The 43,790-nt window shown below is 71.9% G+C and carries 24 protein-coding genes; 6 read left to right on the top strand and 18 right to left on the bottom strand.

The annotated features are described in order from the left end of the window. The first annotated feature begins 195 nt into the window (after positions 1–195). The 5 genes from FL311_RS10030 (at position 196) to FL311_RS10010 (ending at position 4,531) form a co-directional block, all read left to right on the top strand. On the top strand, positions 196–759 hold the full coding sequence (locus tag FL311_RS10030; protein WP_228556786.1) for a hypothetical protein: 564 nt from the start codon (positions 196–198) through the stop codon (positions 757–759). Next, positions 756–2,387, top strand: coding sequence for an apolipoprotein N-acyltransferase (gene lnt, locus FL311_RS10025; protein WP_141324714.1), 1,632 nt, complete (start codon positions 756–758; stop codon positions 2,385–2,387). Before FL311_RS10030 ends, lnt begins: the two co-directional genes overlap by 4 nt. A 154-nt stretch (positions 2,388–2,541) precedes the next feature. Further along, a complete protein-coding gene (locus tag FL311_RS10020) occupies positions 2,542–3,684 on the top strand; it encodes a bestrophin family protein (protein WP_141324713.1) in 1,143 nt (380 codons plus the stop codon). A gap of 95 nt (positions 3,685–3,779) precedes the next feature. Beyond that, positions 3,780–4,193, top strand: a complete 414-nt coding sequence (locus FL311_RS10015; protein ID WP_141324712.1) for a hypothetical protein — start codon at positions 3,780–3,782, stop codon at positions 4,191–4,193. A gap of 197 nt (positions 4,194–4,390) precedes the next feature. Next, the gene (locus FL311_RS10010) at positions 4,391–4,531 is read left to right on the top strand and encodes a hypothetical protein (RefSeq protein WP_153882672.1); all 141 of its coding nucleotides are present in this window, start codon (positions 4,391–4,393) and stop codon (positions 4,529–4,531) included. Positions 4,532–4,584: 53 nt separating this feature from the next. Here the strand turns inward: FL311_RS10010 and FL311_RS10005 are convergent, their stop codons facing one another. Next, entirely contained in the window at positions 4,585–6,111 is a 1,527-nt protein-coding gene (locus tag FL311_RS10005; protein WP_141324711.1) for a GMC family oxidoreductase, read from the bottom strand. A 168-nt stretch (positions 6,112–6,279) separates the two neighbouring features. On the opposite strand from FL311_RS10005, the gene FL311_RS10000 reads away from it, so the two are divergent. Next, the gene (locus FL311_RS10000) at positions 6,280–7,176 is read left to right on the top strand and encodes an alpha/beta hydrolase (protein WP_141324710.1); all 897 of its coding nucleotides are present in this window, start codon (positions 6,280–6,282) and stop codon (positions 7,174–7,176) included. Between the two features lie 53 nt (positions 7,177–7,229). On the opposite strand, the gene FL311_RS09995 is transcribed toward FL311_RS10000, so the two are convergent. From FL311_RS09995 to FL311_RS09915, 17 genes are all read right to left on the bottom strand, one after another. Further along, complete coding sequence (locus FL311_RS09995) at positions 7,230–8,690, bottom strand: reverse transcriptase family protein (protein ID WP_141324709.1); 1,461 nt, start codon at positions 8,688–8,690, stop codon at positions 7,230–7,232. A gap of 410 nt (positions 8,691–9,100) precedes the next feature. Then, on the bottom strand, positions 9,101–10,945 hold the full coding sequence (locus tag FL311_RS09990) for a GNAT family N-acetyltransferase (RefSeq protein ID WP_141324708.1): 1,845 nt from the start codon (positions 10,943–10,945) through the stop codon (positions 9,101–9,103). Further along, positions 10,942–17,475 carry a HEAT repeat domain-containing protein gene (locus tag FL311_RS09985; RefSeq protein WP_141324707.1) on the bottom strand — a complete coding sequence of 2,178 codons (6,534 nt, stop codon included), beginning with the start codon at positions 17,473–17,475 and terminating at the stop codon, positions 10,942–10,944. Before FL311_RS09985 ends, FL311_RS09990 begins: the two co-directional genes overlap by 4 nt. A 54-nt stretch (positions 17,476–17,529) precedes the next feature. Continuing rightward, positions 17,530–20,259 carry a hypothetical protein gene (locus FL311_RS09980; RefSeq protein ID WP_141324706.1) on the bottom strand — a complete coding sequence of 910 codons (2,730 nt, stop codon included), beginning with the start codon at positions 20,257–20,259 and terminating at the stop codon, positions 17,530–17,532. A gap of 100 nt (positions 20,260–20,359) precedes the next feature. Next, entirely contained in the window at positions 20,360–21,184 is an 825-nt protein-coding gene (locus tag FL311_RS09975; protein ID WP_141324705.1) for a phospholipid scramblase-related protein, read from the bottom strand. 42 nt (positions 21,185–21,226) lie between these two features. Continuing rightward, positions 21,227–24,547 carry a carboxypeptidase regulatory-like domain-containing protein gene (locus tag FL311_RS09970; protein ID WP_141324704.1) on the bottom strand — a complete coding sequence of 1,107 codons (3,321 nt, stop codon included), beginning with the start codon at positions 24,545–24,547 and terminating at the stop codon, positions 21,227–21,229. A gap of 60 nt (positions 24,548–24,607) precedes the next feature. After that, on the bottom strand, positions 24,608–25,294 hold the full coding sequence (locus FL311_RS09965) for a 1-acyl-sn-glycerol-3-phosphate acyltransferase (RefSeq protein WP_228556787.1): 687 nt from the start codon (positions 25,292–25,294) through the stop codon (positions 24,608–24,610). Between the two features lie 110 nt (positions 25,295–25,404). Then, on the bottom strand, positions 25,405–28,950 hold the full coding sequence (locus tag FL311_RS09960; RefSeq protein WP_141324702.1) for an AAA family ATPase: 3,546 nt from the start codon (positions 28,948–28,950) through the stop codon (positions 25,405–25,407). Next, positions 28,947–30,200 (bottom strand): DNA repair exonuclease, encoded by a 1,254-nt coding sequence (locus FL311_RS09955; RefSeq protein ID WP_141324701.1) that lies wholly within the window; start codon positions 30,198–30,200, stop codon positions 28,947–28,949. Before FL311_RS09955 ends, FL311_RS09960 begins: the two co-directional genes overlap by 4 nt. An 89-nt stretch (positions 30,201–30,289) precedes the next feature. Continuing rightward, positions 30,290–33,547, bottom strand: a complete 3,258-nt coding sequence (locus tag FL311_RS09950) for a carboxypeptidase regulatory-like domain-containing protein (protein ID WP_141324700.1) — start codon at positions 33,545–33,547, stop codon at positions 30,290–30,292. Positions 33,548–33,622: 75 nt separating this feature from the next. Next, positions 33,623–36,364, bottom strand: a complete 2,742-nt coding sequence (locus FL311_RS09945; RefSeq protein ID WP_141324699.1) for a carboxypeptidase regulatory-like domain-containing protein — start codon at positions 36,362–36,364, stop codon at positions 33,623–33,625. Positions 36,365–36,448: 84 nt separating this feature from the next. Beyond that, positions 36,449–39,685, bottom strand: a complete 3,237-nt coding sequence (locus tag FL311_RS09940) for a carboxypeptidase-like regulatory domain-containing protein (protein ID WP_141324698.1) — start codon at positions 39,683–39,685, stop codon at positions 36,449–36,451. Positions 39,686–39,754: 69 nt separating this feature from the next. Further along, positions 39,755–39,979, bottom strand: coding sequence for a hypothetical protein (locus FL311_RS09935; RefSeq protein ID WP_141324697.1), 225 nt, complete (start codon positions 39,977–39,979; stop codon positions 39,755–39,757). Between the two features lie 136 nt (positions 39,980–40,115). After that, positions 40,116–40,985, bottom strand: coding sequence for a cyclopropane-fatty-acyl-phospholipid synthase family protein (locus FL311_RS09930; RefSeq protein ID WP_141324696.1), 870 nt, complete (start codon positions 40,983–40,985; stop codon positions 40,116–40,118). Further along, positions 40,982–41,719, bottom strand: coding sequence for a hypothetical protein (locus tag FL311_RS09925; protein WP_141324695.1), 738 nt, complete (start codon positions 41,717–41,719; stop codon positions 40,982–40,984). The genes FL311_RS09930 and FL311_RS09925 overlap by 4 nt, the downstream gene beginning before the upstream one ends. Next, positions 41,716–43,068, bottom strand: a complete 1,353-nt coding sequence (locus FL311_RS09920; protein ID WP_141324694.1) for a sensor histidine kinase — start codon at positions 43,066–43,068, stop codon at positions 41,716–41,718. The genes FL311_RS09925 and FL311_RS09920 overlap by 4 nt, the downstream gene beginning before the upstream one ends. Continuing rightward, the gene (locus FL311_RS09915; RefSeq protein WP_228556785.1) at positions 43,065–43,382 is read right to left on the bottom strand and encodes a hypothetical protein; all 318 of its coding nucleotides are present in this window, start codon (positions 43,380–43,382) and stop codon (positions 43,065–43,067) included. Before FL311_RS09915 ends, FL311_RS09920 begins: the two co-directional genes overlap by 4 nt. Between the last annotated feature and the right edge of the window lie 408 nt (positions 43,383–43,790).

Genomic DNA, 43,790 nt, shown 5'->3' with positions numbered 1-43,790 from the left:
CTCATGGTGCGAGGGGCGCGGGGGCGCCGGGGGGCCGCAAGTGGCCACATTGCCTCGGCGAGAGGCTGTCCGTAGCATACGCAGCGCGGAGGTCTCCCGGCGAGCATGCGGCCGCAGCAACCATCTCCTGAACGCCGTGTCGACCGTGACGGTGTCACCCACGTGGCCGCCTCGCGCCCCTCCTCGGGAGGTGGCGTGGCGAAGTGGCTGGTGGGCGGCGCGCTCGTCTTCACCGTGCTGACCATCGCGGTGAGCCTGTGGTGGAGCTCCTCGGCGGTGGAGGTCGAGGACCCGCCTCCCTTCGTCGAGACCCCCGCCCCCGTCGCCGAGCCCGCACCCGTGGTGGCGCGCGCCCCGGTGCCTCGCGCCGCGCCGCGAGCCGTTCCCCAGGCGCCTGTCGCCATGGCCGCGCCCCTCGAAGAAGCGCCGCCGCCCGCGCCGGAGCCCGACATGCCCTCGGAACAGCCCACGGGGCTGCAGCTGTACAAGCGTGGCACCAAGCCCCTCAAGCGCGGGCTCGTCGTGCCGGAGGACTTCGAGCTGCCGCCCGGCTACGTGCGCCACTACCAGTCCACGGACGAGGGTGAGCGCGTCGAGGCCATCCTCATGTTCCATCCGGACCACAAGCCGGTGGACGCGAATGGCCAGCCCATCCCCATTCCGGAGAACCGCGTGGTGCCCGAGGAGCTGGCGCCCCCGGGCATGCCCGTGCGCATGCTGGAGCTGCCGAAGTCCGACGAGTCCAAGGACGCGCCTTGAAGCTCGGTCGTCTGGAGCCCTCGCCCGGAAGACACCTGGCCGACGCGCTGGTCGCCGTCGCGCTCACCACCGTGGCGCTGTGGGCGTTCTCGTCGCTCGTCTCGCCGTGGACCTCGCTGGGCTGGGTGGCCCTGACGTTCTGGCTCGCGGCCGTGGACCGCGCGCGCTCGTCGAAGGAGGCCCTGGCGCTCGGCGCGGGGCTCAGCGTCACGTTCAGCGCCACGGTGTTCCAGTGGTTCCCCGCCGCGCTCCAGGGCTACTCGGGCGCGCCCCTGTGGCTGTGCTGGGGCGCCATGCTGCTGCTGGCGCCCGTGTTCCAGCCCCAGCTCGTGCTCACCGCGCTCGCGCGTCACCTGGCCCGCCGTGCCGTGGGCGAGCGCGCCGCGTGGCTGCCCGCCGTGACGAGCATGCTCGTGTACGTGGGCGTCGAGTGGCTCGCGCCCAAGCTGTTCTCGGACACGCTGGGACAGGGCTTCGTCTCCTCGGAGCGGCTGCGACAGTTCGGCGACGTGGCGGGCGCGGCGGGGCTCACGCTCGCGCTCCTGGCGGTCAACGAGTGGCTGCTCGGCGCGGTGCGGGTCTTCCGCGCCCGTGGCGTGGCGCGCGCGCTGCGTCCCCTGGGCGCGGCCGCGGTGCTGCTCGCGGGGCTCACGGGCTATGGGGCCCTGCGACTGGCCCAGGTGCGCGCGGCGACGGACGCGACGCCGGCGCTCGTGGTGGGCGCGGTGCAGGCGAACATCACGAGCTACGAGAAGCTCAAGGTAGAGATGGGCATGTACGAGGTGGTGCGGATGGTTCTCGACACGCACTACGCGCTGTCGGACGCGCTCCTGCGCGAGGCGCCGCTCGATGTGCTCGTGTGGCCGGAGACGGTGTACCCGACGCCCTTCGGTGTGCCCAAGAGCGAGGCGGGCGCGGAACTGGACGCGGAGATTGCCGGCTACGTCGCCGCGCGGAGCGTGCCGCTCGTGTTCGGCTCGTACGACGTGGAGGACGGCCGCGAGTTCAACGCCGCCATGTTCCTCGCGCCCGCGGCGCGTGAAGGCGGTGCGCCCGAGCGCGCGGTGTATCGCAAGTCGAAGCTCTTTCCGTTGACGGAGTGGGTGCCCGCGTCCATCGACTCGCCGAGCCTGCGCGAGTGGCTGCCGTGGACGGGGCGCTGGACGCCGGGCCCGGGGCCTCGGACGCTGCCCCTGCGTCGGCGGGACGGGCGCGTGCTGAAGGTCGCGCCGCTCATCTGCTACGACACCGTCTTCCCCGCCTACGTCGCCGAGCAGGTGCGCCAGGGCGCGGACCTCCTGCTCACGCTGAGCAATGATTCATGGTTCACCGGCACGCCCGGCCCCCGGATGCACCTGACGCACGCCATCTTCCGCAGCATCGAGACGCGCAGGCCGCAGGTGCGTGTGACGAACTCCGGTGTGTCCGCGCTCATCGATGCGACGGGGGAGGTCCTCTCCGAAATCGGCGACGCGCAGCGGGGCACCCAGGTGATGCGGGTGCCCGCGTCGCCCGGGCTGTCCACGCTGGCGCTCGCCTGGGGGCACTGGCTGGGGCCCATCGCGCTGGTGTGCGCGGTGGCGCTGCTCGGAGGCGCGGTGCTGGGGGCTCGCGGCGCTCGGCGCTGACGGCGGACTCTGCTCGCTTGAGGACACTCGGAGCTGGGGTCCGCGCCGCTGCGTGACACATCCGGGTGACAGCCCGGCGCCCGCCGTTGTCGGCCCGGGGCGTCGTCACTACACGCTCCGCGCGGCGCAACCTCGTCCTCGGAGTCCCCTCGCGATGATTGTCGGTCGGAGTCTGTCCTGGCGCATCATCCTGCGTTACACGGGCCTCCCCGTCACCGTGCACGTCCTCTTCGCGCTCGCCATCATCGTGGGCTACCGCGTGTACGACGCGTCCTGGATGGCGGTGCCCGCGCTGCCCGTCACGGTGCTCGCGGCGGCGCTCGGTGTGCTGCTCGCCTTCCGCAACAACTCCGCCTACGACCGCTGGTGGGAGGCGCGCACGCTGTGGGGCGGCGTGGTGAACTGGTCCCGCTCCTTCGCCCGACAGGTGCTCACGCTGCTGCCTCGGCCCGGAGCCACGCAGGAGCCGCTCTCCGAGGTGGAGCTCGCCGCGGTGCCCTCGCGCCTGCTGCGCACCGCCGTGGACCGCCCCGGCACCGTGAGGGGCCCGCGCGCGAGCGACGGCGCCGTGCGCGACAGGTTCGGTCAGGCGCGCATGCCCACCGACGCCAAGGTCTCGCTGGAGCACATCGCCAACCTGGAGTCTCCACCCGAGGAGCAGCGGGGCATCATCACCAAGATGGTGGAGAGCATCACCGAGGACGCGCGTGAGCTCGTCTACGCGCAGATGGGCTTCGTGCATGCGCTGCGCTGCCACCTGCGCCGCCAGGACCCGCTGCCCGAAATCGTCCGCTTCTTCCGGCCCGCCGTCCTCGAGGCCCTGCGCGAGGAGCACAACATCCCCTCCGCCATCCTCCTGTGGATGGCCACCCGCCTGCGCCGCATCTACGGCCAGGTGTCGGACCCGCAGAAGGTCGTCTTCCTCCACGTGACGATGGACCGCACGCTGTCCGAGATGACGAACCTGCTGGGCGCCTGCGAGCGCATCAAGAACACGCCGCTGCCCCGGCAGTACGACATCCTCCTGTTCGTGATGACGCGCGCCTATCTGGTCCTGCTTCCGCTCGGCGTCGTCGAGGAGCTGGGCTGGCTCACGCCCATCGTCACCGCCATCATCGCGTTCCTCTTCATCGGCCTGGACGCGGTGGGCCGCGACATCGAGACGCCCTTCGAGGACGACGTCAGCGACACGCCGATGACGGCGCTGAGCCGGACCATCGAAATCAACCTGCGGCAGATGCTGGGCGAGACGGAGCTGCCCCAGCCCGTGCAGCCGCAGAAGGGCCTCTTGTACTGAAACGAGCTGCCCGAATGGGGCCTGTGAGGGCGCAGCGTCGCACCCCGGGCCCTCTCGTTGCGGCGGACCCACGCGCGGCGTATACCCGGAGCACCGTGTCCGGACTGTCCCGCATCCTCACGCTCGTGTTGCTCGTCGGCTGGCAGGTCCTGGCCAGCGGCGTCGCGGGCCTGGGGCACTACTGCGAGAAGCAGGTCCTGACCCGCGCCACGAAGTGCCGCTGCCACGAGCACGAGAAGGAAGGCGGCCACAAGGCCTCCTCCTCGCCCGACGGGCCGGCGCTGAGCTGGAACTGCTGCGAGGAGCCGCACTGGGACTTGCCCGCGCCCACCGAGGCGGGTGGCTCCAGTGGCGCGCCCTTCGTCGTGGCGCCCCCCGTGCTGCTCCCGGTCGCCTGGGTGTCTCCTCGTCCGCCGGAGTGGGTGCCGCAGCGCTCGCTCTCCTGGTGGCAGTTGCCTCCCGCCCAGGGACCGCCTGTCTTCCTCCGCGTCCGCACGCTCCTCATCTGAGCGCTCCGGCGCGCGGTGACGTCGTGTCCTCCCTCGGGAGTCACGCGATGGCCGCCTCGTGCCCGGGTTGCGCGCGTCCGTGGTGTCCACGGAAGGCGTGCCGCCCTCGGAGTGTCCCTGAGGAGCCGGGTGCGCGAGTCGTTCGCTCTCTCCGGCATGGCAGTCAGTCGGTCTGAAGAATCCAGAAGAGCGAAGCCATGGACATGATTTGGGAGCTGATGATTGGAACGGTGCTGCTGACGCTTCTCATCGTGGTGATGACACCGGCGATGTGGAGCTCGCGGCTCAGCCTGCGTGAGAAGCAGAAGAAGCCCGAGGGCCAGGGCCCCAAGGACTGAGGCCCGTGAGGAGACACGGCCACCTCCGAGCGTGGCCGTGTCCTCCGTGCGCGTCAGAGCCTGCCGGCCTTGAGCTCGCTGACCAGGTGCGCGCTGGCTCGCACGGCCAGGGCCATCATCGTCAGCGTGGGGTTCTGCGGTCCCTGCGAGGGGAACGCCGAGCCGTCCATCACGAAGAGGTTGGGCACGTCCCAGCTCTGGTTCCACGCGTTGAGGACCGAGGTGCTCGGGTCGGTCCCCATGCGCGCGGTGCCCACCTCGTGGATGGCCATGCCCGGCGTGGAGAGGGTGTCGTTCACCTTCTCCACCGTGAAGCCCGCCTCCTTCATCATCTCCTGGCAGGCGGCCACGGCGTCCGCGCACATGCGCAGCTCGTTGTCCGAGTGACGGCACTCGATGTGCGCCGCGGGAATCCCCCAGCGGTCCTTCACGGTGGGGCTCAGCGTCACGCGGTTGTGCTCGCGCGGCACCATCTCCCCGAAGGGCACGAAGTGGCACGAGTCCCCGAAGGTGAACACCTGCACGCCATAGCCGCGTGAGAAGCCGTCCGCGGGGGAGGTGACGTTGCGGAACTGGGGGATGTACGCCCAGCTCTGCTCGGCGCGCTGCTCGGAGGCTGGCAGGTTCATCTTCGCCTCGATGCCGAGCAGGTACGTGTGGTCCATCAGGTTGCGGCCCAGCTGTCCCGAGGAGTTGGCGAGGCCCTCCGGGAACGCGGCGCTCTTCGAGTGCAGCAGCAGGCGCGTCGTCTCGATGGTCCCCGCGGCGAGCACCACCACGCGGCCGTGGGCCTCGTGCGTCCTGCCCGTGTCGGAGTCGATGTACCGCACGCCGGTGACCTTGTTCGTCTTCGGGTCGTGCAGCACCTGGTCCACCACCGCGTGCGTGCGCAGGGTGAGCCGGCCCGTCTTGAGCGCGGCGGGGATGGTGACGGGGGCGCCCGCGGTGCGGCGCACGACGACGCGGCGCTCGGGCCAGCGGTGCTCCACGCGCTCCTTCAGGCGCTGCTCGGCCGGGTTCATCGCGATGGACGCGGCGAAGATGGAGTCGGGCAGGGTGTCCAGCCCGTCCGTGTTGCCGTGGAGGCCCATCCACCGCTCCACCGTCTCGTAGTGCGGCGCCAGGTCCGCCAGCGTCAGCGGCCAGTCCGGGCCCTGGCCGTCGCGCCCGCCGGCTTTGAAGTTGAAGTCCGACAGCCGGTAGAACTGCCGGCCGTGCGCCTTCACCGAGGTGCGTCCGCCCACCTGCCGCGCGCGAATCCACGTGAAGGGCGCGTCCTTCGGCGTGGTGTACGGGTTGTCGACGTCATCCACGAAGGCGTGCGGATGGAAGGGCCACGCGAAGGTGGTGGACTGCACCGACTGGCGCTGCTTGCGCGCGCTGTCCGTCTCCGCCTGGTAGCGGAAGAGCTTCTGGCGGACCCGGTGCATCACCCACAGCAGCTTGTCCGCCTGGTTGCTGCGCCCCGCCTCCAGCACCAGGACGTTCAGCCCCGCCTCGGTGAGCTGCTTGGCCGCCCAGCCACCACACGCGCCGGAGCCCACCACCACCGCATCGAAAGTCTTCTTGGACGTGCTCACAGCGACCCGGCGAGTGCAAAGGGGATGCGCGGTGTGACTCACCGCGAGTTGATTCGGCGCAGTGTAAGCTGCCGCGCGCGAGCTTGACCATTGGACGCCCGCCTGTGTCGCGAGTGACTCGCGTGGGGCTCGGGCGAGCAGCCGGGGGATGCCCGGGGAAGGTGTTGCATGAAGTGGCGGCGAGTCGTGGCGGCGGTGGTGGTGGTGGGGGTGCTCGCGACCCTGGCGCTCTTCGCGCGTGCGCTGCGGCACTCGGAGGCGTACTTCCACTATCCCCGGGTGGCGCCGGAGCGCCCCGCCGACTTCGCGGACGCGCAGGACGTGCGCCTGTTCACCTCGGACGGGCTGGAATTGCGCGGGTGGTACGTGCCCTCCAGGAACCGCGCCGCGGTGGTGATGACACACGGCCTTTCCCAGACACGCGCGGACGTGCTGCCGGAGGCGCGCATCCTGCGGGACGCGGGCTACGGTGTGCTCCTGTTCGACCTGCGCGCGCACGGCGCAAGTCAGGGCGAGACGTCCACGTGGGGCGATTTGGAGCGAAGGGACGTGCGGGCCGCGCTGGAGTTCGTGCGGGCCCGGCCCGACGTGGACCCGGCGAAGGTGGGCGCGCTGGGGTTCTCGATTGGCTCCGCCGCGGTGGCGGAGGTGGCCGCACAGGACAAGGACGTGCGCGCGGTGGTGCTGCTGTCCCCGTTCAACACGCTGTGGCTCGCGGCCGCGTATGACTTCCGGCGCTTCGGTGTCATCACCCAGACGGGCGCGCTGGTGCCGTTCTGGCGGCGCGGCATCCAGTTGGAAGAGGTGCGCACCATCGACGCGGTGGACCACATCCGGCCCAGGCCCCTGTTCATCGTGATGGGGACGGAGGAGTCCGGTCAGCCACTCGCGGATGAGCTGTTCGCCCACGTGCGCGAGTACGCGCGCACGTGGCGCATCCAGGGCGCGGGGCATGGCGGCTTCGCCACCGTGGAGCCGACGGAATATCCCCGCCGGCTGCGCGCCTTCTTCGACGCGGCGCTGCTCGCAGGCGGGGAGGGGAGCGCGGCGAATCCCGCGCCTTGAGCCGACGGGCCCGGAGGTGAATCACCTACCGCCGAGCCCGCGACCCCAGCACTTCAGGGCGCCTTGGGCGCCGCTTCCTTCTCGCGGGCCTCGAGCTGCTCCAGGCTCTTCAGGAAGGCGCGGCCCTTGGCCTCGTCCGTCATGTAGACGAAGGCGGCCATGCCCTTGAGCTGCTCGAGGGACTCACCCTCGCGGCCGGGCTTGCCCTTCTGTCGGTTGTGGATGGCCGCGCGCAGCCGGCGCACGACATCGCGCGGCACGCGGGCGGAGGCCACGCCGTCGCGGACCCTGTTCACCACCAGGCCCGTCACCTGCTGACGCGTGCCCTTGCGGCTCACCCGCGTCTTCTCCGGGTGCACGCGGAAGCCCTCGGACTCCACCACGTCCTTCACGCGCGCGAGCAGCACGGCCACCGGCGCACCCTGCGCGCGGCGAGCCTTGGGCTGCTTCGTCTTCGTCCACGAGAACGTCAGGTCGTCCGCGTAGCGCGTGTAGACGAAGCCCAGCTTCTTCGACAGCGCGGACAGGCGCTTGTCCAGCTTCAGGCACAGGGCGTTGGTGATGCCCGGAGACGAGGGCGCACCCTGCGGCAGCGAGCGCGGACCCTTGGCCACATGGAGCGTCTTGCCGCGGAACTGCACCGCCTCGCGCGGGGCCTCCGTGGACATCAGCGCCAGCAGCGTGGACGTGTTCTCCGGCAGGCCACCCTTGCGCAGCAGGCCCTTCACCCGGCGCCACGTGACGGAGGGGAAGAAGTCCTTCAGGTCCACCTTCACCACGACATCCGCGCTGTGGTGCGCGAGCGCGTTGGTGAGGATGGAGCGCCCCGCGACGAAGCCGTGCGCCGCGCCGTGCACGGGCAGCCGCTCCACCACGTTGGACAGCACCCAGCGCTGCGCTTGCTTCAGCTCCGGCTTGGGGGACGTAATCGTCCGCGTCCCGCCGTCGCGCTTGGGGATGCCCCAGCTGATGTAGTGCGAGCCGGTGTCCACCTCGCGGTGGAACGCGAACCAGCGCAGCTTGGAGACGCTCAGCCCCAGCGCCTTGGCCAGCGCCTCCGCGGAGCCCAGCTCGGGAAGCCCGTTCGCGCGAGCGCGCTCCTCACGGTGCGCGATGTCGAACTTGTCGGAGCCGCCTTCCTCCACCCAGTGGACCCCGGCACCCAGGTGCCCCACGTGGGTGGCCTTCCAGGCCTCGTGGGCCTGGCGCCCCAGCGCGCGACGCTCGGCCGCCTCGGCCTTCTTCTTCTCCTTCCAGGCCGTCTTCTCCTTCTCGGAGGCGCTGGAGAAGTCGAGCTCGCCCACGGCGAGGCCGCGAGAGACCAGCTGGGCCTGCGCCCATTCCTCGGCGCCGCCAGCCTCGACGATGGCCTTCCAGCGGGTGAGCAGTGCCTCGTGCGCGGCCCGGCGGGCCTCGCGTTGGGCGAGCGTGTTGGCGGACGGGGCCTGGGGCGCTGGCGTCGCGACGGCTTGCGGCGCGGCAGCGGGGACGAACGACTCCAGCCTGGCGGTCATGTCAGCACCTTCGAGGGGGCGCGGCGGCTTCGGACGAAGCGGCTGTCATTCGCGAGCAGTCGAGGGAGGCCAGGAAAGCACCACCATCTCACCTGGGGCACGGTAGCCTCACCGGCTCTCCCCTCCCATGCACTACGGCCGGGGTGGGCAAACGGCGGTCGCGTCGTTGGCTCCGCTGCCCACCCCGGCCGTAGTGCATGGGAGGGAGAGAGCCAAGAACAGGCTACCTTGCGGAGAGTGTCCTGCATTCAAACCGGAGCGGCGCAACGCCGCTCCCGCGCTCGAGGCGCTCAGGCTGATGCACTCCAGACCTCTCTCGGCTGCTCGCGCGTGAAGCGCGCTTCATCGTGTCTTCCGTCGCACCTTCCCTGTCGGCCGCCTTTGAAGGCGACCGAGCCGTGGTTGAGGGTTTACACCAATGACGAGGCCGCGTCGATGTAGCCGTCGGCCGAAAGCTTCTCCAGGCGCGTGAAATACGCGGTGCGCGCCTCCACGTCCGTGTCGAACCAGAGCCGCTGGTGACGCGCTTCGCCGGTGCGAAGGCCCCACTCCACGGCGACCACCTGGCCATCCAGGGAAACGCGGTACACCATCTCCTGTCCGCTCTCCGCGTCGCGGCGCACGTACGAGCGCGTCTCGGCGCGGATGTGCTTGCGGCCCTCGGGCGTCTGCCGGAGCGCCTCTTCCTCGGCGCGGCGGCGCGCGTAGACCAGGCGCAGCGCGAGCTGATGCTCGCACGGACCCTCGCGCATGCCGGAGCGGCGGAAGTGCGGACACCCGCAGGACGCGTCCTTCACGCGGCCTTCCAAATCCAGCGTGAAGCTGGGGAAGAAGCTGCGCACGGCCTCGCGGTCCACCACCTCGCCGTGGATGCGCGTGCCCTCGCCCACCAGGTCGTGCACCTTGGTGAGCTTGACCTCGCCGGCGCCCGGGCCGCCGTCGCCGAGCAGGCGGTGGGCGCGAGCCTCGCGCTCGCTGCCGAAGCGGATGACGGACTCGTCCACGGGCGTGGCCATCAGCTCGCGCGGGCGGTACTTGCCCTGGGCCACGTCGAAGAGGACGCGGCCGCGCAGGCACTCGAGCTGCAGCGCCGCGCGCACCTGCTCCTTCGTCGCGCCACCGGCGGCGGCGACCAGGGGCTCGAAGGTCTGCGGACCGTCGGCGCGCAGCTTCCCGCGCAGCTTCTCGGCCAGCCCGTCCGGCACCGAGCGGGGCATGAGCACGTCGAAGGCCGCGGCGGAGGACCAGCCGCTCTCCGTCCAGCCCGTGAGGCCCATGGTCAGCGTGGCCTGGCCCATGTCGATGACCCAGAACACCGGCAGGCCCGGACCCATGAGCTGCAGGCGCACCGACTTCGCATGCGGCAACAGGCGCGCGAGCGCGACCAGCCGCTGGCGGCCGAACGTGCGCACCACCGCGGGCGCGGTGCCGGTGTACTTGCCGCCGTGGCACTCGAGCACCAGCTCCCACGGCTCCAGCACCAGTCGGGGCGGAGCGCCGGGGACCAGCTCGAAGCGCAGCGCGCGCGGGGCCTTCTTCGCCTTGCGGGTGCGCAGCGCGAAGAGGAGGTTGTACAGGTCGATGGGCGCCAGCTCGCACGTATTGGCGGGCAGCGTCGCGGCGGACTGCACCTGGAGGAAGCCGCGCAGCCACGCGTGCGGCACCTGCACGTTGCGCGGCTCACGGGCCTGCTTGGCGGGCAGCGCGACGTGGGCCTCCAGCGACACGGGCAGGTAGGTGCGCAGCCGGTCCATGCGCGAGAGCAGGTCCGACGGGACGTCCAGGAAGGTGGAGCCGTGCGCGGCCTCGCGGCCCTCGAAGAGGCTGTTGTCCAGGGACAGGCGCGCATAGGCGCTCTCGTCGCGGGAGAACACCTCCAGCGAGACGCTGTCCGGGTCCACGGTGAGCACCGGGTCCAGCACCGCGTCCTGCTTCTGCTCACCGTCGAGCGCGTTGTCGAGGAAGGCCTTCTGGGCCTCCCAGATCTGCGCGCTCGCCCGCTTCCCCTTCTTCATGAGGTAGGCGAGGTACGCGGTGCGGTCCTTGCCCCGGTAGCGCAGGTCGCTGGCGAGGATGCCGAACGTGGCGGTGAGCGCGTCGCGGAACAGGGACGCGTCCTTGAGGCGGCCTCGCACGCCGACGGTGCCGCGCGAGCCCTCCAGGGCCAGGAGCACGCGCGAGGCGTCCGCGTGGGACTCCACGTCGCTCGCGGTGGCGTAGCGAAGCTCGACGGGGTGACGGGTGGCGGTCGTCACGACGGGTTCCCTTCCTTCCGGTGGTTCTTCGCGCGCTCGGCGGCGCGACGTGCACGTTTGTGGGCGCGCCAGGCGGCCTTGCGCAGCTCCACGGACTGAGACTTGTCGAAGGCGGCCGTGTGCAGCAGCTTCGCCGCCTCGTCACCGCCCAGCCGGCCCAGTCCGGCCCAGGCTTCCTGCTTCACCTCGGGCTTCGCGCTCTGGGCCAGCGCGGCCAGCGGCGCGAGATTCCCCTGACCCAGCAGCGAGGGCTCCGCGAGGCGACGGCCCTCGGATGTGGCCAGGGCCTCGGCGGGCACCTTCGCGCCCGTGGGCCCCAGGGCCACCGGGTCGAACGGCTTCACCTCCAGCGCCCAGGCCGCGGCCTTCTCGGGGACAAGCCGCGCCAGTGCATCCGCGACCGCCGAGCGCACCTGGGCGTCCGGGTCCGTCAGCACGCCCTTGAGCACGTCCGCGGAGGCGGCGCGCTCCTTGTCGTTGGACAGCACGGGCGCCGAGGTGTCCTGGCCCTGGAGCTTCAGCGTGGCGCCGGCCGTGCCCAGGCGGGACAGCACGCGGGCCGCCTCCTGACGCACGCTCGCGGGAGCGCCCTGCTCACCGGCCTTGAGGATGTCGCGTGCGGAGTCGGCGAGCCCCGCCGTGCCCAGCCGCGAGCCGGCCCACAGGAGGCGCTCCCACGCGGAGGCGAGCACGTTCTTCTTCGGGCCGGGAGGCGTGGCCGCCCAGTCCTTCGCGGTGCGCCGCTCGGAGGTGACCAGCGCGCGGGACAGCGCCGCCAGGTCCACCTGTCCGGAGGCGCGCGCCTCGCCGGTCCACGTGCCAATCAGCAGGGCCGCCTCCTGGCGGGCCTCCGCCTTGTCGTGCTCCAGCAGCGTCACCGTCTCGGGCACCGGCAGCGCGCCGCGCCGCGCGAGCCCCCGACGCAGGCTCAGCCGCAGCTCCTCATTCGTCAGCGTGGCGAGCCGGGGCACCAGCAGCGCCGGGTCACCCTCGCGGGACAGGTACGTGACGGCCGGCTCGGAGATGTCCTGGTAGCGGCTGGCCACGGCGAGGAACTCGACGCGGGTGCGCTCCTTGGGGAACAGCTCGTCCAGCGCCTTGCGCGCCTCCTTGCGGAGCAGCTCCGTGGAGTCGTCCAGGATGGTGGCGAGTGTGGTCTCCGCCTCCACGTCCTTGAGCTTGCCCAGCTCCTGCGCGGCGGTGATTCGCACGAGCAGGTGGGTGTCCGTGTCGAGCAGCAGCGCCTCGACCTTCACCCGGGCGCGCTCGCCGCCGATGGCGCGCAGGCCCTTCACGCCCGCCTGCTGGAGCGATACGTCGGCGCCCTCCACCGCGGCGGCCTCCACCTTCTCCTCGACGCGGCGGCGCTCCTCGCCGTCCGGCAGCCGGCCCGCGAGACGACCCAGGCCCTCCACCGCCGCCCACATCATGCTCGGCTCGGTGGGCGCCTCGGGCGTGCCGCCGGCGGCCACCGTCTCCAGCTCGCTCAGGGCCCGCGCGTCACCCAGCGTGCCCAGGGCGAGCAGGGCGCGCTCGCGCTGACCGTCCTCACCGGCGCGCGAGTACAGCAGCAGGGGGCGCAGCGCGCTCACGCCGCGCAGGTGCGCGACACCCTCGGCGGCGGGCAGCATCAGCTCGCGAGCCCCACCGCGCAGCACGTCCTCGAGCGGGCCCACGGGGGCGGCGTGCTCGATGACGCGCTTGGAGTACAGCGACACGGCCTCGGCGCGCACCGTGACGTCCCGGTCGTTGAAGAGGCTCACCAGGACTTCGGACTGGCCGGCCTCGGCGCCGTGCTCCAGCTGGCGCAGGGCCGCCTGCCGCACCGCCACGTCCAGGCTCTTCACCGCCTGCCGCAGGAATCGCAGCGCCAGCGTCGCGTCGCGCTTCTTCACGTCCGCGCCCGCCACCTGCATCGCGGCGGGGACACACGCGACGCGCACCGCGCTGGTGTCGTCCTCCAGCACGCGGCGAGCGAGCACGTCCAGCGCCTCGGGGCGGCGCGTCTGTCCCAGCGCGTCCACCAGCCGCAGCCGCTCGTGCGAGTCAGCGGACACATTCAGCCGCGCGGCCAGGGCGCTCACGGCGGAGGGCGTGGCCAGTCGGGCGAGCGCCTCCACCGCGCGTTTTGCGACGGCGGGCGTCTCCGAGCGCAGGAACGAGGCGAGCACCTCCACCGCGCGCTCGTCGCCGCGCCACGCGAGCAGCTCGGACGCGCGCAGGCGCAGGTCTTCGTGCTCGCTGGACATGGCCCGTCCCAGCGCCTCGGTGACGCGCGAGTCGTTGGCGCCGGCCAGCCGCTCAATCACTCCCACGCGCAGGTCCGCGTGCTCGCTGCCCAGCGCGGCCAAGAGCGGCTCCAGGCTGCCGGGAGGGCTGAGCTTCTCGAGCAGCTCGAACGCGTAGCGGCGCACGTCCGACAGCGGCGAGTTGAGCGCGGCGGTGATGCGCGGCTTCGCGGCGTCCCCCCGCTCGGCCAGCTCGTCCAGCGCGATGCGCGCCACGTCCGGCGACAGCGAGGCCAGGGCCAGCGAGAGCGGCTCGTCGCTGCCCGCGGGGAACAGCTCCTTGAGGCCGGTGAGCGCGGCCTTGCGCACCAGTTGGTGCGGGTCCTCCAGGGCGCGCAGCAGCGCGGCCACGGCGGCGGGAGTGCCCGCGTAGCCCTCCTGGGTGAGCTTCACCACGCGGTCCACGGCGTCGCGACGGACGCGGTGACCCTCGTCGTCACCCGCGGACACCTGGCGCAGCAGGCCCACGTACGCGCCGAAGGCCAGCCGGCGCAGGTGCTGACGCTCGGCGTTCGTGGCCGCCTCGGGCGAGGCGTGCTCCGGCGCACCTCCAGGTTTCGTGGCGGAGAACAGCCGACGCAGCCAGCTCTTCGCGGGCGTGGCCTGCACGGGCGACACGGTGGGCGCCGTCTCCGGCTTCCACGGGGCGTCCAGCGAGCTCGGCCGGGCGACCTTCAAGGCCTCGCGGAAGTAGTCGAGCGGCTTGTTGCGAAGCAGCAGCACCTGGGCCGCCGCGTAGCGCTGCTCGGGCTGACCGCTGGAGAGGGCCTCGGCGAGCCCGACCATGCGCCTGGCGCGGTCCTCCTCGGAGGGCCAGTCCTTCATGTCGCCGACCTTGTCGGGCTTCGGCGGCAGCAGTCCCTCGACCAGGTTCGCGCGGTACGCGTCCGTCTCCGTGCGCAGCTCCAGCGCGCGGGCCGCGGCGTAGCGCACTTCGGGCCGTCCGCTGGACAGCGCGCTGGCGAGCAGGTCGGGCGGCTCACCGCGACGGGTGGCGCGCAAGTCGCGCGCGAGGACGATGGCGAACACCATCTCCTGCACCTCGCGCGCGCGGTCCTCCAAGCCGTGCAGCAGGCCGCCGTCGCCCTCGGAGCCCAGGGCCGCGAAGGAGAGGATGGCACCCAGCCGGATGGGCAGGTGGTCATGGCGCAGGTTGCCGGTGAGCACCGGCAGCGCACGCGCATCGCCCAGGCGCGACAGTCCGTCCGCGCCCCACGAGCGCACCGCCACGTTGGCGTGGCTGAGCGCGTCCAGCAGGTAGCCCTCGTCGCCCCGACGGCAGGCGGTGGCGAGGCCGCGCGCGCCCTGCTCCTGCAAATCCCCCAGCTCGCTCGTCAGCAGCGTGGTGGCGAACCAGGACAGGAGCCGGCGCGAGCCCAGCGTCGCGAGCGCGCGGGCGCCCCGGATGCGCAGCGGGATGAGGAACGCGGGCGGGTACTGCCGCTCCAGCTCCTTGTCCATCAGGTTGCGCATCGGCTCGATGATGTCCTCGGCGCCACGGGGCGCGAGCAGCTCGGACGCGCGCACGCGCACCGGGAGCGAGGCGGAGGACAGGCCCGCGAGCAGCGGCCCGTTCTCGCTCGGAATCAGCTTGTCGAGCGCCTCCAGCGCGGCGACGGCGACGTCCAGCTCCTCGTCCTGCACGCGCTTGAGCAGCGGCGAGCGCAGGGGCTCGGCGGGCGCGTGCACGGAGCCCTTCGCGGCCAGCACGCGCAGGGCGGGGTGCGTCGACGCGAGCGCGGCCAGGTGCGGCTCGGGCTTCTCCTTGCCCACCAGCTTCACCCACGCCTCGTACGCGGCGGTGGCGACGCCCACGTCGCGGTCCTCCACGGACTTCTTCAGCCGCTCCTGCGCCCAGCCCTCGGCGCCGCGCTGCGCGAGCACCTCCACCGCGCGGCCACGCAGGTCCGGGAAGCGGCCCGCGAGCGCGCGGTCCAGCGCCTTCTCCGGCACCTTCTCGTTCCACGCCCACAGCGTGCGGAACGCCTCGCCGCGCACCTTGGCGGACTCGTCCTCCAGCGCGTCACCGAGCAGCGGCTCGGCACCCTGCGCCGTGGCGCCCAGCTTCACCAGCCGGTCCAGGCCGCGCACGCGCACGTCCTCGTGACCGGAGCGCAGGGCCGCCTCGGCGGAGGCCAGCGGCGCCTCCGCGTCCAGCGCCACCACGGCGTCGAGCGAGGCCGCGCGCACGTCCGCGTTCTCGTCGTCCAGCATCCACACCAGCCGCTCACGAGCGCGAGCGTCCTGGAGCGCCTGGAGGGCGGCGGCGGCCTGACGGCGGATGGCGGGGTCCGGCTCACGGGAGAGCTGCAACAGCGCGCCCAGCGCCCGGGCATCTCCCAACTGCGCGAGGCCCCGAGCACCCCGGACGGCGGTGTCCGGCGTGCGGCAGGCCATGGCGGCGAGCAGCGGCTCCAGGTCGCTCTCCGTCAGCGAGGCCCCCACGGCGCCCTGCGCGGGCATCGCGTCGCGAGCGGCCTGCACGTCCGCGTCCGTCAGCGCGGCCGTCTGTCCCTGCCGCGAGCGCTGCGCGAGCCGGCGCGCCACGTCCTTGGTGGAGCGCGCGAAGTCCTCGTCGCGGCCCTCCAGCGCGTGCGCCAGGGCGCGGCGCTCCAGCACGCGGATGGTGAAGGCCACGCGGCGCACGTCCGCATCGGCGTCATCCAGCGCGCGGGCGACCAGCGGCTGCAGCTGGGCGTGACCCAACAGGCCCGCCCCGGCGATGCGCACCAGCACCTCCACACGCAGGCGCGGCTGGCCCCGCTCGAAGGCGGCGCGCAGGGGCTCGGTGTCGGCGGGCGCGGAGACCTCGGACAGCGCGTCCAGCGCGGCCAGGCCCACGGTGGCGTCCGACTCACCGAGCTTGCTGGCGATGAGCGCGGGGACCAGCGGGGACGCGCGGCCCAGCTTCGCCAGCCGCTTGAGGCCCGCCACGCGCATGTCCACGAAGCGCGACTCCAGCGCGGCGCGGGGCGCGGCCAGCGGCGACTCCGTCTCCAGCACGTCGAGGGCCTTGAGGGCCTCCTCGCGCACCTGGGGATGGTCGTCGTCCAGGCGCTCGCGCAGCTTCGGACGGGCGGCGACGCGGCCCTTCTCGCCCAGCTCGCGGGCGGCGAGCCGGCGCACCTCCGCCTCCTTGTCCGTGGAGAGCACCTGGAGCACGAAGTCGAGCGCCTCCGTCTCCTCCAGCGCCACGGCCTCGCGCACGGCGGCCTCGCGCTTGGGGCGCCCCGCCTTCAGCGACTCCGTCAGCAGGTCGAGCCCGTGCCGGGACACGGCCTGCCCGTTGGCCGGCTTGCCGTCCGTCTCGATGCCGAAGCGGAAGACGCGCCGGTCCTCGCCCGCCGTGAAGATGGCGCCCAGCGACGTGCGCGCCTCGCGCGGATTCGCGGGCGCCACGAACACCAGCGCGTTGACCGGCTTGCTGCCGCAGTCCAGCGTGCGCGGCTTGCGGCGCTCGTCCAGCCGCCACACCTTCACCTTGCCGTCGCTGCCCGCGGACCAGACGCGGTCGCCGGGCTCCTCGTCGTCCTGCGCGGCGGGCGTGGGCGGGAACACCAGCGCGAGCACCGCTCCGGCGTGACCGGAGTCCTTGTCGCCGCGCACCTCGAACTCCACCGCGCCCACCAGGTACCAGAAGCGCACCTTGCCGTCGTCGCCACCGGAGGCGAGCCGACCGTCGCGCGGGGTGAAGGCCAGCGCGCGCACCGCGCCCTCGTGGCCCGCCATGTCCCGGCGCTCACCGGTGGCCTTCGTGAACGAGCGCACCACGCCGTCATCACCACCACACGCGACGAACGTCCCCGACGGGTCCACCGCCACCGCGCGCAGGGGCTGCGGCGACGCCTTCCACTCGTGCACCTTGCGCGCGCCGTCCCACTCCCACCCGCGCACCACGCCGTCCGCGCCCGCGCTGAACAGCACCTTGCCGTCGGGGCTGGAGGCCAGCGCGGTGACGCCGCCCGGGTGCGCGTCGGTGAGGCGCGTCTGCACCTGCCCGTCGGAGACGGTGCCCAGGCACAGGGTGCCGTCGGACAGGGCCGCGGCGAAGCGCTCGCCCGACAGGGCCAGGGCGCTCACGGCGGAGGGAAGCTCACTGCTCCACAGCACCTTGTTGGAGGCCAGCTCGTACGCGGTGAAGCGGCTGGGCGCGGACGCGCGGGCGCCGCCGAGCAGCAGCACGCGGGGGTTCGCCGCGAGCGCGCGGAGCTTTTCGATGTTGCCGATGGCGAGAACGGACATGAAGTTCTTTCCGGGGCGCCCACCGGGCACCCGTGACGCTGGGAATGCCGACGCTCAGAAGCCCCCGAGCTGCGCGCTCGGATGCGCGGTGCGCAGCTGGACCAGGGACGCCAGGCAGCTCTGCCACTCACCCTTCGCCATGGAGCCGGTGAACTCCCCGAGCACTGGCGCGATGACCCGGGCGAAGCTCTCGTCCTCCAGGCCCAGGTCCCGCACCAGCTCGATGACCCGGCGCTTGGCGACGCTGGCCGACAGGCGCTTCTGCACCTCGCCCTCGCGCGCCTCCTTGGCGCGGCCCGGGGGCAGGCCGAAGAGCATCTTGCGCAGGAACTCGCGCAGGGCCGGCACGTCCGCGAACGGCGCGCCGCCCCCCGTGGCGGGAGCCTCCTTCGCGCCCGCGGGCTTCCACCCCTCCGGCAGGTGCGTGGGGCGGTGCTTCTCCCAGAGCAGGCGGACCGCGAACAGGCCCACCTCGCGGTCCGCGCTCTGCATCAGCCACGTCAGCCGCTCGGCGCCGCCCAGCCTGGCGTAGTGCCGGCGGATGAGCTCCACCGCCACCTCGCGCGTGCTGCGCTTGGTGCTCTCCGTGAGGGAGAAGACCTTCACCGGGTCCAGCTCCTCGGGGTGCAGCACGTAGCGGGCGTCCGCGCCCTCCTCACCCGCGCGCAGGAGCGCGTCGTAGGCCAGGTTGCGGATCTCCTTCGCCTCGGCGTCCGCCAGCTCGTACACCCGCGTGTGCCAGCCCCACGCGCGCAGCTCCGCGCGGGTGACCGCGAGCGCGAAGCGGCGCACGTCGTCGCGCGCGTCGAACAGCGCGGGCCACAGCTTCTCCGGCGTGTACGCCTTGCGAGGCGCCTTCGGCTTGATTTCGTACGACTTCGACTCCGGCTGCTCCGGCCCGATGAGGGGGTGGTGGCAGCGCAGGTACGTCTGGGCGAACGCGCGCACAGGCACCGGCTGCTTGGCCCCCAGCGCCAGCTCGAACAGGCGCTCCAGGCCCGCCGCCGCGTCCCCCGTGTCGCTGAAGTCCGCGGGCACCACGTACTCGAGCAGGTAGCGGTGCGCGAAGTCGTGCAGCGTCGGGTCCGCGCGCCGCGCCAGCGCCAGCAGCCAGGGCACCGTGAGCTGCCGCGCGGTGAACAGCTTGCGGTTGCCCAGGAGCGCCAGCGCCACGTGCCGGTGCTTCGCGCTGAAGACCAGGCCCTTCACCTTCTCCACGTCCAGCCCCGGCAGGCTGTCCGCGCGCTGCAGCCACGTGGCCACCTGCGAGCCGATGCGCGGGTGCGCCGCCTTGTCCAGGAGCCACTCCGGACCGATGGCCGCCGGCGCGTACGACGACAGCGCCTTCACCACCAGCCCCTCCACCGGGTACGGCTTCTTCGTCAGCCGCGGGTCCTCCAACAGCTCCTTCCAGAACGCCACCGGCATCTCCCCGGCCGCGTACTTGGACTGCACGTACCCCTTGGCCCAGTTGAGCTGCTCGGACGTGCCCAGGTACATGTCCCGCAGGAAGCCCGACGTCAGCTCCGCCCGGTCGAACGACTGCTCCAGCGACTTCGCCGCGAACGCCGCCGTGGCCTTGTAGGGCAACAGCCGCCCCAGCAGCTCCATCCCCAGCTCGCGCGGGTTTCGCTTCTCCAACGTGGCGGCCGCGAAGGCCTTCACGTCGTTCTCGCCCTTGGCCACCAGCTCCACCAGCCGCTCGGCGGACAAATCCTGCGCGTGCGCCCGGGCGTACTCGATGGCGTACGTGCGCGCCTTGCCACTGGGTGACATCAGCAGCGCGATGACCGCGTCGTGCAGGCCCAGCTCGCGCAGCTTGCTCTGGTGGAACTCAGGGGAGCCCTGCAGCGTCTCCACCAGGAAGTCGTGGGCGCTGGCCAGGGGGCGGCGCGCCAGCCGGTCCAACCACGCGGGCGTCACCTTGCGCAGGCTCTCCGGGAAGTCCTTGCGCAGGCCCTGGATGGCGAAGCGCGCGGCGGGGTCCGACATGCACGTGTCGAGCAGCCGCATCAGCGCGTCCGGCGAGCGCTTCCACGCCTCCGTGAACGCGCGCTGCTTCACCATGTCGCCCGGCGGCTGGATGCCGAAGGAGCCGCCCGTGTAGTTGCCCGTGCCGTGCGCCCAGATGTGGTTCGCCACCCAGACCGAGTACCAGGACGTGCCCTCCTCGTAGTGGCGCAGCACCTCCACGGCGAACTGCGGATACAGCTCCGGGACGGCGGCGCCCAGGTGCCGCAGGTAGCGCCACGCGCGGCGGCGCAGGTACTGGAGCGTCCCGCCGGAGACCTCGTGCTTGTAGGACTGCCGGCGCTCCACGTCGAAGCGCCACGCGAGCACGCCGAACAGCTCCGCGTCGTGGTCGGCCTCGGCCAGCTTGTAGATGCGCTTGAGCCCGCCCCACAGGCCGAACTTCAGGTCCGCGGTGGCCGCCAGCTTGAGCAGCACCGCCCGCGACGCGTGGGTGTTCTTGCGGTACAGCGACACCAGCAGGTCCGCCAGCGCCAGCCGCGCGGGCTGGGGCACGTCCTTCTGGGCCAGGAAGCGCTGCCACGCGTCCGCGGAGGCCTCACGCCGTGAGTCGCTGTCGTAGCGGGCCTGCGCCTGGGCGAGCGAGCGCAGCAGCTTCTCGAAGGTGAAGGCGTCCTTCGGCGGGGCCTTGCCTTCCTCCGGCTCCGGCTCCTCCTGCTCCAGGAGGGCAAGCACGGCATCGGCCAGGTCCGGTGACTCCGCCTGGGCCAACCGCTCGAGGTCTGCTGCGTTCAGCGCGTCGCTCGTCGACATGGGCCAGGGGACTTAGCACATGCCGCCACTGCTGGCAGTGTGCGCACGCCCGCGTCCAGGTCTTCTCGCTTTCGGATGTTCCGCGACTCGCAGGAAGCCCTCAATCCACGATGTCCACGCCGGTGCCGAACAGCGAGCGATTCTTGCGGTTGTCGAAGTAGGTCAGGTCCACCAGCAGCGCGGCGGCCAGCACCAGTTGACGCAGCCGGCCGTCGGTGCACGAGGGCTGGAACTCCAGGCTGAAGTTGTCCGCGTCGCTGAAGGTCTCCTGCAGCAGGCCGCTCCACTTCTTGCGGATGACGGCCACCTGCTCGCCGCGCTGGAGGATGCGGAACGTCCACGGCTTCCAGAAGGGCCCCTCCACCGTGGCCAGCACCGCGCCGGTGGGCGACACGATGTCGAAGCCCCGGCCGAACAAGCGGAAGCGCTGGACGATGTCCCCCATGGGCCGGCCATCCCACGCCGTCACCTCCGCGCGGGCGAAGAAGAGGTGCCAGGGCAGCTCCACCGCCATCGCCAGCGTGCCGCCCACCGTCATGCACTCCAGTCGGGCGCGGTAGAAGGGCCAGAAGTTCCGCGCCAGCCGCGACATCCAGCCCTCGCCCGTCTCGCCCACGTACACGGTGCCACGGCCGTCCTCGCCACAGACCTCGTACTTGTTCTTCCCCTCCCAGCCGATGAGGATCTCCAGCGCCTCGCGGAACTGGCGCATGCGCAGCGTGGCCGACGTCAGCACGGCCTCCAGCGACAGCCGCAGCTCCAGGCTCATGTAGCGCGGGTCTCCCGGAGCCCCCTTGCCCGCGAGCGCCTGCGCGGGCTCCTCGGGAGCGATGGACGGCGCGTCCCGGGGCTCGGAGCGTGCCTTGCGCGTGCCCCAGTCCAGCTCCAGCTCCGAGTCGGTGCCCCACCCTGGCTTGTCACCCATGGAAGCAGGGCTTAAGCGGCATCCCGCGCGGACGCAAACGCCTCACTCGGACTCCGAATCCTCCGCCACCTCGATGGGCTCCAGGGGGTGCCAGGTGGGCTGGACGTCGAGCGTGACGGCGCCGCTCGCGGGCAGGTCCACCTCGCCCCGATGCACCTGCTCCCGGCGCGTGTCGAAGTTCAGGCTGCTGAAGAAGAACGTGTAGTGCCCGGCGGGCAGCTCCTCGAACGTGGTGTCGGTGTGGGGCCAGGACTGGACCGCCAGCCTCCGGCCCAGCTGCTCCAGCTCCAGCAGGGACTTGGGCAACGGCACGTCGCCGGGGAACAGGTAGGTGTTCAGGATGGCCACGCGCTCGTTCATCATCATCGTCCCCCGCGCGGGGAGGTTGAGCTTCAGCGTCGTCGCGCCCGCCATCTCCTGGAAGTGGAGCACCTTGCGCTCGCTCGGGCCCAGGCGCACGCGCTGGGGGAGGAAGCGCACGGAGTCGCCCTGGAAGCTCATGTCCTCCCCGGGCGCGACGGCGTACTCGCCGGGCGGCAGGCCCGAGACGCGGAACGTCCCGTTGCCCCGCTCCACGTCCAGGGCGTCCTCGGGGGAGAGCAGGTTCACCACCTGGACGTGGGTGTCCACGGGGCGGCCCTCGCGGTCCTTCACGGTGCCCTCCAGGCGCGCGCCGGAGGACATGCGCAGCTCCAGCGGCGCGCTGCTGTCGCCCACCTGCTCGCTGAGCGGCAGGTAGTCCGGATGGGTGAGCGTCAACACGAGCGGCCCGGGCTCGAGGGGTGGGAGCTCGAAGGTGCCATCCGCGCGGGTGATGGCCGACGCGAGCGAGGGCGGTCCCTCGTCCAGGTCCTCCGAATCCTCGTCCCGGCGCGCCCCGGCGCCAGGCGACTTCACGTCCACCTCCACGCCCACCACCGGCGCGGAGGTCCGCGCGTCCAGCACGCGGCCGCGCAGCCGACGTCCGGCCTTGAGCACCACGTCGCCCAGGTCCAGGTCCTGGCCCCGGGGGACCTCCACCTGGCGCACCACGCGCGTGAGCCCCGGGGCATCGAGGGTCAGCCAGGTGGTGCCCGGCTGCTCCAGGGACACCTGGAAGGCGCCGTTGGCGTCACGGTAGGGCACGTCGTCGATGTTGAAGCGGGTGACGGGCGTGCCGTCCTCTCGCACCAGGCGCCCGCGGACTCCGCCCACGTAGCGCACCACCAGCCTCAGGTCCGTCACGCCCGCCTGCGCCTGCACGCCCGAGATGCGCCGGGGGTCGTCGACGTCTGTCGCCTCGTCCGCGCCGCGCAGCGTGTAGCCCGCCATCGTCAGGTCCACGCGGTAGCGCCCCGGCGACAGGTGCCCGAGCGTGAAGCGCCCGTGCTCGTTGGACTGGGCCTGCGCGGGAGGGGGCAGGGGCGCGTGGTGTGCGAACCGTCGCCGGCCCGAGTCGGGCTCGGTCAGCGGATAGGCGAAGACGCTCGCGCCGGGCTGGGGCGTGCCGGCCTCGTTCACGACGAGCCCGGAGATGGACAGGCCTCCGTCCATCCGCACCGTCACCGTCTTCGTCTCGGTGGCCGTCAGCGTCACGTCGACGGTGGCCTCCCTCACGCCGCTGTGCTCGAGCGAGGCGCGCAGGACGAACCGGCCCGCGGGCGCGCCCTCCAGTCGGAAGGCGCCCTGCGCGTCGCTGCGCACCCAGAGGGGCACGGGCTCCTCCTGGCCCGCGGGCGTCAGCGTGACGGCCACGTTCGGAATCGGGGTGTCCTTCAGGTCCACCACGGTGCCCACCACGCGCGCGCCCGGCTGCATCACCACGCGGACGTCCTGAGCGGGCGCCTCCACTTCCAGGGTGGTCGCGAGGAACCCCGGCACATCGGGCGTGAGCCGGTGGAGGCCGGGCGAGGGGAGGTTGAGCACGAATCGCCCCGCGTCATCCGTCAGCGCGTCGATGACCGGCCCATCCGCGAAGAGCGCGTCCGGGTCTCCATGCTCCAGGTCATGGGGCTTGCCGTCGCGTCGGCCCTTGGGCTGACGCAGCCACTTCATGGCGGAGAGGGTGATGTCCGGCAGCGGTGTGCCCGCCGCGTCGACCACGATGCCCTCGATGACGAAGGCCCGCTCCATCGTGAGCTCCACGGGGGGCGTGCGATGCGTGACCTCCACCTCGGTGGTCTCGGTGGGAAGGAAGCCCTTGGCCGACACCGTGAAGTGGTGGGTGCCCAGCGTCGCCTCTTCCAGCTCGAAGCGCCCGTCGGCTCCCGTGACGGCCTCCGTGTCGGTGTAGACGGTGCCGCGTGAGTTGGCGAGCACCGTGGCGCCCTCGATGGGCTGACCCGAGGTGTCGCGCACCACGCCCGTCACCCGCACGAGGGTGCCCAGGCGCACCGTCACCTCCGCCTCGGTCTGCTCCTCGTCGAGGGTCGTCTCCGCCTGTCCCTGGTGCTGGCCGTGACGGGCCTTCAGCACGTAGTCGCCCGGAGGCAGCCCCTCCAGGACGAAGCGCCCGCGCGCGTCCGTCTCGGCGGTGACGCGGGTGTCGACGACCTCCACGTGGACGTGGGCGACGGGCTGCTCGTCGAGGAGCACCTGGCCCACGATGTTGCGGGGCCGGTGGAGCACGATGTCCTCCGCCTCCAGCTCGTCGGGCGAAATCGCCCGCATGCACGGGCCGACCCGCTGGTCGTCGTCCACCTGGAGTCCGTAGGTGCTTGCGGGCAGAGGGCCCAGCGTGAAGCGGCCGTCGCTGTTGCTGGTCGTCTGGAAGAAGCGCGAGTGCGCGGTGTGGAAGAGCGTCAGCTTCGAGCCCGCCACGGGACGCAGGGCCTCGTCCACGACGCGGCCAGCGAAGACGACGCTCGGCTCGAGCACCAGCTCCACGTCCTCGGCGCCCGTCTTCACCTCCGTCGCGAGCGCGGCGCCCTTCGCGCCCACGGCCCACAGCGCGACGGTGCCCTCGGGGAGGTTGTGCACCTCGAAGGCGCCGTCCGCGTCCGTGGTGACGCGCACCACCACGGGCGTGTCGCCGCGGCCCGCCTGGATGAGGTCGCGCAGGGTGGCGAGCATGTCCGGGGCCTCGCACTCCGTCGCGGAGAGCGGGAGGTCGACGTCCTCGCCGCAGGGTCGCAGCGAGAGCGACTCGCCGGGGAGGGCGCGCGAGACGGAGAGCTCCACGCCCGACGCGGGGCTCTGGTCGGCGGCGAGCACGCGGCCCCGGAGGCTCAGCGTCCCGCGCACCTGGGCCAGCGGCGCGCTGAAGGAGGGGGTGCTGGAGGCCGGCGAGGTGGCGGGCTCGGGGGGCGACTCCTGGAGGAGGACGAAGGCCGCGCCCAGGGCGAGCACCGCGAGCGTGAGCGCCAGCACCAAGGGCCTTCGCATGGTTCCCTCCCCGTCGGAGGCCCACGGTAGCAGGGCTTCCGGCAGGAAGTCGCCAGGGGCTCAGGCGCGGGTGGGGAGCGCTTCCAGGCGGGCCTTCTCGGCGACGATGAGGTCGCGGACGTGGTCACGCAGCGCGGCGACGTCCTGGAAGCCCGAGGGGTCCACCGGAGGCATCACCTGCACGTGGCAGTGCGCGGAGGTCTCCAGCACCAGGCCGTGCTTGGGCAGGGTGCGCGCGGTGCCGGTGAGGACGATGGGGATGATGGGGCACTGCGTCTTGAGGGCGAGCGCGAAGGCGCCGTCCTTGAAGGGCTTGAGCTGGCCGTCCTCGGAGCGCGTGCCCTCGGGGAACATGAGGATGGGGACGCCGCGCGCGAGCCACGCCTCGGACTGGGCCAGCATCTTCAGGATGCTCGCCTTGTCGCCACGCACCAGCGGCACGTAGCGGTTGAGGTGCATGTTCCAGCCGATGAGGGGCAGCTTGAAGTTGGCGGCCTTGGAGACCCACTTGAAGGGGCGGTACAGGCCGAAGAGCACCAGGATGTCGCCGAGCGACTCGTGGTTGGACACGAGCACCGCGGCGCCCTTCCACGGCAGGTGCTCGCGGCCGTCCACCTTCAGGTGCCACAGCGGATTCACGTAGAAGTAGAGCTGCGCCCAGAAACACGAATACAGGTGCAGCACGAGCCCGTTCCGGTCGAAGGGCGTGGTGAGCGCCCACACCACGACGGCCCCGAGGAAGAGCAGCAGGCTGGAGATTCCGAGGAACGTCCAGAAGACGATGGAGAACAGGAGTCGAATGGCGCGCAGTGTGCCACAGGCTCGCGAGGGGGGAAGCAGGGAGTTGGACGCGCCCGTCATCCCGCTCTGCGCGCGGCGGAGGCGTCGTGGGCGTCGAGCACGAGCAGGCGCGCGCCCTCGGCCTCGAACAGGGCGCGCAGCCAGGGGTGGCAGGTGAAGGCAATGACCTGTTGTTGCTCGGCGAGCCGGGCGAGCAGGTGGATGGCGCCTCGGGCCCGCGTGGGGTCGAAGTTCACCAGGATGTCATCCACGATGAGCGGCAGCGCGCCCCGCGTCTCTCCGAAGTCGCGGACCACGGCGAGCCGGAAGGCGAGGTAGAGCTGCTCACGGGTGCCGCGCGAGAGCTGGGCGGCGGGCCAGTCGCGCTGACCGTCGCTGACGCGCAGCTCGCGCTCGTCACCGGCGGGGATGAACACGCGGCGGTAGCGGCCCTCGGTGAGCAGCGCGAAGTGCTCGGAGGCGAGCTGCACCACGCGGGGCTGCTGCTCCTCCTCGAAGCGATGGCGGGCGCGGTTGAGCAGGGCGAGGGCCAGCTTGTCCTCGGCGTAGCGGGTGGCGAGCTCGGCGACCTTGGCGCGGAGGGTCTCCTCCTGGATGCGCAGGCGTGAGAGCAGGTCGTCGTTCTCCCACTGCTCCAGCTGGTTCTGCGTGGCGCCCTGCTCGGTGAGGACGTCCTTGAGCTTCGCCTGCGCCTCCGAGTGACGCGAGCGCACCTGCTCCAGTGTGCTGCGCAGGCCGTCCGCGCCGCCGAGGGAGCGGAGGGCCTCGCGGACCTGCGTGTCGGAGAGCCCGGTGCGGGCCTCGATGCGCTGGGCCAGCTCGCGGGTCTGTCGGACGAGCTCGGCGTGGCGGCGTGCCTGCACGGCGCGACGACGGAAGGTCTCCTCGTCACCACCGCCACCTTCGTGGAGCAGGGCGGCGAGGGCGGCGTCCTCGGACTGACGGAGCGTGTCGAGGCGCGCCTTCTCCTCGCGCAGCTCGCGACGACGCTCGTCCACGGCGCGCCGCTCGGTCTCGCGCTCGCGGTCCGCGTCGAGGGCCGAGTTCACGCTCGCGACGAGTGCCTCCGTGGTCCTGGCGGAGAGGAGGTCCTCGTCGTGGAACGAAGCACCGTCGAGCGTCGGAGGGATGCGAGCCGCGCGGAGGCCCGTCGTGCTGGACGCCGTGAGGGTCACGGGCGACGAGGCCTCGGTCGACGCCTCGCGGCTCGACGAGCCCGAAGCGTTTCGCAAGGACGTGGGTGAGTCCGCCGTCCTGGTGAAGTGAAGGGCGCCTTCGTGGGTCGGAGTTCCGTCTGGCGACGCCGGACCCGTCAGCGCGTGGGGGCGCTCCGTGCCGCTCGCGGCGAGTGCCACGGGCGTATTCAGGGACAAGGACCCGGTCGGCGCATCGAGGCCCGACGAGACGGACCCCGCCTGGGTGCGCCCGGACGCGTTCGTGAACAGTCCCCTCGTCAGCTCATGGAGCCGCGTCACCACCGCCGCGCAGGTGTCCTCATCCGCGTTGACGGCGGCCTCCTCGGCGCTCACGTCCTGCCAGCGCTGTCGGAGCGCGGAGGCCTCCCGCCACAGCGTCAGCGCCGCGGGCGCGGGCAATCCCGAGGGGAACTTCCGTGACGCCAGGCACACCGCGAGCTCGGCGTTCAGCGTCGCGAGCCGCCCCTCATGTCCATGCAGTGTCTCGCCCGCCTGTCGCTCATCACGCGAGGCCACATCCTGGCTGGCACGCAGCACGTCCCGCTCGCGCAGCAGCACCTCGCGCCGTCCCGCCTTCTCCAGCAGATCCGCCAGTATGCCCTCGCGCACGGTGATGTCCGCGAGCGTCGCCAGCGGCGCGAGCCCCGCCTCCATCGACGCCGTGAGCAGCTCCCGATGCAGCACCTCCTCGCGAGCCGCCAGTCCCGCGAGCGTCGCGCGGAGCCGCTCCTCCGTCTGCTGTCGCTCCCGCAGCCGCGCCGCCTGCGCCGCGCGCTCCACATCGCGAGCCGACTCCACGCGCCGCCGAGCCAGCTCCACCAGCCCCGTGAGCAGCAGCCCACCCGCGAGGCACATCGCCCCCGCCGCCGTGCCACCCATCAACCACGCGCCCACGGCCAGCGCCACCACGATGGCCGCGGCCGCCGGCACCCACCACACCGGAATCACCGCGACGTTCGGCGCCCCAGGCCCCACGCCGGAACTGCGTGAGCCCTCGAGCTGTCGCCGGGTCTCCTCCTTCTTCTCCCCCAGCCGCTCCAGCTCGCCGCGCACATCGCGCATCCGACGCGAGCCCGCCTGCTGTTGCCGCACATGCGAGGGCCGCACATCCGGCAGCTCCGCGAGCTCCGCCTCCAACCGCGCGAGCACCCCATCCAACCGCTCCCGCTCGGAGCGAGCCCGCCCCCAGGCGGCGAACGACTCCCGCCGTCCCGTCTCCTCCGCCTCCAGCCGCGTCGACAGCGACTCCAGCCCCGCGCGAGCCCCCGCGCTCAAGTCGAGCCCCATCAACCCCACGCCATCGACGCCGAGCCCCAGCTCCTCCAGCGACATCTCCACCTGACGCCGCTTCACCCGCAGCGCCGCGCGCCGGGCCGGCAGCGCGCGAATCCGCTCCGAGTGCTCCGCGTACGAAGCCAGCGCCGAGCGCAGCGCCTCCTCCCGCCCATGCACCGGCGAAGGCGTGGACAACCGCGTCAACTCCGCCTCGGTGGACGACAGCTTCTCCGCGAGCCGGGCCACCTCGCCGCGATAGCTGCGACTGCGCTGGAGCGCATCCTCCAGTCGCGCCTCGCCACCCTCGGGGAAGGTCTCCAGGGACGGCAGGCCCTCCAGCTCCGCCCGGGCCTCCGCCAGCGTGGTGACCTCGCTCAGCGCCGAGGACAGTCGCTCCAGCCGCTCCAGCTCGCGCCCGTCCTCCAGGACCCGAGTCTCCAGCCCGACGAGCTCCCCGCCCAGCGCCTCCAATCGCTCACGCCTCGCGAAGTAGAGCGCGGGCCGGTTCCCCTGCTCGCGGAGCTGCTCCTGGACCTCCTCCAGCTCACGGAGCTTCACGTTCAGCTCGGGGTTCGTCCCGCTCGGCTTGTAGATCCGCTCGGCGCTCTTGCTCAGCGCGGACATCGCCTCCGGCAACCGCCGGGCCCCGCGCATGCTCGCGGCCACCAGCGCATCGGAGGCACCCCGAGCCTCCGTGAGCTGCTCGAAGCCCGCGAGCTCCTCCAGCCGGAAGGCGAAGACATCGAAGTACAGCTCCCGCGTGACATGTCCCCGCGCGTCCTTCAGGCGCTCCTCGGACACGGGCTCGCCATCCGCCCCGAGCACCGTCAGGCTCTCCGCCTTCCGTCCGCGAGGCGTCGCCATGCGCCGCACCGTCAACGGCCCCGTCGCCGTGAGCAGCCGCAGCTCACCGCCGAAGGGCGTGTCCTCCTCGGAGGGCGCATACCGCTCCGGATGCCCGCGCTTCTCGAAGCCGAACAGCATGGCGCGAAGGAAGGCGAGCAGCGTGCTCTTGCCGGCCTCGTTCGGCCCGTACATCAGGTGCAGCCCGGGGCCCAGCTCCAGCGACAGCTCGGAGAAGTGCCCGAAGCGTCGCACCCGCAGCGAGTCGATGCGCAAGCCCGGCTTCATGCCCCGTCCTCCTCGTGCAGCGCCTCGACGCCCAGCAGGCTCGCGCGGGACACCCACTCCTTGCGAGGCGTCTCCAGCACCTCCACACCCAGGCGCTTCAGCTTCTGTCCCAGGCTGCCGAGCGCCTCCTCCTCCCACAGGCGCGTCAGCGCCCCCGGGTCCTCCTCCAGCGCGCGAGCCTCCTCCAACAGCGTCCGAGCGAAGCCGCCCTCCGCCGTGAGCGCATCCCAGTCCAGCTCGGGACGGCTCGAATCCCGCAGCGACTCCAGCAGCACCGGAGGATGGCCCGCGGCCAGCTTCGCGCGCAGCCCTTCTTCCAATTGCGAGAGCGCCCCCGGGCGAGCCAGCTCCCGGTGCAGCGGCCCACGTCCCGTGAGCACCACGCGCACCGCGTGCCCGTCCAGCTCCTGCGCACACGCCGCGTCCACGGCCTCGCTCAGCGTGCCCATCAACCCATCCAGCGTGGCCACGCCGGTGAGCGGCACCTCCACCCGATGCCAGCGCACCGTGTCCACGGGCACGAAGCGCCGCCGCGTCCCGCCGTCCTCCACCTCCACCAGCACGCAGCCGCGCTCACCGGTCTCCAGCACGTGCCGACCCTGCGGATTGCCCGGGTACACCGCGAGCCCGCCGCCGGGGAGCGTCAGCTCGCCGCGCGTGTGCACGTGTCCCAGCGCCCAGTAGTCCAGCCCGCGCGAGCCCAGCCCCGCGGGAGTGCAGGGGGCGTAGTTCGCATGGCCCTCGGCGCCGCCCAGGTTCGCGTGCAGCAGGCCCACGCTGAAGCCCTCGCCGGTGCGACGGAAGCGCGAGGACAAATCATCACGCACCTCCACGTCGGGATACGAGACACCCTGCACGCGGCACAGCCGGCGGCCCTCGCGCCGCACCTCCGCCTCCTCCCAGTCCGGACCGAAGACCTTCACCGAGGACGGCAGCCCGAGCGTCCCCGTGTCGCCGCTGAGCGGATCATGATTCCCGTGGACGATGAACGCCTCGATGCCCGCGACGTGCAGCCGCTCCAGCTCGCGGCGCAGGACGAGCCGCGCGCGCACGGAGCGGTCCTTCACCTCGAACAAGTCTCCGGCGAGCAGGAGGAAGGTGACGCGCTCGCGCAGGCACAAGTCGACGATGCGCGCCAGGGCGCGGAAGGTTGACTCCTGGAACCGGGTCAGCAGCGGGCCGTGAGCGGCGATGCCGCGGAAGGGAGTGTCCAGGTGCAGGTCGGCGGCGTGGACGAACTTGAAGTGCATGGCGGGCCCCGCACCGTACCTGAAGCACGGCGCGGCTCTCGTTTCCAGCCCGCAGGACGCACGCGCGATGTCCGACAGTCGCGAGGCGGCTACTCCTGGGGGACGTCGAGCCTCCGCCACGCGAGCTGTAGCGTGCGAGACATCGTGCCACTTGCCGGGATGTCCAGCTCCTCGGTGTGGTAGCGACCGGGCGCGTCGGGCGTGAGGAAGAAGACGGTGACCCTGCCCTGCGGGACATGGGCGAACACCACCTCGGTGTCCCCCATCTCGTAGGAGCCGGAGAAGCCCTGGAACATGACCTGGCGGAGCACGGCGGGACTCGTGGGCGGAGGCACGCTGCCGGGCACGAGCGCCATGTCCACGCCCTGGTCCGTGGGCACGCGCAGCCTCACCGTGGCGCCGCCCGCCGCGGGCTTGAAGTGCACGGACACCTCTCCGCTCGAGGGCACGTCCACCTGCTGTGGCAGGTAGGCCAGGGTCCGGCTCTGCCGACCGCGAGGCTCCATCTTCAGCGTGTACTTCCCGGGGTTGAGCGCGCTCGCCTTGCCAGCGCCGTTCTCCAGGACGATGGCGCCCTCGGCGCCCGGGCCCTGATAGGAAACGAAGCCGTCGATCTTCTTCCCCTGCGCATCGCGCGCCGTCACGTTCAGCCGCGCGCCGGGGTCCATGCGCACCGTCACCTCGGTCTGCGAGGCGTTGATGGGGACGCGCTGCTCGCGGTAGCGCTCATGCAGGAACAGCCGGAGCGTGAGGGGGCGGGCCTCCAGCTTGCCCAGGTCGAAGCGGCCGTCGCGGTCCGTGGTCTTCAGGACGAGCTGCCGGGGAAAGTTGATGCCCTCGTCGCGCAGCTCGCTGTCGAGCGCCACCAGGACGTTCTCCGCGGGCTCGCCCGTCGTCGCGTCCAGCACGACGCCCGTGAGCGCGCGGCCCGCCTCGAGCCGGATGTCCCCCAGGTCGACGTCGGCCGACGCCTCGCCGCCTTGCACGGCGCGAGACACGGGGGGCAGCCCCTCCACGGTGAAGATGAACTGGGTTTGTCCTACCGTGGAGGGGTTGGGGAGCGAGAAGGTCCCGTCCTCGGACTCGAGCTGTTGCGCGTTGACGCGGAAGCGGGGGATGGGCGCGCCGTCGGGGCCGAGGAGGCGACCTTTGACGTGCGAGTGCCGCTTCATCACGAACCGGGCCTGCTGCGTGTCGGCCTGGATGAAGAGGTCCTCGGAGCCCGTCGCCGCTGGACTGGAGGAGGGCGTGGAGCGCTCCGGCAGCAGGGTGTAGCCGTGCTTCGTGGCGGCGAGCCTGTACCCGGTGGCCTCCAGGTGTCGGAGCACCGCGCGTCCGTTCGCGTCCGTGCCGACGCCCGAGGCGAGCCGATGCATCTCCGAGTATTGCTCCTCGGAAGTGGGGGCCAGCGGCCTGGCTTGCACCAGGGCCTTCTCCACGGGCTGTCCGGAGGTGTCGACGACGAGCACCTCCACGGAGCGCTCCTCGGGCAGTCGCATCGTCACCTTCGCCACGGCGCCGTCGCGCACCTCCACCTCGGCCTGGACCTTGCGGTCCACGCTGGGGGACGACCGCCTCGCGAAGATGCGGTAGCGCCCGGGGGCGATGCCCTGGCGACGGAAGATGCCCTGGTCATCCGTGCCCATCGTCTCCAGCGGTTCTTGCGCGTCGTCGTCCGCGTCCATCCGCCCCAGGACCACGTGGAAGCGCGGCATGGGTTGTCCTCGTGCGTCCATCACGATGCCTTCGACGGAGCCGCCGGCGCTCAGCGTCAGGAGCACGTCCTTGGCGGGGGCGGGCGTCGACAGGGTGAACGGGACGAAGCGCTCGCTGAAGGTGAACACCTTGTAGTCGCCGGGCTCGGTGGCATCGAGTACGAAGGAGCCGTCCTCGGCGGAGAAGGTGCTCTCCTGGGGCTCGAAGTCCCCGGCGTGCTCGACGATGCGGTGCAGGTGGAGCTTGATGCCCGCGAGCGGACGTCCCGCGCCGTCGACGACGCGGCCGGTGACGGACGTGGCGCGTGTGAGGGTGAAGTCCTGGGAGCGCATGCTGGAGGCCATGACGCGCTCCTCGGCACGGAACATGTCCACGTAGCCGTCGGCCTCGATGGTGAAGTCCCAGCCTCCGGGAGCGACGGGCCCCGCGCGGTAGCGGCCGTCCGGGCCGGTGAGGGTCTCCAGCTCCTCGACGCGTGAGCGGTCCGTGGAGCGGAGCTTCACGCGGGCCTTGGCCACGGGGGCGCCCTGGTCGTCAGTGACGCGTCCCTCGACACCGAGCGCCTCACCGAGGTTCAGTGTCACGGGGGACGAAGGCGTCTTGCCCAGCTCCACCAGGGCGCGTGCGTACTGGCCTTCGTGTTCGGCGGTGAGCCGGTAGTGACCGCTGCCGGGCTCGAAGGTGAAGCGGCCTTGCGCGTCCGTCTTCGCGCGCAGCGGCGGCTTGTCCTCCATGACCTTCTCGCGGGAGGCGAGCACCTCCACGTCCTTCACGGGAGCGCCATTCGAGAGGACGCGCCCGGTGAGGGTATGTCGACGGCTCAGTCGGAGTTCGTGAGGCTCCTCGCGGAGCTGGAGCCAATCGAGTGTCGGACTCCAGTCCTGTTTCGCGGCGAGGACGACGTAGGAGTCGAAGGGAAGGGGGCCGAGCTTGAAGTGGCCCCGGGCATCGGTGGTCGTGTCGAAGAAGCGCGTGTTGCGCCAGCTGGCGAGCGTGATGGCGACGCCCGGCACGGGGGCGCTGTCCTCATCGAGGACACGACCGGACATGAACAGCGGGTCGTCGAGCACCAGCGAGACGCCGCTGCTCCCGGCGGGCACACCCATGCGAGTCCCCGCGCCCTGGGAGGAGAGCGCGAGCAGTGTCTGGGGGCCTTCGGGCAGACCTTCGAGGACGAAGGAGCCGTCCTCGGAGGACAGCGCCTCCGCGTGCACGGGGGCCTCGCCCTGACGCGCGAGCAGCAGGGAGACGAGGATGCTCTCCGAGGCGGGCATGCAGTCGACGAGCATCCGGGTCGCCCAGGGCTCCTGGCTCAGCGCGTCGTGACGGGAGAGCAGCTCCTTGGGGCAGCGCGTCGCGGACAGTGTCTCACCGTCCTCGGGCCAGGACGCGGAGACGCGCGCACCGGCGACGGGCTTGCCCGATGTGTCCACGACGGTGCCGCGGAGGGTGAGCCCGGCACTGGAAGGGGGCAGGGGAGCGGACGTGCGAGGCAGCGTGTCGTGCGCGGCGCGAGCCTGCCCCGTGGGAGCGCGAGGAGGAGCCGAGGGCTCACCGCTCCACGGCCGCCACACGAGGAGCACGAGGACTCCGATGATGAGGATGCTGCCCCCCACGAACCACCTGCGCATGTACGAGCTCCGGCTGCTGACGTCGACTCAGGATAGCAGCTGGAGCCCCAGGGACCGTGTCAGGAGTGACGAGCCTCAGGGCGAGTCTAGCGAGGCGCTTTCCTGTGGAACCTCTTCCCGCGGAGAGGTGTCGCGCTCCGGAGCGACGCCGCTCATCCACACCGTGACTTCCTGCTGTGTCGAATCCACCTGCGTTCGCTGCTCCAGGTGCGTGTCCTGCTGTACGCTCGAACGGAGCGTGAGCGGACGCAGGGGCACACTGCGCAGGATGAAGTGTCCCTGCCAGTCGGAGGTTTCTTGGCGACCCAGCTCGTAGTCGGTGCCGTCGCCGGGTCTCTCACCGTCGAGGCTCACCCTGACATTGGATAAGGGCTCGCCCGTGCGAGCATCGCGGACCACCCCTCGAAGCTCACGGCCCGCTTCCAGTCGAATCTCTCCCAGGTCGTCATCGGGGCCCTCTCGCCCGCCCTGCACGACTCGCGCGACCTTGAGCATGCCCTCCGCATGGAAGACGAGGCGTTCGCGGGGCCCGTCGGGTTTTGGTACGCAGAACGAGCCGTCCGGTGAGGTCACCCACGTGTTGTCGGCCTGGAACTTGCGCACGGGGGCGCCGGTGGGACCTACAAGCCGCCCTCGCACATGGGCGTATCGTTTCATCACCAGGCGCAGTTGCTTCACCTCCGTTCCGACGAGGATGCCCCCCTGGCTGGGGATTCCTTCCGTGGAGTACTCCGGGAGCAGTCCATGACCCTCGAGGACCGCGTTCACCAGATGGTCCGTGTCGCGCAGTCCCTGGAGGACGAAATTCCCCGTCGCATCGGAGAAGACTTTGGACGGCGCCCTGACACCGTAGCCTCGGGTGATGACCTCCACTTCTTCGTTCTCTCGGGGCCAGGCTTGGATGGAGGCCCCCTGGATGGGACGGCCCGACGTGTCGACGATGCGCCCCTCCAACGCGTGCTCGGCGGGGAGCTGCAAGTCCACCTTCGAGATGGAGCCTTCGTGTACTTCCACGAGGGCCCAGACCATGCGCTCCACGCGGTGCGTGACCTGCTCTGCTTGCACGCGGTAGCGCCCCGAGGGGATTCCCCCGAGTGAGAACTGGCCGTGTGGATTGGTTTCCGGCGTGCTCGGGGATGCGGTGGCGCCGACTCCATTCTCTGGGGTGACGGAGACGGCGAAGCCCGAGAGCGGCAGCCCCCGAGAATCCGTGAGCGTTCCCTCCACCACGCCTCCCGCGCTCAAGGTGATACGGAGGTCCGTCATCGGAGCTCGGGCCGTCACGCTCGTCTCGAGGAAGCGGTGGCTTCGCGCGGTGACCTGGAACTCTCCGGGGGAGGAGACATCCAGCATGAACGAGCCGTCCGGAGTCGTGCGGCTCTCGTCATGCAGCTCGTGGTCTGCGTCATCCAAGCGCTTCAGGTACAAGGCCACGTCGCCCACGGGCTGCCCTGCGGCGTCCACCACATGACCGGAGATGGAAGTCGCGCGCCTCAGGAAGAAGTCGTGCGTGCCCTGGTCCGAGGTCAAGGTGCGCTCATCACCCGTCATGTCGATGTGGCCCGGCGAATCGATGCTGAACATCCACTCCCCCGGCTCCACGGGGCCCACGCGATAGCGCCCCGCTTCGTTCGTCGTGGTCTCCAGGGTCCTCCATCGCAGCTCCCGTGACTGCAACCTCACGCGTGCACCCGCCACGGGGCCTTCCGAGCCGACGGCGAGCACCGAGCCCTCGACCTGGAGCGCATCGCCCAGTTTCAGCACCACCTCGGATGGGCGTGTCGTGTCCACGGTGACGCGCGTGAGCGCGGACCGCCCCTCACGCTTCGCGGTGAGGAGGTACGGACCCGCGCTCACCTCGAGTTCGAAGTATCCACCTGAATCCGTGGTCACCCGGAAGGGCCGTGGCTCGGAGGTCGACGCCTCCGTCGGGACGGCGAGGACCTCCACCCCCTCCACGGAGACATCGCCGGACACCACCCATCCTGAGAGCCTGTGTGAACGGTGCAGCCGCACCTCCAGCGGATCCGCTGGGGCGCGTGTGTGCTGGAGCGTGGGCCGCCAGCCCTCTTTCGAGGCGAGCAGGAGATAGGTGTCGTGTGGAATCGGCCCGAGCTTGAACTCACCCCGGACATCCGTGCGTGCATCGAAGAAACGCGTGTGTCGAGTGCTCACCACCGTGAGGGAGACTCCGGCCAGGGGAGCGTCGCCCTCTCCCAGGACCTGCCCCTGGATGAAGGTCGGTGGTTCCAGCATCAGTTCCACGTCCTGGCTCCCCGCGGAGACGCCCGTGCGAGACACGGCGCCGTGCTCGGAGAGCGCCAGCAAGGCCTGGTGCCCCTCGGGAAGGTCCTCCAGGACGTAGGAGCCGTCCTCGGCGGAGCGCGTCTCGGCATGAACGGGGGCCTCACCCAGGCGCGCGAGCAGCAAGGACACCAACGTGTCCTCGGTCCGAGGCAGACACTCATCGAGGAGCCAGGGGGAAGTGGGCTCCTCGTCCAGGCGCGCCCACGACGGGACATCCCCTGGAGGACACGGAATCGTCGACAGCGTCTCACCTTGCTCGGGCCATGACGCGGAGACGCGAGCCCCCGCCACGGGCCTGCCCAGTCCATCCACCACGGTGCCTCGGATGGCCAGGCGGGTGCGCGGACGGGGCTGGGGCGGAGACCTGCGAGCAAGGCCCTCGAAAGAGGCCTCGCTCCGCTGCGCCGCCTCTTCCCGCCGAGTCTCCGACGGCGCGTCCTCCCCCCACGGCACCCCAGCGAGGAGCACGAGCACCCCGGCGGCGATGCCTCCCACAATCCATCCACGCATGACGGGCTCCGGTGGTCCGACGTCCAGGCGTCAGGATTACGACCGGTGCCCCCGCGACTTCCTCACGACATCTTCATGACTTCCTCACGGCTGGCTCGCGGCGACCCCGAACGTCCGCCAGACGGGCCGCACCGTGTGAGACATCGTGCCGCTCGCGGGAACGTCCAGCACCTCCGCGTGGTACCGGTCGTCCTCGGGCCCCATGAAGAAGAGGGTCGTCTTCCCCGTGGGCACATGGGTGAAGGTGAAGACGTGCTCCGTGTCGTCCCCTCCAAGCTGCCCTTCCTGTCCCAGGCTCATCCACCGCTGGAGGTCCTCGGAACGCTCGGGCAGCGGCGGGGTGCCGTGGACCAATCGCAGGTACGTGTTCCCGTGGAAGGCGACGCGGACCGTCAGCGTGGAGCCCTCGGTCACGGGTTGGAGGAGCACGGACACCTCCCCACTGTCGGGGACCTCCACGGCTTGCGGCAGGTAGTTGAGGGCGCTGTCCTTCTTGCGCGCCCCTTCCGCCTTCAGCAGGTAGCGACCCGGCGTGAGCCCTCCCATCTCCATGCGGCCCTTGTCCAGGACCGCCCAGTCCGAAAATCCCTCGGGCCCCTGGACGGTGACGGTTCCGTCGAGCGGCGCACCTCGGAGGTCCACCGCCTTCGTGAGCAGGCGAGCGCCGGGCTGCAGCCGCACCGTCACCTCCTGCTGCGAAGCCTCCACCGTCACGCGCTCCTGGCGGTAGACCCCGCGCTGGCTCGCGAGGAGCGTGAGCGTCCCGGTGGTCACGGGCCCCAGCTCGAAGCGCCCCGCCGAGTTCGTCAGGCCGTGCGCGACGGTCCGCTCGTTGACGTGCACCTCCAGGATGGCGCGAGGCAGGGGCGCTCCCGTCCGTGCATCGACGACCACGCCCCGCAGCGTCCGTCCCGCCCCCAGCCGAATCTCCCCCAGGTCGATATCCGGTCCGTCCAGGCCGCCCTTCACCTCGCGCATCGCCGAGAGCAATCCCTCCGCCTCGAAGGTGAAGAGGGTGACCTCGGGACCCTCACGATTGGGCACCGAGAAGGTGCCATCCTCGGACGTCACCCGAATGGAATCGACGTTGAACTCGGTCACGGGCGCGCCCTCCGGCCCGACGACGCGTCCCCGCACGTGGGCATGCCGCTTCATCACCAGCCGCACCTGCTTCACGTCGGCAGGGGCGACGACCAGGCCGTCCTCGAGGAGCACCCCCGTGGATTGCTCCGGGCTCAGCGCGTAGGCCAGGTGCAGGGCGGTGAGCGAGTGCTTCTCCCGCCCCATCCCTCGAATCAGGAAGCGTCCGTCCGCGTCGGTCTCGACCCCGCTCGGTGGCCCATGGCGATGGCGCGAATGGACGAGCACCAGGCCGCCCTGGGGGTTCGGCGCGAGCGAGTGGGCCCGGACGAAGGCCCTGCGGATGGGAGCCCCCGAGCCATCGACGACGATGCCCTCCAGGTTGCGCTGCTCGGCGAGCCGCAGGTCCACCTTCGTCACCTCGCCCTGACGGACCTCCACCTCGGTGGAGACCTCCTGGTTCACGCCGTCCGTCACCTGCTGGGCCACGATGCGATAGCGCCCCGGAGGAACGCCCTTGCGCGAGAAGCGTCCCTCGGACGTCAGGCCCCGCGCGGTCAGTATCTCACCCGGCTCTTCGGTCTCCAGGGGAGCGACGTACACGGTGAACCCGGAGAGCGGCAGGCCCCGGGCATCGGACAGCGTCCCCGCCACTTCGCCACCGGCGCGCAACGTGACGAGCACATCCCGAGCGGGAGCCGTCATCTTCAATCGCTGGGTGACGAAGCGATAGGTCTGCGGGATGAGCTCGTACTCACCGGGGGCCGATGCATCCAACACGAACGCACCGTCTGAGTCGGTGAGCGCGGTCTCCTGCGTCACGTAGTCCACCGGGTCCTCGAGCCCGGCCTGCTCCAGGTTCAAGTGGATGCCCGCGATGGGATGGCCCGCTTCGTCCACCACGCGTCCGGAGATGGAGGCGGCGCGCTCCAGCGTGAAGTCATGACGGCTCGAACCCGGAGTCAGCTTGAGCTCCTGTCCATGGGGCAGGTCGATGTATCCGCGAGCCTCGACGAGAAAGTCCCACGGGCCCGGCTCCACGGGGCCCAGTCGATAGCGTCCATCGGTACCCGTGGTGGCCTTCAGCTCGCGATGGGGAAGCAGCTGGGAGGTCGCTGTCACGACAGCCCCTGCCACCGGTTCGCGGTGAGTCGCGCCGAAGACCGAGCCCTCGACATGGAAGGCCTCGCCCAGGTTCATCACCACCTCGGCGGGTGGCGTCTTCTCCACCGTCACGCGCGCGAGCGCATGGCGTCCTTCCCTCTCCGCGGTGAGCACATACACGCCCGGGTCCAGCTCGAACGCGAAGCGCCCCTCCGGGTCCGTGCGCAGCTTCAGCGGAAGCTCCCCCTCCCCACGGACCGCGACCACCTCCACGTCCTTCGCGGGGGCGCCCGAGGACAGCACCCGACCGGTGAGCGCGCGTGGCCGCGACATCCGAATCTCCAGGTGCTTGTCCAGATAGAGCTGGTCGGCGAGCACGGGAGGCCAGCCCTCCTTCGTCGCGAGCACGACGTGGCTGTCCGCGGGGAGCGGCCCCACCTCGAAGCGTCCCTGCGCATCGGTGCTCGTATCGAAGAAGCGCGTGTGCTGGTGGCTCACCACCAGGATGGAGACCTCGGCCAGGGGCGCGTCGTCCTCGTCCACCACCTGCCCTGACACCCGGGGGCGATGCTCGACCACCAGCTCCACGTCCTCGCTCCCGGCGGGCACGCCGGGTCGCGAGGCCGCGCCTTGCTCGGAGAGCGCGAGCAGCGCCTGCGGCCCCGAGGGCAGCCCCTCCAACACGAAGGTGCCGTCCTCGGCGGAGACGGTCTCCGCATGGACGGGGGACTCGCCCTCGCGCGCCAGGAGCAGCGAGAGGACGGTGTCCCGGGTCCTCGGCAGACAGTCCGCGACGTTGTCCTGGCGCGTGGTCTCCACGAGCAGCTCCGGACGGGAGCCACCCTCCCAGGGGCACGGCAGCGTGGACAGCGTCTGTCCGTCCTCGGGCCACGACGCGGAGACGCGAGCGCCCGGCACGGGACGACCGAGCCGGTCCACCACGGTGCCGCGGATGGACAGGCCCGCGCGCGAGGGCGGCAGGGGCGTGGACGTGCGAACGCGCCCGGCGCGCTCGGAACGCGTGCGAGCCGCGGAGGCGCGCTCACGCGTGGGGGTGGGCTCCTCGGAGCGCCACCATCCCCAGGCGAGGAGCACCAACACCCCCGCGATGCATGTCCCCACAATCCACCCGCGCATGAAGACTCCGGCTGACCGACGTCGCGGCGTCAGGATAGCAGCCGGAGCCCACCTCGCGCGGAAGGTGCGCTACCGCATCTGGCCGCTGCCGGCGTCGGTGCCCTGCATCTGCTGCTGGCCGTTGCCGTAGTCGCCGCTGCCGCCGGTGCCCTCCTGGTGCTGCAGGGCATCGCGGTTGCGCCCCGAGCCGCCCATGGCTCCGGAGTTGTCCTCGCGGCTGCGCTCCCGGCAGCCCGTCGCCATCAGCGTCGCCGCCACCGCCACCACCGTCATCCATCGCGTGAAGGTCTTCATTGCGTGCCTCCTTTCAGGCTCGCCCAAGGCTGGGGGCGCACCCGGCGGGGCGCACGATGGACGCTGACGCTCGGCTCCACGTCCGCCCCGGACCCGGGGGCTTCCGGGAGTGTCTCCACGTCGCGAGAACCGTTGCTCAGTCCTCGCGACGCAGCACGAGCAGGCCGTACTCGAGTCCTCCATCCATCAACGCCTGCTGGAGTCGCAGGTGCTCGCGGCGGGACTCGCTCCGGGCGAGCACGCGCGTGGGAGGTTGTCCCGGCGTCGAGAAGCGCTCGTGCGCGAGCAGCTCCAGCGTGAGCGACCAGAACCCCACCGCGCGCCCGGACACGTCGTCACGCACCTCCAGCTCCAGCCCGGCTGAGTGCGCGGCGGACAGGTACTCATCCACGGCGCCGATGCGCGTGCGCCAGTACCGGTCGAACGGCGCGGCCAGCTCCGGTCGCCCCAGGAAGCAGTCCGCGAGGGCCAGCACGCCCCCGGGACGCAAGAGCGCGCGCACCCGGCGGAACCACTCCGCGCGAGGCAGGTAGCTGCTGCTCTCCACCGCCACCACCGCGTCGAAACACGCGCGCCCCGGCACCGCCAGCGCGTCACAGTGCATCGGCTTCACCCGTGCGCCCACGCCCTCGATTTCGGCGAACGTGCGCACCAGCTCCACGTGCGAGGGCACGTTCGTCACCGCCGTCACCCACGCCCGATGCGCGGAGGCCCAGTACAGCGCGCCGCCGCCCAGGCCGCAGCCCACGTCCAGCACGTCGCCGCCGTCGGGGAAGCGCCCCACCGCGCGCGCCAGCTCCGCGAGCAGCGCCTCCTGGGACGCATGCACGCGCTCGCGCACCAGCGGCTCGGGCTCGCCGGGTGGGGGCACGTCATCCACCAGGCCCACGTGGAAGTGCACGCGCGGACCGGGGCCATAGCGGCGGAGGATTCGCTCGGTCTTCTCTTCGTAGTAGGCGGCCACGGCGTCGTGGCGGGCTTCGGACCGTGGGGGGTCGACCCTCATGGCTCCACCTCCGGAAGAATGGGTTCGATGCGTCGCAGCGCCGCGTCCAGGCAGCGCAGGTCCTGGGCGCGCAGCGACTCGGCGGCCTGTCGTGCCCACGTCACCACCGCGTGTCGGTCCTCCACGGGCATGGAGGTGAAGCGCGTGTCCTTGGAGCGGATGTCCTCGGCGACATGCGCCGCCACGCCCAGCGCGAGCCCCACCTGCACCGCGCGCTCCTCCAGGCGAGTGCCTGCCCACAGCACGCGCAGGTACGCGGCCCACTGCCTTCCCGCGATGCCCTCCGCCACGCGGCGGAACAGCGGCGCCGTCCACTCCCGCGCGCGCACCTCGAGCGCCTGCGGTCCCGCGGCGAGGGCCAGCATCCGAGCGCCCTCCCCCAGTGCGGTCACGGGCACGCCGGCATGGGGTTCGGCGAGCGTGGCCCACGCCAGGTTCTGCAGGAGGAACTGCGCGCAGGGGCCCACGCGCAGCGGCTCGTCGTAGTAGGTGCAGTCGCCGTCGATGAGGTCATCGGCGAGGTTGCCCGCGCAGAAGCTGAGGAACAGGCCCACGCCGCGCGCGGTGAGCACGGAGCGCTCCAGGCCCGCCTCGGCGCCGGCCTCGTAGAACAGGGGGAGGGGACCGGGCTGCGCGGCCTCGAGCGCGGCGAGCACATCGCGCTCCGACGCGTCGGGCAACTCCAGCCGCCGAAGCACCCGCAGGGCCTCCTGGTACAGGGCTCCTCCGCTCATCGGTACTCCCTGGGTAGGAACAGGCGCAGCAGGGCTCCGCCGTCGGGGGCATTGCGTCGGTGCAGCGTCCCGCCGCTGGCGCGCAAGAGGCACTCGCTGGTGTACAGGCCCAGGCCGGTGCCCTCGGGCTTGGACGTGTAGAGCTGCTCGGCGGGCACATCGAGCAGCGCGCTGGGGAAGCCCGGCCCGTCGTCGGCGATGACGACCTCCAGCCGTCCGCTGAGCGGCTCCACGCGGGCCTGGATGCTCACCCGGCTGGCGCCGCGCTTGCCGTCGCCCTCACACGCGTTGAGCACCAGGTTCTCCACCACGCGGCGGAGCGTCGTGGCGCCGCCGCGCATCATCGCGCGCAGGGGCTGGCCGGGCTCCACCGACAGCTGGATGTCCACGTCGGGGAAGCGCAGCCCCACGCTGGCGCGCACGCCCTCGAGCAGCGCAGGCAGCTCCACCGGCTCCGGCTCCGAGCCGACGTAGCGCCGGCCCTTGGCGCGAATCTCCGCGACCATCTCCCGAATCTGGCGGAGGCTCTCGTTGAGGGTCCTGAGCAGGTCCTCATGGTCGGCGCGGCCGTGGCCGCCGCGCTGGGTGCCCATGAACGACAGCATGTCCGCCGCGGTGGCCGCGGACATGAGGGCGCTGTCGAGCTCGTGGTGGTGTCCGAGGATTTCCCCCAGCGCGCGCGACAGCCGACCCACGTCCTGCTCCTGTTGCTCCAGGAACTGGGCCTGCACGGCGGCGCGCAGACGCTCGGCCTCCGCGCGGGCGCGGTCGTGCTGCACGGCGAAGGTGCCCAGGTACAGCTCCGCGGTGAGGGCGGCCGGGCCGATGACGCCGAACAGGCCCAGGTGCTCGTCGCTGTCGCGCAGGGGCAGGGCCGCGAGCAGGGCCACGGTGGTGCCCAGCGCGAGGAAGGGCTGTCGGGGCGTCACGCGGTGGAGCCGGCCGTGGAACGCGGTGGTGAAGAGGAAGAGCGAGGCGATGACGGTGGCTCCTTGCAGCTCCGACATGGCCATCAGCGCGGCGAGGAAGAAGTGCAGGCTCGTCACGCCGAGCACCAGCCACACCCAGCCCCACGTCTCGATGTGGCTGCGTCGGCGGTGGACGGCGGAGAAGAGCAGGCCGCTGACGAGCATGGGGGCGGCGCACAGGAGGCCCTGCGCGAAGGGGATGCCGAAGGTGCGCTGGGCGCCGGGGGCCCACGCGACGACGGCGAGCACGGCGAGCACCACGGTGGTGAGCACCCACCAGGGGCCCACGCCGGCGGCGGCCAGCACCTCGCGAGGGTCCTGGGCGAGCGTCCAGCGGCGGAAGGCGGCCGTGACGGCGCCACCGGTGGGGCGAGGGCTCATACGGTGGTGGTCAGGGACGAGCCCGCCACTTGCTGGAGCAGGTTGACCTCGCGCGTGGCGTCCTCGACGCGCTGGCGCAGCTCGTGGACGAGCGAGGCGTGTCCGCGGCGGGTGACGCGCACCTCCACCTCGCCGCCGGCGAGCAGGTGATGCAGCGCCTCGAGGACGGGCTCGAGCGCGGGGTTGAGTCCCACCGCGCCGCCGGGTCCTTCCACGGCGCCGAGCTGTTGGATGCGCAGCAGGTAGTCGTTCACCGCGCTGGCGAGCGGCACGTCGACGCGCCGTGGTGCCCAGGTGTCGTGGTCTGCCTGCATGTCGCTCTCCCCCGGGCGCGTGGTGGCGTCCTCGTTGCGATGGTGGGACTGGGGCGGAAGGCGCCGCGAGTGGGGCGTCCGCCTGGGCCCGGTGCACGCGAAGGAGCACGGGGCCTCGCATCCGTCGCCGCGGGAAGCGGGGCGGAGGCGCACGTGGGGGCTGTTTCGATGAGGTCGCGCGAAGGCATGGAGACGCACGGGTCTCCGGTGGTGCGCGTCGACGGCTGCCGAGACCTCATGCTGGTTGCCCCCCGCGAACCAGTCAGGCGCGGCCATCCGGCGTCGCGCGACAGGCAGCAAAGCGAGCCGTCGCCGAGGGGTCAAACGAGGCCCGTCGGGAGTGTTCTGTAGTCCGCGAGGGCCCCACCCCGAGGGGCGGCGATGTGACGAGGGGAGGACGGGTGGGTG

Source organism: Myxococcus sp. AB025B, assembly GCF_006518215.1.
Taxonomy (GTDB): domain Bacteria; phylum Myxococcota; class Myxococcia; order Myxococcales; family Myxococcaceae; genus Myxococcus; species Myxococcus fulvus.
This window is presented reverse-complemented; position numbering and strand designations above follow the sequence as displayed.

Excerpts from the sequence above, each read along its gene's own strand:
- FL311_RS09970 (WP_141324704.1), bottom strand. The coding sequence starts at position 24,547 with ATGCGAAGGCCCTTGGTGCTGGCGCTCACGCTCGCGGTGCTCGCCCTG.
- FL311_RS09925 (WP_141324695.1), bottom strand. The coding sequence starts at position 41,719 with ATGAGCGGAGGAGCCCTGTACCAGGAGGCCCTGCGGGTGCTTCGGCGG.
- FL311_RS10000 (WP_141324710.1), top strand. The coding sequence starts at position 6,280 with ATGAAGTGGCGGCGAGTCGTGGCGGCGGTGGTGGTGGTGGGGGTGCTC.
- FL311_RS09940 (WP_141324698.1), bottom strand. The coding sequence starts at position 39,685 with ATGCGCGGGTGGATTGTGGGGACATGCATCGCGGGGGTGTTGGTGCTC.
- FL311_RS10010 (WP_153882672.1), top strand. The coding sequence starts at position 4,391 with ATGGACATGATTTGGGAGCTGATGATTGGAACGGTGCTGCTGACGCTT.
- FL311_RS09945 (WP_141324699.1), bottom strand. The coding sequence starts at position 36,364 with ATGCGTGGATGGATTGTGGGAGGCATCGCCGCCGGGGTGCTCGTGCTC.
- FL311_RS09980 (WP_141324706.1), bottom strand. The coding sequence starts at position 20,259 with ATGTCGACGAGCGACGCGCTGAACGCAGCAGACCTCGAGCGGTTGGCC.
- FL311_RS09985 (WP_141324707.1), bottom strand. The coding sequence starts at position 17,475 with ATGTCCGTTCTCGCCATCGGCAACATCGAAAAGCTCCGCGCGCTCGCG.
- FL311_RS09930 (WP_141324696.1), bottom strand. The coding sequence starts at position 40,985 with ATGAGGGTCGACCCCCCACGGTCCGAAGCCCGCCACGACGCCGTGGCC.
- FL311_RS10020 (WP_141324713.1), top strand. The coding sequence starts at position 2,542 with ATGATTGTCGGTCGGAGTCTGTCCTGGCGCATCATCCTGCGTTACACG.
- FL311_RS09960 (WP_141324702.1), bottom strand. The coding sequence starts at position 28,950 with ATGAAGCCGGGCTTGCGCATCGACTCGCTGCGGGTGCGACGCTTCGGG.
- FL311_RS09995 (WP_141324709.1), bottom strand. The coding sequence starts at position 8,690 with ATGACCGCCAGGCTGGAGTCGTTCGTCCCCGCTGCCGCGCCGCAAGCC.
- FL311_RS09975 (WP_141324705.1), bottom strand. The coding sequence starts at position 21,184 with ATGGGTGACAAGCCAGGGTGGGGCACCGACTCGGAGCTGGAGCTGGAC.
- FL311_RS09915 (WP_228556785.1), bottom strand. The coding sequence starts at position 43,382 with ATGCAGGCAGACCACGACACCTGGGCACCACGGCGCGTCGACGTGCCG.
- FL311_RS09955 (WP_141324701.1), bottom strand. The coding sequence starts at position 30,200 with ATGCACTTCAAGTTCGTCCACGCCGCCGACCTGCACCTGGACACTCCC.
- FL311_RS09950 (WP_141324700.1), bottom strand. The coding sequence starts at position 33,547 with ATGCGCAGGTGGTTCGTGGGGGGCAGCATCCTCATCATCGGAGTCCTC.
- FL311_RS09935 (WP_141324697.1), bottom strand. The coding sequence starts at position 39,979 with ATGAAGACCTTCACGCGATGGATGACGGTGGTGGCGGTGGCGGCGACG.
- FL311_RS09920 (WP_141324694.1), bottom strand. The coding sequence starts at position 43,068 with ATGAGCCCTCGCCCCACCGGTGGCGCCGTCACGGCCGCCTTCCGCCGC.